58 protein-coding genes and 1 pseudogene (1 of these 59 only partly in view) are annotated in these 50686 nt (G+C 70.2%); 41 read left to right on the top strand and 18 right to left on the bottom strand.

Going from position 1 to position 50686, the window contains the following annotated elements:
* Positions 1-1274 carry the 5' portion of an aromatic ring-hydroxylating dioxygenase subunit alpha gene (locus A5673_RS27755; protein ID WP_068240181.1) on the bottom strand. 61 nt of this gene lie to the left of the window's left edge, so only the first 1274 of its 1335 coding nucleotides appear in the window; the start codon lies at positions 1272-1274; its stop codon lies off the left edge, out of view.
* Positions 1275-1519: 245 nt separating this feature from the next.
* Here A5673_RS27755 and A5673_RS27760 point away from each other — a divergent pair, with 245 nt between their 5' ends.
* The 5 genes from A5673_RS27760 (at position 1520) to A5673_RS27780 (ending at position 5546) form a co-directional block, all read left to right on the top strand.
* Positions 1520-2458, top strand: a complete 939-nt coding sequence (locus tag A5673_RS27760; protein WP_068240182.1) for a Rieske (2Fe-2S) protein — start codon at positions 1520-1522, stop codon at positions 2456-2458.
* A complete protein-coding gene (locus A5673_RS27765; RefSeq protein WP_068240184.1) occupies positions 2455-2940 on the top strand; it encodes a hemerythrin domain-containing protein in 486 nt (161 codons plus the stop codon). Before A5673_RS27760 ends, A5673_RS27765 begins: the two co-directional genes overlap by 4 nt.
* 113 nt (positions 2941-3053) lie before the next feature.
* Positions 3054-3809 carry a protocatechuate 3,4-dioxygenase subunit beta gene (gene pcaH, locus A5673_RS27770; RefSeq protein ID WP_068240186.1) on the top strand — a complete coding sequence of 252 codons (756 nt, stop codon included), beginning with the start codon at positions 3054-3056 and terminating at the stop codon, positions 3807-3809.
* Positions 3802-4329 (top strand): protocatechuate 3,4-dioxygenase subunit alpha, encoded by a 528-nt coding sequence (gene pcaG / locus A5673_RS27775; protein WP_068240188.1) that lies wholly within the window; start codon positions 3802-3804, stop codon positions 4327-4329. Before pcaH ends, pcaG begins: the two co-directional genes overlap by 8 nt.
* On the top strand, positions 4326-5546 hold the full coding sequence (locus A5673_RS27780; protein WP_068240190.1) for a lyase family protein: 1221 nt from the start codon (positions 4326-4328) through the stop codon (positions 5544-5546). The genes pcaG and A5673_RS27780 overlap by 4 nt, the downstream gene beginning before the upstream one ends.
* On the opposite strand, the gene A5673_RS27785 is transcribed toward A5673_RS27780, so the two are convergent.
* The gene (locus A5673_RS27785) at positions 5533-6180 is read right to left on the bottom strand and encodes a TetR/AcrR family transcriptional regulator (protein WP_068240192.1); all 648 of its coding nucleotides are present in this window, start codon (positions 6178-6180) and stop codon (positions 5533-5535) included. The genes A5673_RS27780 and A5673_RS27785 overlap by 14 nt on opposite strands.
* Positions 6181-6389: 209 nt before the next feature.
* Here A5673_RS27785 and A5673_RS27790 point away from each other — a divergent pair, with 209 nt between their 5' ends.
* Together A5673_RS27790 and A5673_RS27795 are read left to right on the top strand one after the other, a co-directional pair.
* Positions 6390-6671 (top strand): DUF1876 domain-containing protein, encoded by a 282-nt coding sequence (locus tag A5673_RS27790; protein ID WP_068240194.1) that lies wholly within the window; start codon positions 6390-6392, stop codon positions 6669-6671.
* A 19-nt stretch (positions 6672-6690) separates the two neighbouring features.
* Complete coding sequence (locus A5673_RS27795) at positions 6691-7494, top strand: HPF/RaiA family ribosome-associated protein (RefSeq protein WP_068240196.1); 804 nt, start codon at positions 6691-6693, stop codon at positions 7492-7494.
* On the opposite strand, the gene A5673_RS27800 is transcribed toward A5673_RS27795, so the two are convergent.
* Complete coding sequence (locus A5673_RS27800; RefSeq protein WP_068240198.1) at positions 7475-9328, bottom strand: long-chain fatty acid--CoA ligase; 1854 nt, start codon at positions 9326-9328, stop codon at positions 7475-7477. The genes A5673_RS27795 and A5673_RS27800 overlap by 20 nt on opposite strands.
* A gap of 17 nt (positions 9329-9345) precedes the next feature.
* Positions 9346-9606, bottom strand: a complete 261-nt coding sequence (locus tag A5673_RS27805) for a hypothetical protein (protein ID WP_068240200.1) — start codon at positions 9604-9606, stop codon at positions 9346-9348.
* Positions 9607-9778: 172 nt separating this feature from the next.
* Between A5673_RS27805 and A5673_RS27810 the strand changes: the two genes are divergently transcribed.
* Positions 9779-10765, top strand: a complete 987-nt coding sequence (locus A5673_RS27810; RefSeq protein ID WP_068240202.1) for a GNAT family N-acetyltransferase — start codon at positions 9779-9781, stop codon at positions 10763-10765.
* A gap of 48 nt (positions 10766-10813) precedes the next feature.
* Here A5673_RS27810 and A5673_RS27815 read toward each other — a convergent pair whose 3' ends face one another.
* Positions 10814-11080, bottom strand: a complete 267-nt coding sequence (locus A5673_RS27815) for a hypothetical protein (RefSeq protein ID WP_068240204.1) — start codon at positions 11078-11080, stop codon at positions 10814-10816.
* 171 nt (positions 11081-11251) lie between these two features.
* Between A5673_RS27815 and A5673_RS27820 the strand changes: the two genes are divergently transcribed.
* The gene (locus tag A5673_RS27820) at positions 11252-12502 is read left to right on the top strand and encodes a S9 family peptidase (protein ID WP_068240207.1); all 1251 of its coding nucleotides are present in this window, start codon (positions 11252-11254) and stop codon (positions 12500-12502) included.
* 10 nt (positions 12503-12512) lie between these two features.
* On the top strand, positions 12513-13922 hold the full coding sequence (locus tag A5673_RS27825) for a wax ester/triacylglycerol synthase family O-acyltransferase (RefSeq protein ID WP_068240209.1): 1410 nt from the start codon (positions 12513-12515) through the stop codon (positions 13920-13922).
* Here A5673_RS27825 and A5673_RS27830 read toward each other — a convergent pair.
* Positions 13919-14149: a hypothetical protein gene (locus A5673_RS27830; RefSeq protein WP_068240311.1), complete on the bottom strand. Its 231-nt coding sequence runs from the start codon at positions 14147-14149 to the stop codon at positions 13919-13921. The genes A5673_RS27825 and A5673_RS27830 overlap by 4 nt on opposite strands.
* 187 nt (positions 14150-14336) lie before the next feature.
* Here A5673_RS27830 and A5673_RS27835 point away from each other — a divergent pair, with 187 nt between their 5' ends.
* From A5673_RS27835 to A5673_RS27850, 4 genes are read left to right on the top strand one after another with little or no spacing between them, the layout of a single operon-like run.
* On the top strand, positions 14337-14954 hold the full coding sequence (locus tag A5673_RS27835; RefSeq protein ID WP_068240211.1) for a hypothetical protein: 618 nt from the start codon (positions 14337-14339) through the stop codon (positions 14952-14954).
* A 38-nt stretch (positions 14955-14992) separates the two neighbouring features.
* Positions 14993-16138, top strand: a complete 1146-nt coding sequence (locus A5673_RS27840; RefSeq protein WP_068240213.1) for a site-2 protease family protein — start codon at positions 14993-14995, stop codon at positions 16136-16138.
* Positions 16138-16929, top strand: a complete 792-nt coding sequence (locus tag A5673_RS27845; RefSeq protein ID WP_068240216.1) for a universal stress protein — start codon at positions 16138-16140, stop codon at positions 16927-16929. Before A5673_RS27840 ends, A5673_RS27845 begins: the two co-directional genes overlap by 1 nt.
* 60 nt (positions 16930-16989) lie before the next feature.
* Positions 16990-17739: a GAF and ANTAR domain-containing protein gene (locus tag A5673_RS27850; protein WP_082959002.1), complete on the top strand. Its 750-nt coding sequence runs from the start codon at positions 16990-16992 to the stop codon at positions 17737-17739.
* Here A5673_RS27850 and A5673_RS27855 read toward each other — a convergent pair.
* The 3 genes from A5673_RS27855 to A5673_RS27865 all read right to left on the bottom strand — a co-directional run bounded on the left by A5673_RS27855 (position 17736) and on the right by A5673_RS27865 (position 20182).
* The gene (locus tag A5673_RS27855; RefSeq protein ID WP_068240218.1) at positions 17736-18617 is read right to left on the bottom strand and encodes a universal stress protein; all 882 of its coding nucleotides are present in this window, start codon (positions 18615-18617) and stop codon (positions 17736-17738) included. The genes A5673_RS27850 and A5673_RS27855 overlap by 4 nt on opposite strands.
* 78 nt (positions 18618-18695) lie before the next feature.
* The gene (locus tag A5673_RS27860; RefSeq protein ID WP_068240220.1) at positions 18696-19565 is read right to left on the bottom strand and encodes a class I SAM-dependent methyltransferase; all 870 of its coding nucleotides are present in this window, start codon (positions 19563-19565) and stop codon (positions 18696-18698) included.
* The gene (locus A5673_RS27865) at positions 19565-20182 is read right to left on the bottom strand and encodes a DUF2249 domain-containing protein (RefSeq protein WP_068240222.1); all 618 of its coding nucleotides are present in this window, start codon (positions 20180-20182) and stop codon (positions 19565-19567) included. The genes A5673_RS27860 and A5673_RS27865 overlap by 1 nt, the downstream gene beginning before the upstream one ends.
* 54 nt (positions 20183-20236) lie before the next feature.
* Here A5673_RS27865 and fdxA point away from each other — a divergent pair, with 54 nt between their 5' ends.
* Genes fdxA through A5673_RS27890 form a run of 5 tightly spaced genes read left to right on the top strand, consistent with a single transcriptional unit; the run spans position 20237 to position 23027 of the window.
* Entirely contained in the window at positions 20237-20593 is a 357-nt protein-coding gene (gene fdxA / locus A5673_RS27870) for a ferredoxin (protein WP_068240225.1), read from the top strand.
* Positions 20590-21267: a helix-turn-helix transcriptional regulator gene (locus A5673_RS27875; protein WP_369806534.1), complete on the top strand. Its 678-nt coding sequence runs from the start codon at positions 20590-20592 to the stop codon at positions 21265-21267. Before fdxA ends, A5673_RS27875 begins: the two co-directional genes overlap by 4 nt.
* Entirely contained in the window at positions 21264-21698 is a 435-nt protein-coding gene (locus A5673_RS27880; RefSeq protein ID WP_068240227.1) for a hypothetical protein, read from the top strand. The genes A5673_RS27875 and A5673_RS27880 overlap by 4 nt, the downstream gene beginning before the upstream one ends.
* Before the next feature lie 31 nt (positions 21699-21729).
* Entirely contained in the window at positions 21730-22077 is a 348-nt protein-coding gene (locus tag A5673_RS27885) for a cupin domain-containing protein (protein WP_068240229.1), read from the top strand.
* A gap of 5 nt (positions 22078-22082) precedes the next feature.
* The gene (locus tag A5673_RS27890) at positions 22083-23027 is read left to right on the top strand and encodes a nitronate monooxygenase family protein (RefSeq protein WP_068240231.1); all 945 of its coding nucleotides are present in this window, start codon (positions 22083-22085) and stop codon (positions 23025-23027) included.
* On the opposite strand, the gene A5673_RS27895 is transcribed toward A5673_RS27890, so the two are convergent.
* The gene (locus A5673_RS27895) at positions 22969-23706 is read right to left on the bottom strand and encodes a metalloregulator ArsR/SmtB family transcription factor (RefSeq protein WP_068240233.1); all 738 of its coding nucleotides are present in this window, start codon (positions 23704-23706) and stop codon (positions 22969-22971) included. The two genes, A5673_RS27890 and A5673_RS27895, sit on opposite strands and share 59 nt — an antisense overlap.
* A gap of 91 nt (positions 23707-23797) precedes the next feature.
* On the opposite strand from A5673_RS27895, the gene A5673_RS27900 reads away from it, so the two are divergent.
* The gene (locus A5673_RS27900) at positions 23798-24250 is read left to right on the top strand and encodes a DoxX family membrane protein (RefSeq protein WP_068240234.1); all 453 of its coding nucleotides are present in this window, start codon (positions 23798-23800) and stop codon (positions 24248-24250) included.
* Here A5673_RS27900 and A5673_RS27905 read toward each other — a convergent pair.
* A complete protein-coding gene (locus A5673_RS27905) occupies positions 24232-24732 on the bottom strand; it encodes a DUF1990 family protein (protein ID WP_068240317.1) in 501 nt (166 codons plus the stop codon). The two genes, A5673_RS27900 and A5673_RS27905, sit on opposite strands and share 19 nt — an antisense overlap.
* A 23-nt stretch (positions 24733-24755) precedes the next feature.
* Here A5673_RS27905 and A5673_RS27910 point away from each other — a divergent pair, with 23 nt between their 5' ends.
* From A5673_RS27910 to A5673_RS27970, 13 genes are all read left to right on the top strand, one after another.
* On the top strand, positions 24756-25631 hold the full coding sequence (locus A5673_RS27910) for an aldo/keto reductase (RefSeq protein WP_082959003.1): 876 nt from the start codon (positions 24756-24758) through the stop codon (positions 25629-25631).
* Positions 25632-25655: 24 nt separating this feature from the next.
* Positions 25656-26279: a PaaI family thioesterase gene (locus tag A5673_RS27915; protein ID WP_369806535.1), complete on the top strand. Its 624-nt coding sequence runs from the start codon at positions 25656-25658 to the stop codon at positions 26277-26279.
* 67 nt (positions 26280-26346) lie between these two features.
* Positions 26347-28401, top strand: a complete 2055-nt coding sequence (gene thrS / locus A5673_RS27920) for a threonine--tRNA ligase (protein WP_068240239.1) — start codon at positions 26347-26349, stop codon at positions 28399-28401.
* On the top strand, positions 28394-28954 hold the full coding sequence (locus A5673_RS27925) for an HIT domain-containing protein (RefSeq protein ID WP_068240241.1): 561 nt from the start codon (positions 28394-28396) through the stop codon (positions 28952-28954). Before thrS ends, A5673_RS27925 begins: the two co-directional genes overlap by 8 nt.
* Positions 28951-29583: a phosphatidylinositol phosphate synthase gene (gene pgsA, locus A5673_RS27930; protein WP_068240243.1), complete on the top strand. Its 633-nt coding sequence runs from the start codon at positions 28951-28953 to the stop codon at positions 29581-29583. Before A5673_RS27925 ends, pgsA begins: the two co-directional genes overlap by 4 nt.
* Positions 29580-30506 carry a phosphatidylinositol mannoside acyltransferase gene (locus A5673_RS27935; RefSeq protein ID WP_068240245.1) on the top strand — a complete coding sequence of 309 codons (927 nt, stop codon included), beginning with the start codon at positions 29580-29582 and terminating at the stop codon, positions 30504-30506. Before pgsA ends, A5673_RS27935 begins: the two co-directional genes overlap by 4 nt.
* A complete protein-coding gene (locus tag A5673_RS27940) occupies positions 30506-31642 on the top strand; it encodes a glycosyltransferase family 4 protein (protein ID WP_068240247.1) in 1137 nt (378 codons plus the stop codon). Before A5673_RS27935 ends, A5673_RS27940 begins: the two co-directional genes overlap by 1 nt.
* Entirely contained in the window at positions 31642-32682 is a 1041-nt protein-coding gene (locus A5673_RS27945) for an NUDIX hydrolase (protein WP_068240249.1), read from the top strand. The genes A5673_RS27940 and A5673_RS27945 overlap by 1 nt, the downstream gene beginning before the upstream one ends.
* A gap of 45 nt (positions 32683-32727) precedes the next feature.
* Positions 32728-33639 (top strand): pyridoxal 5'-phosphate synthase lyase subunit PdxS, encoded by a 912-nt coding sequence (gene pdxS, locus A5673_RS27950; RefSeq protein ID WP_068240251.1) that lies wholly within the window; start codon positions 32728-32730, stop codon positions 33637-33639.
* Between the two features lie 9 nt (positions 33640-33648).
* Positions 33649-34485: an acyl-CoA thioesterase II gene (tesB, locus tag A5673_RS27955; RefSeq protein ID WP_068240253.1), complete on the top strand. Its 837-nt coding sequence runs from the start codon at positions 33649-33651 to the stop codon at positions 34483-34485.
* A complete protein-coding gene (gene pdxT / locus A5673_RS27960) occupies positions 34482-35078 on the top strand; it encodes a pyridoxal 5'-phosphate synthase glutaminase subunit PdxT (protein WP_068240255.1) in 597 nt (198 codons plus the stop codon). The genes tesB and pdxT overlap by 4 nt, the downstream gene beginning before the upstream one ends.
* Before the next feature lie 203 nt (positions 35079-35281).
* Positions 35282-36037 (top strand): YebC/PmpR family DNA-binding transcriptional regulator, encoded by a 756-nt coding sequence (locus A5673_RS27965; protein WP_068240257.1) that lies wholly within the window; start codon positions 35282-35284, stop codon positions 36035-36037.
* Entirely contained in the window at positions 36034-36654 is a 621-nt protein-coding gene (locus A5673_RS27970) for a class I SAM-dependent methyltransferase (RefSeq protein ID WP_068240259.1), read from the top strand. Before A5673_RS27965 ends, A5673_RS27970 begins: the two co-directional genes overlap by 4 nt.
* Before the next feature lie 143 nt (positions 36655-36797).
* Here A5673_RS27970 and A5673_RS27975 read toward each other — a convergent pair whose 3' ends face one another.
* Genes A5673_RS27975 through A5673_RS27995 form a run of 5 tightly spaced genes read right to left on the bottom strand, consistent with a single transcriptional unit; the run spans position 36798 to position 40371 of the window.
* Positions 36798-38330 (bottom strand): polyamine aminopropyltransferase, encoded by a 1533-nt coding sequence (locus A5673_RS27975; RefSeq protein ID WP_068240262.1) that lies wholly within the window; start codon positions 38328-38330, stop codon positions 36798-36800.
* A complete protein-coding gene (locus tag A5673_RS27980; RefSeq protein ID WP_068240264.1) occupies positions 38327-38782 on the bottom strand; it encodes a DUF350 domain-containing protein in 456 nt (151 codons plus the stop codon). The genes A5673_RS27975 and A5673_RS27980 overlap by 4 nt, the downstream gene beginning before the upstream one ends.
* A gap of 32 nt (positions 38783-38814) precedes the next feature.
* Positions 38815-39246, bottom strand: coding sequence for a DUF4247 domain-containing protein (locus A5673_RS27985; protein WP_068240322.1), 432 nt, complete (start codon positions 39244-39246; stop codon positions 38815-38817).
* Positions 39243-39749 (bottom strand): DUF2617 family protein, encoded by a 507-nt coding sequence (locus tag A5673_RS27990; protein ID WP_068240266.1) that lies wholly within the window; start codon positions 39747-39749, stop codon positions 39243-39245. Before A5673_RS27990 ends, A5673_RS27985 begins: the two co-directional genes overlap by 4 nt.
* Before the next feature lie 10 nt (positions 39750-39759).
* Positions 39760-40371 carry a DUF4178 domain-containing protein gene (locus A5673_RS27995; protein WP_068240268.1) on the bottom strand — a complete coding sequence of 204 codons (612 nt, stop codon included), beginning with the start codon at positions 40369-40371 and terminating at the stop codon, positions 39760-39762.
* A 142-nt stretch (positions 40372-40513) separates the two neighbouring features.
* On the opposite strand from A5673_RS27995, the gene ruvC reads away from it, so the two are divergent.
* The 6 genes from ruvC (at position 40514) to A5673_RS28025 (ending at position 44780) form a co-directional block, all read left to right on the top strand.
* Positions 40514-41080, top strand: a complete 567-nt coding sequence (ruvC, locus tag A5673_RS28000; protein ID WP_068240270.1) for a crossover junction endodeoxyribonuclease RuvC — start codon at positions 40514-40516, stop codon at positions 41078-41080.
* Entirely contained in the window at positions 41077-41667 is a 591-nt protein-coding gene (gene ruvA, locus A5673_RS28005; protein WP_068240272.1) for a Holliday junction branch migration protein RuvA, read from the top strand. Before ruvC ends, ruvA begins: the two co-directional genes overlap by 4 nt.
* Entirely contained in the window at positions 41664-42710 is a 1047-nt protein-coding gene (ruvB, locus tag A5673_RS28010; protein ID WP_068240274.1) for a Holliday junction branch migration DNA helicase RuvB, read from the top strand. The genes ruvA and ruvB overlap by 4 nt, the downstream gene beginning before the upstream one ends.
* Before the next feature lie 81 nt (positions 42711-42791).
* The gene (locus A5673_RS28015; protein ID WP_068240276.1) at positions 42792-43451 is read left to right on the top strand and encodes a hypothetical protein; all 660 of its coding nucleotides are present in this window, start codon (positions 42792-42794) and stop codon (positions 43449-43451) included.
* Positions 43452-43538: 87 nt separating this feature from the next.
* Positions 43539-43925 carry a DUF1304 domain-containing protein gene (locus A5673_RS28020; RefSeq protein ID WP_068240279.1) on the top strand — a complete coding sequence of 129 codons (387 nt, stop codon included), beginning with the start codon at positions 43539-43541 and terminating at the stop codon, positions 43923-43925.
* A 114-nt stretch (positions 43926-44039) separates the two neighbouring features.
* Positions 44040-44780 (top strand): hypothetical protein, encoded by a 741-nt coding sequence (locus A5673_RS28025; protein WP_068240281.1) that lies wholly within the window; start codon positions 44040-44042, stop codon positions 44778-44780.
* A 4-nt stretch (positions 44781-44784) separates the two neighbouring features.
* Here the strand turns inward: A5673_RS28025 and car are convergent, their stop codons facing one another.
* Together car and gabT are read right to left on the bottom strand one after the other, a co-directional pair.
* Positions 44785-48258 carry a carboxylic acid reductase gene (gene car, locus A5673_RS28030; protein ID WP_068240283.1) on the bottom strand — a complete coding sequence of 1158 codons (3474 nt, stop codon included), beginning with the start codon at positions 48256-48258 and terminating at the stop codon, positions 44785-44787.
* 131 nt (positions 48259-48389) lie between these two features.
* Positions 48390-49730, bottom strand: coding sequence for a 4-aminobutyrate--2-oxoglutarate transaminase (gene gabT / locus A5673_RS28035; RefSeq protein WP_068240327.1), 1341 nt, complete (start codon positions 49728-49730; stop codon positions 48390-48392).
* Positions 49731-49842: 112 nt separating this feature from the next.
* Between gabT and yajC the strand changes: the two genes are divergently transcribed.
* Both yajC and A5673_RS28045 read left to right on the top strand, forming a co-directional pair.
* Entirely contained in the window at positions 49843-50175 is a 333-nt protein-coding gene (gene yajC, locus A5673_RS28040) for a preprotein translocase subunit YajC (protein ID WP_068240292.1), read from the top strand.
* A gap of 45 nt (positions 50176-50220) precedes the next feature.
* A pseudogene (locus A5673_RS28045) lies at positions 50221-50686 on the top strand (protein translocase subunit SecD); the annotation flags it as partial.

Genomic DNA, 50686 nt, shown 5'->3' on the forward strand with positions numbered 1-50686 from the left:
ACCTGTGCGCGACCGGGCCCGTGGAACGACTCGGCGGGCAGCGCCCCGACGACGGGGCGGTCGTCGGCGAGCAACCCCATCCGGCTGTTGAGCAGCAGGCGGCGCGCCATCGAACCGCCCGCGGTGGTGGTCAGCGACACCCAGTTCTCCACGTCGTCTTGTTCGAACATCCCGGTGGACCCGAAGCACATCAAATATGCCTGGTACGAATCACGTTTGTATTGCGGGGGAGCCGCGGAATCCACCGCAAACCACGAGCAGACCTCGGTTTCGTTCGCGCTGATGGGCTGCCACAGCCGGATCGAGATGAACGGCAGCACCTGCTCGCTGCCTGGCAACTTGGGCCAGTTGTGCACGAAGCTCAGGTTCGGAAAGCAGGTGGCCGCCGAGATCATGAACCCGTCCTCGCCGACCACCCGCTGCTGGCGCGGCGTCCAGGCGTGTTTGATCCGCCCGATCATCTCGTCGGGATAGCCGACGTAGCGCATCCGCTCGTCGAAGTCGCCCGGCGGAAGTTTGTAGGTGGTGCCGCCGCCGCGATCCGCCCAGTAGGTCGCTCCGTCCTTGCGCTTCTGGGCTTTTGGCTCGCGGAACAGGCCGATGTCGACGATCGACGCGTGGGTGTGCGGGGTGTGGTACATGTCGCCGGCGAAGTTTTCGGCGCCGATCTTCCAGTTCGCCTTGATCCGCCAGCGCTGCGGGCCGCGGACCTCCAAGCCGCCGGCGCTCTGCTTGGTGTAGAAGTCCAGGTAGAACCGGAAGTCGCCGAGGTAGTCATCCAGCGGTTCGGCGGCCGGGTCCATGCTGATGAACATCAAGCCGTTGTAGCTCGCGAAATTCGGTGCCGGGAGCAGGCTTTGGCCGCCGCGGGGTAGTCCCTCGTCGCCGCCGTAGGCTTCGCGGTGAAACGGCAGCCCGGCGAGCCGGCCGTCGTTGCGATACGACCAACCGTGGTAGGGGCAGCGAAAATTGGAGGCGTTGCCCAGCTCCGCACGGCACAGCTGCATGCCGCGGTGGAGGCACATGTTGAACATGGCTCGGATATCGCCGCCGCAATTGCTGATGATGAAGGAGTCGTCGAGGACCCGCCGCACCACGTAGTCGCCGTCGTGCGGGATCTCCGATTCGTGGCCCACGAACGTCCACGCCCGGCCGAACAGGCGCTCGCGCTCCAGCGCGAACACGTCCTGGTCGTTGTAGATGTGCGCGGGGATGAGCCCCCGCCGAACGTGGTCAAAAACGTCACGAAAATCCGTCACGGGCGCCCTCTGCATTACAGAAACATATTCCGCTAAGTAGAATCTCGCACTCCGCCCGCCTGGTCAATGCCGACGGCCAGCGACCTCGGAGCATCCTTTTGGCTAATTCACAGGTGGCTGGCACCGGAGGATTCAGGGTGCGCGGCTACGGTGGTCACGTCGGATCCCATGCGCATGTGAGCGCGACGTAACACGGGTATTAGGGCCGATTTCGCGTGCATTGCTGCCGTTTGGCTCTGCATCTGAGGAAGGACGGTGTCATGGTGGATCGGTCCCGGGGGGCCGGCGGTCGGTTGCGGGAACTCGGACCGCGAGTGCTGTCAGCAATCGGGCGGCAGGAGTGGCTGGACCGGCCGAGCTATCGCTTCGAGCACCTGCTCAGCTTCGGTTACAACGCGCTGGGCGGCGCGCGCAACACCGTCACCAACGCGCTGCACGGCGCCTGGCTCGGGCACCCCATTCATCCACCGCTGGCGTCGCTGACCAGTGGGGCGCTGGGCACCACGGTGGCGCTCGACGCGCTCAGCCTGCTGCCCGGCCAGCGGCCCAGCGAGGTCCGCGACGCGTCGCGATTCGCGACCCGCGCGCTGGGGGTGGGGATCGCGGCCAGCATCGGCTCGGCGATCACCGGCACCACCGACTGGCAGCACACCCACTCGGAGGACCGCCGGGTGGGGCTGGTGCACGGCCTGGTGAACCTGGCCGCCACCGCGCTCTACGCGCAGTCCTGGTGGGACCGCCGGCAGGGCCGGCACGGCCGCGGCATCGCCCTGACGGGTCTCGGCTACGCCATCACCCTCGGCGGCGGCTACCTCGGCGGGGCCCTGGTGTTCGACTCCGGCATCGGCATCGACCAGTCGGGCGAGCGGCTGCGCACCACCGAATGGACGCCGGTTCTGCCCGCGGCCTCGCTGAACGGAAAGCCGGTGCGCGTCGAGGTCGACGGCGTGGGATTGGTTGTGTGCCAAACGAACCCGGGGGAGGTGTCGGCGTTCGGCGAGTTCTGCCCGCACCTGGCGGCCCCGATGGCCGACGGCTGGGTGGATCGCGGCCGCTTCGTGTGCCCCTGGCACGGCTCGTGGTTCGCGGCCGATTCGGGGGAGGTGTTGCGTGGCCCCGCGGCGGCCCCGCTGCCGTGCTATGAGGCCAGGTTGATCGACGGAATGGTTGAGGTGCGTGCCGAGGAGGTAGCGAAGTGAACGCCTATGACGTGTTGAAAGAGCACCACATCGTGATCAAGGGGCTGGGTCGCAAGATCAGCGAGGCGCCGGTGAACAGCGAAGAGCGGCACGCCCTTTTCGACGACTTTCTCGTGGAACTCGACATCCACTTCCGTATCGAGGATGACCTCTACTACCCGGCGCTCAAGGATGCCACCAAGCTGATCGCGGTCGCGCACGCCGAGCATCGTCAGGTGGTCGACCAGCTTTCCGTGCTGCTCAAGACGCCGCAGAGCGCGCCGGGCTACGAGGACGAATGGAACTCCTTCAAGACGGTGCTGGAGGCGCACGCCGACGAGGAGGAGCGCGACCTGATTCCCGCGCCGCCCGAGGTCAAGATCACCGACGCCGAGCTCGAGGAGCTGGGCAACAAGATGGCCGCGAAGATGGAGCAGTACCGCGGCTCCGCCCTGCATCGGATGCGCACCAAGGGCCGGGCGGCGCTGGTTCGCGGGCTTTAGCGGGGATCGCAGGCGCGGCGAAGCCGGGCGCGGCGGGTCGCCGCCATCGGCTTTAGCGACGTCACGCGGCTAACGGGGGGTTGGCCGCGCGATCCGGAGTAGCCTCACGGCTGATGAACGCCGAGGTTGTCGCGTCCCAGGAGGACATCACGGCGGAGATGGCCGCCCTGAGCCGCGGTGAGGTCACCGGGGATCCGACGCAGCCGCGGCTCGACTACCCGCCCTATCGCAGCAGCGCCCTGCGCCACCCGAAGCGGCCCCCGCTGGTCGTCGACCCCGACGAGCTGGAACTCGAGGGGCCGTGTTTCGGCAGCCACGAGGTCGGCGCGCTCGACGCCGACCTGACGGCCGGCCATCCCGGCGAGCCGCTGGGGGAGCGGATCGTCATGACCGGGCGGGTGCTCGACGACGCCGGCCGCCCGGTGGTCGGACAGCTGGTCGAGATCTGGCAGGCCAACGCGAGCGGCCGGTACCGCCACCCGCGCGACCAGCACCCGGCCCCGCTGGACCCGAACTTCGTCGGCGCCGGCCGTTGCCTCACCGGTCCCGACGGCTCCTATCGCTTCCTGACGATCAAGCCCGGCCCCTATCCGTGGCGCAACCACCACAACGCCTGGCGCCCGGCCCACATCCACTTCTCGGTCTTCGGAACGGCTTTCACACAGCGGCTGGTCACCCAGATGTACTTTCCGGGCGACCCGCTGTTCGACCTCGACCCCATCTTCCAATCGATTCCCGATCCCGCCGCCCGAGGGCGGCTGATCGCCCACTACGACCACGGCGTCACCCGGCCGGAGTACGCGACCGGCTACCGCTGGGACATCGTGGTATGCGGCGGCCGGCGCACCTGGACCGCGGACGATGGCTGAATTGCCTTGCACCCCAGGGCAAACCGTGGGGCCCTTCCTCGGCCTCGGGCTGCCGTATCCGGGCGACGGCGACGTCGTCGCCGACGGCCATCCGCACGCCGTGCGGTTGCACGGCACGGTGTACGACGGCGCCGGCGAGGCGGTCCCGGATGCGCTGGTCGAACTGTGGCAGCGCGATGCCGCCGGGCGCATTCCGCGGACGGCGGGCTCGCTGCGCCGCGACGGTGCGGGGTTCACCGGGTGGGGCCGGTGCGCGACCGATGCGGCCGGGCGCTACGGCTTCACCACGGTGGCCCCCGGTTCGGGCTCCGGGCGGCCGCCGTTCTTCGCGATCGCCGTCTTCGCGCGGGGGCTGTTGCACCGCTTGTTCACCCGCGCCTACCTGCCCCACGACGAGGTGGACGCTGACCCGGCGCTGGCCACCCTGATATGCGTACCCGAAAGCGGCGGCGCCACTTACCGTTTCGACATACACCTGCAGGGCCCGAACGAGACCGCATTCCTGGAGCACCGCCGATGACCAACCTGCTGTGGCCCGGCGACCAGCGGGCCGGCGCACACCTGACGGACGCCGCGCTGCTGGCGCTGATGGTCGCGGTGGAATCCGCCTGGTTGGGCGCCCTGGCCGCGGCGGGACTGGCGCCGGGGGAAGGCACCGACCTGTCGAACCTGGTGGGCGACGACGACCGCGAGCCGCTCGCGGCCGCCGCGGAGGGCGGGGGCAACCCGGTCATCGGCCTGGTCGAGCTGCTGCGAGCGCGCGCCGCCCCGGCGGCCGCGCGTTGGATCCACCGGGGCCTCACCAGCCAGGACGTCCTCGACACCGCCCTGATGCTGGGCGTGCGCGGCGTCGTCGACGCTCTCACTGCAGAACTGACGCAACAGCTTTCGACGCTGTCCGCCCTCGCCACGGCACACCGGGGCACCCCCATGATGGCCCGCACGCTCACCCAGCACGCGGCGCCCACCACCTTCGGCGTCAAGGCGTCCGTGTGGTTGAACGGGGTCGCCGACGCGCTCGAGGGGCTGCGCGGGCTGGTCACCCCGATTCAGATCGGCGGAGCCGCCGGGACGCGGGCCGGCGCCACCGAACTGGCGGCGCTGCTCACCGACGCCGCCGATCCCGCGGAAGTATCTGATCGGCTAACGCGCAGCGCCGCCACCGCTTTGGGCTTGGCCCCCCGATCGCCGTGGCACACGACGCGCACGCCGGTCACCGCGGCCGGCGACGCCTTCGTCGGGTGCACCGACTCCTGGGGCCGCATCGCCTCGGACGTTGTCACCTTGGTCCGCCCGGAGGTCGGCGAACTCGGCGAACCGGCGGGCGAGCACCGCGGCGGATCGTCGTCGATGCCGCACAAGCGCAATCCGGTGTTGTCGATCCTGATTCGCCGCGCCGCCATCGCGGCGCCCCCGCTGGCGGCCACCCTGCACACCGCCGCGGCGCTGGCCGACGACGAGCGGCCCGACGGGGGATGGCACGCCGAGTGGGACACCCTGCGCACCCTGGCCCGGCGCACCCTCGTGGCGGGTTCCCAATGCGGCGAGCTACTGGCCGGGCTGCAAGTGCATTCCGCGCGGATGGCTGAAAACCTGCGAATGACAGACGTTTACGGCGAACAACGGGCGATCGCCGAGCTGGCGGGCAAGGCCGCCTCGGCGACCTACTTCGGCGCCGCCGACCGTTTGATCGACGAGAGCCTGGCCCGCGCCGAGCGGATCCTCAAGAACCGCTAGCCGCCAGCGCCCTGCCGCCGGCCTCGTAAATGCTGGCCAGCCAGATGTGCACCAGCGTGTCGATCACCCGGTCTTCCGGGATCGCCGGCTCCTCGGTGGTGAACGTCGCGGCCATCACCCGTTCGCTCAACATGTTCAGCGCGACGGACAGATCCTCGGCCGGGTAGGTCTCGGGGGCCGCGCCGCGGCGGCGCTCGGCCTTGATCGCCGCCGTGGTGTGGGAAATCCACTTGCCCATGAGCGTCGACCACAGCTGGCGGACCTCGGGGTTGGTGGCTTTCGCCGCGGCGCCGGCCACCGCGACCGCCCGGTGCGAGCCCGACACCTCGAAGAACGCCTCGATGCGCGCCCGCCAATGCGCGGCGGGGTCGCCGAAGAGCTTGCCGCCCAGCGCGGTAAGCGCCGCGTGGGCCTTGCCGTTCATCTGGTCCAGCAACGACAGCAATACCGCGTTCTTCGATTGGAAGTAAAAGTAGAAGGTGGGACGGGAAATGCCGGCGCCCTTGGCCAAATCGTCGACGGAGAAGTCGGCCAGCGGCCGCTCCTGCAGGAGGCGCTCGGCCGTGGCCAGGATCGCTTGTTCGCGGTCGTCACCCGAATAATGCGACGAACGTCGGCCTCGGGAGGCGTGCATCTACTCGCCCTGCCTGGGGTCGGACACGTCAGTTACTTTATGGATGCGTCGATATACGTCAACGAAATTGTTGATGAAAACCAACGATATTGTCGATTAAATTGACGGCCGTCGCCCCGGCGAACCTGATGACTTTCGCCCCTACTTCGCGCCCACCCGGTGATGGTCGCATCTAATCAGGCAAATCTCGCAAGGCAAGGAGACCGGCGATGACGGGCGAGGGCGACGGCACCAAGACCTGCCAGGTCGACGTGGTGGTCGAAGAGCACGAAGAGCGCACCCGGGCCAAGGCCCGGCTGGCGTGGGCGGGCAGGGACTTCGTCGGTGTGGGTCTGGCGCGGCTCGACCCCGCCGACGAACCGGTGGCCCGGATCGGCGACGAACTGGCGATCGCCCGGGCCCTCTCGGATTTGTCGAACCAGCTGATGGCCTTGACCTCCACCGACATCCAGTCCAGCACCCACCAGCCGGTCACCGGTCTGCACCGCTGAAGGAGCGTGGCAACGAATCATGAGACAGAGACCCGATTTACCGGACGTGATGGACGTTCAGGTGACGACGCACGGCCGGCTGCCCGACGCCGAAGACTATGCGCGGACCAAGATCGGCGAGCTCGGTCGCCTCACCCACGAACCGGTGCTGCGCGCGCACGTCAGGCTCAGCGAGCACGGCGATCCGGCGGTGGCCCGCCGCGTCATCGCGCAGGCGAACCTCGACGTCAACGGCCGGCTGGTCCGCGCGCAGGTAGAGGGCGTCACCGCGCGGGAAGCGATCGATCGGCTCGAGGCGCGGCTGCGTCGCGGGCTGGAACGCGCCGCCGAACACTGGGAAGCCAAACGGGGCGGCGTGCCCCGCAGTGCCCCGCACGAGTGGCGGCATCAGTCCGAGCCCGCCCACCGGCCGAATTACTTCCCGAGGCCCGAAAGCGAACGCCGCATCGTGCGGCACAAGTCGTACAGCGTGCCCGCCCGCACCATCGACGAGGCGGCCCTCGAGATGGAACTGCTCGACTACGACTTCCACCTGTTCACGGAGCGGGGCACCAACCAGGACAGCGTGCTGTATCGCGAGGCGCCCACCGAATACCGCCTGGCCCAAGTCGATCCGGAGCTGGCGGACGGGCTGGCGCCGTTCGAGATCCCGCTGACCATCAGCCCGCAGCCGGCACCCAAGCTCACCGTGGACCAGGCGATCGAGCGGCTAGGCCTGCTCGGCCTGCCGTTCCTGTTCTTCGTCGACACCGCCCGGGACCGCGGCAGCGTGCTCTATCACCGCTACGACGGGCACTACGGCCTCATCGCGCCGGCGAGTTGAGATAGAGGCCGGTGAGGCGGTCGGCGAACTTCTCGATCACCACCTTGCGGCGCAGCTTCATGCTCGGCGTGAGATCCCCGGATTCGACGGTGAGTTCGCGGTCGAGGATCGCGAATCGCTTGATCTGCTCCCACCGGTTCAGTTCCAGGTTCAGCGCGTCGACGTACCCGGCGATCAGCTCCTGCGTCCTCTCGTCGGAGGCGATCTCGGCGAACGACTTGTCGGCCAGCCCATTCTTGGCGGCCCACTCGGCGACCGCCTCGCTGTCGAGGCTGACCAGCGCCACGCAATACGGCTTCCCCTCGCCGTAAACCAAGAGCTCGCTGGCGTACGGGCACAGGCCCTTGAATTTCGCATCGATCGCCGACGGCGCCACGTACTTGCCCTGCGAGGTCTTGAACATGTCCTTCTTGCGGTCGGTGATCCGCAGGAAGCCGTCCGCGTCGATCTCACCGATGTCGCCGGTGTGAAACCATCCGTCCCCGTCGAGCGCCTCGGCGGTGGCGTCGGGCAGGTCGTGATACGACGTCATCAAACCCGGCCCCCTGAGCAGGATTTCGCCGTCGTCGGCGATCCTGGCTTCGGTGGACGGGAACGGCCACCCGACCGTCCCGAACCGGTAGGCGTGGGGACGGTTGATGAATGACGCGGCCGCCGTTTCGGTCAGGCCGTAGCCCTCCAGCACGACGATCCCCACGGCGTCGAACCATTGCGCGACGTCACGGTCCAGGGCGGCGGCCGCCGAGACGAAGAACCGCAGCCGGCCGCCGAACCGCTCGCGAATCGTCGAAAACACCGCCCGGTCGGCCACCCTGTACGCCAGCGAGGCGAACACCGACGGCTTGTTGCCGGCCTGCCGGGCCTCCGACACCTTCACGCCCAGCCTGATCGCCCAGTCGAACAACGTCTTGCTGAGCCTGCCCCGCTCGGCGACCATGGTCTCGATGTGGGCGTGCGCCTTCTCGAAGATGCGCGGGGCCGCGCCCATGATGGTGGGCCGCAGGGTCGCCAGGTTGTCGACGATCCGCTCGACGCGGCCGTCGATCGCGGTCGGGAAGCCGACCTGCAGCGGCAGCGCCAGCATCACCTTGCCGAAGGCGTGCGCCAGGGGCAGCCACAGGAAGTTCAGGTCGTCGGGGCCCAGGATGCCCAGCGAGTCGATGGCCGCCGCGGTGTACGTCCACGCGCCGTGGGTCAGCCGCACGCCCTTCGGCCGCCCCGTGGTGCCTGAGGTGTAGATCAGGCTGGCGAGCTGCGCCGGACCGATGGCGGCGACCCGGTCGTCGATCACACCGGGGGAGTCGGCCAGCAGCTGCTTGCCCAGCTGCTCCAGTTCGGCCAACGTGATCACCCAGTCGCCGTCGCCGTTGCCGTCGATGATCACCACCTTGCCGACCTCGGGCAGCTCGGCGCGGTGCTGCAGCAATTTGTCGACCTGGCTTTGGTTTTCGGCGACCACCACCCGGCTGCCGGAATTGGCGACGATGTACGCGACGTCGCCCGAGTTGGTCGTCGGATACACCGTGGTGGTCGCCGCGCCAGCGCACATCACGGCGAAATCGACGAGCACCCACTCGTAGCGCGTCGCTGACGCCAGCGCCACCCGGTCCTCCGGGGCGATCCCAAGCGCGATCAGCCCGCCGGCGATGTTGTGGACGCGTTCACCGACCTGCCGCCAGGTCACGCTCTCCCAGCTGTGGTCCTGCGGATACCGAAACGCCTCCGCGTCCGGGGTCGCGGCGACGCGGTCGAGGAACAGGTGCGCCACCGACGGCGCGCGCTTCTCGATCTTGGAGAAGTCGGGCCGCTCCATCGAGGCCAGTGGTGTCTTCATGGTTAGCCTTCGATTCCTCAGCGGGCGACCGCGACCCGAACGGACAGCCGCTCACCGATGGCGTACGCCCTGCCCCAATCGGCGCCGCGGACGGCGCGCTCGAAGTCGTCGACCAAGGGGCTCTCGGCGCCCAGCTCGGCCAGCCACGCGGAGACGGTGGTCGTGATCTCATGGGCCGGCACCCGGGCCGTGTGCCCGTCGTGCAGGCAATCGGTCAACTGATAGACCGTGGCCGCCTTGCGTTGTGGCCAATGAGGCCGCCATGTCGCTGGGTACATTTTCGTCTCCCGGTTTAGCCGTATCGATCCATCCGACCACCGCCGCAGGACGCGCCATAGAGACCAAGATCACGTCTGCCGACTCCCCGAAGTCCCGGCGCGACAGGGTCCTAAGTCACACCGCCCGCCCGCGTATTGCCCCGGCAATGGGGGCTCGGGTCGCGTACCGTACATCGGGGTGACGACGGATCTCGCGGAGTTGTCGGCGCTCGACGTGTTCGCTGGCATCCCGGCGCAGGACCTCACGGCCCTGGCCGCCCGGTTGCAGCCGCTGCACGCCTCGGCCGGCGAGGTCCTGATGCGCCAGGGAGAACAGGCGTCTTCCTTCTCGATCATCACGTCGGGCCGCGTGGAGATCCGGCACGCCGGCCCGGACGGCCAGGTCATGGTCACCGAACTGTCGCCGGGGACCATCGTCGGCGAAATCGCCTTGCTGCGAAGCAAACCCAGAACGGCGACGGTGATCGCGACGGATGACGTGCGCGGCTACGTCGGATACGACAGCGCCTTCGAGCGCATGCTGGCCATCCCCGTCGTCGCCGAACGGATGGTTCGCACCGCGCGGCAGCGGTTGGCCGCCTACATCGACCCGATCCCGGTATCGGCGAAAGACGGCACCGAGTTCTTGCTGCGCCCCGTCCTGCCCGGTGACGCCGAGCGCTTCAAGAGCGAAGGTTCGTTCTCGCGCGAGACGCTGTACCGGCGCTACCAGGGTGGCGTTCCCACCGCGGCGCGCCTGGCCTATCTGTTCGAGGTCGACTATGTCGACCATTTCGTCTGGGTCGTGGCGGCCCGCCCGGACGGACCGGTCGTCGCCGACGCCCGCTTCATCCGCGACGAGGACGACCCGGGCTCGGCGGAGGTCGCGCTCACCGTCGCGGACGCCTACCAGAACCGCGGGATCGGCACGCTGCTGCTCGGCGCGCTGGCGATCGCCGCGCGCATCGACGGCATCGAGCGCTTTCACGCGCGGGTGCTCGCCGACAACCCGCCCGCCCGGGTGCTGGGAGACAAGGTCAACGCGCGCTGGGAGCCGGAGGAACCCGGCGTGATCAGCACGTCCGGGGAGATCCCGGACGCGGCCGAGTTACCCCTCGACCACGACACCCGCCTGAAGATCCAGCGGGTGGCCCGCCAGGTGATCCACGCATTCGACTGACACCTGGGACGGAGTTGGAAAACCGGGCAGCGACCTGCGCCGCACGCCTCATTCGCCGTGCTTGCTGACCGCCTGACCGGCGCTGTGCACCACGCTGCGGAAGAAGTCGATGCGGGCGGCGCTCAGCTCCTCGGCCAGGTCCAGGGCGGCATCGACGACGGTCTTGCGGCGCGACTGCTCAGGGAGCACGGGACTGATCTGGTCGACGAACTTGCGCACGGCCTCGATGGCCTGCTTGCGACCGCTGTCGACGGACTCGAGCACGTCGTCGGAAAGCTCTGCCCAGCGCGGCTCGGATTTTTCCGGTGCTGTCATGGTGGACTCCTCGTCTCCGGCTCTTTCGGCACTGCGCCGACGACCCCGACGTTACGACTCCGGCGCGACCGACACGAGTGACTAAAGTCCCTGCGTATCCGATCTTTTCGCGAAGGCGCCCGGGCCGTAGGTCCCTAACGCGCCGGATCGGCGGGATGTTAGCGTGCCGCAATGGCCACACCCGACAGCCACGACCGGGAGGGACCGGGCGCTCACCGCTGGAGCGCGCCGGCCGTCGACGGTCTGGGCAAGGCCGTCCAGCCGTTCACCGGTACCGGCCAATACGTCGCAGAGTCGTGGCGCGACTATCTCGGCAAGGCGCCCGGCGAACTTCCGATCGCGCGACCCACCCTGGCGCTGGCCGCACAGGCTTTTCGCGACGAGATCGTCCTGATGGGCCTGAAGGCGCGCCGCCCCGTCAGCCGGCCCGACGTGTTCGAGCACATCACCCGCGAGGTGCTCGCGGCGCTGGAGTTCTACGGCGAGCGGGGATGGCTCGAGCATCCGAAGCGATTCTTCGGCGCCCCGCCGCCGCTTTCCGACGTCACGGTGCGAAAAGTCAAGGGGCGCACCCGCTCCCTGTATCGCATCTCGTTCGACAGCGGGTACCTGCCGCGGCCGGGCGAACCGGGGGCCCAGCGGTGGATGAGCTACACCGCGAACAACCGCGAATACGCCCTGGTGCTCCGCCACCCGGAACCGCGGCCATGGCTGGTGTGCGTGCACGGCACGGAAATGGGCCGGGCCGCGCTGGATCTCGCCCTGTTCCGCTCCTGGAAGCTGCACGACGAACTGGGGCTCAACGTCGTGATGCCGGTGCTGCCGATGCACGGGCCGCGGGCCCGCGGCCTGCCCAAAACCGCGGTGTTTCCCGGCGAGGACATCCTCGACGACGTGCACGCGACCGGTCAGGCGGTGTGGGACATCCGGCGGCTGCTGTCCTGGATCCGGTTGCAGGAGCCCCAATCGCCGATCGGGTTGAACAGCCTTTCGCTCGGCGGGTACATCGCGGCGCTGGTCGCCAGCCTCGACAAGGGCCTCACCTGCGCGATTCTCGGGGTTCCGGTGGCCGACCTGGTGCAGTTGCTGGGACGCCACTCCGGTCTCGGCGCCGACGATCCCCGCCGGCGCACCATGGAACTGGCCGAGCCCATCGGCCGGATGACGTCGCCGCTGTCGCTGATCCCGCTGGTGCCGATGCGGGGCCGCTTCATCTATGCCGGCGTGGCCGACCGGGTCGTGCATCCGCGCGAGCAGGTGGTCCGCCTCTGGGAACACTGGGGCAAGCCCGAGATCGTCTGGTATCCCGGCGGGCACACCGGCTTCTTCCGGTCGCGGCCGGTGCAGAACTTCGTGTGGGACGCGGTGCGCCAGTCCGGTCTGCTCGACGAGCCGTCGACGCGGCGCGACCGCCCCGCCTAGGCACGACGAAATGGATCCGCTGGACCCACTGGACGTGGCGATGATGGCGGCGGAGCTGGTCGCCAGCCCGATGCACGTCGGGGCCGTGCTGATCCTGTCACCGCCGCGGGACGCCGGCCCCGACTACATCGACACCCTGCACCGCCAGACCCTCGCCGGCAACGATCCGGTCGAACCGAGGCTGAGCAGGCATCCGCACCGCGGCGTGGACACCGGCGGCGTGTGGGTCTGGCGGCACACGGATGCCCTTGACGTGAGCCAACATTGCCAACGCCGGACCGCGTCCGGGGGGCGCAAGGGATTTTGGCGGCTCGTCGGCGAACTCGATGCCGAACGGCTCGACCGGTCCCGGCCGATGTGGATGTCGTACCTGATCGACGGCCTCCCGCGCGGCCGGTTCGCGTTCTACATCAAGGTGCACCACACCGTCATCGACGGTGTGGCCGGTTTCCAGATGATCGCCGACGCCCTGAGCGCCGATCCGCAGCGCCGGTCGATGCCGCCCTTCTACGCCGACCGCCGCCACGCATCGTCGTCGCAGGCGGCGGCGGGCGGGCTGGCGTCCCGCCTGACCGCGCCGGTGCGGTCGCTGCTCGGCGCGGCGACGTCAAGCGTCGGGCTCATCGGGCGGGCCGTCGCGGGCGAGATATCGAACGTGTTCGACACGCTGGTCGGGCACACCACCGTGTTGCCCTTCGAGGCCCCCTATACGCGGTTCAACGGCCGCCTGGGACCGGCGCGCGCCGTCGCGGCCGGGAGCTGGGGGAAGGACCGCATCCAGGCGGTGCAACGAGCTGCGGGTGTCACCGGCAACGACGTCGTGACCGCGATGGTGGCCGGCGCGGTCCGTCAATGGTTGCTTGCGCATGGGGAGCTGCCCAAACAGTCGCTGGTGGGAATCTGCCCGATCACGGTGCGCGCTCGCGAGTACGACGCGGCAAACGACAACCACGGCAACATGTTCGGGCTTTGGCTGTGTCCGCTGGGGACCGATGTGGATGACCCGGCCGCACGGCTGGATCTGATCCACCGGTCCATGTCGGAGGGCAAGCGCTGGGTCGCCAAGCGCGGATCGGCGGCGTCGCTGCTGACCACCGCGCCGAGCATCGCGGCGACGGTGGTCGTCCCGCTGCTGTCGTTCGCGCCGAAGGTACGGACCGGATACAACCTGCCCATCTCGCACGTGCCCGGCCCCGGCGCCGAAATGTATTGGAATGGAGCCCATGTCGACGAGATGTATCCGGTGTCGACGGTGTTCGACGGCATGGCCTTCAACGTGACGACGTGTTCCTACGCCGACCGGATCGGGTTCGGCTACGTCGCTGGCGCCGAGCTGATGCCCGACATCGACACCCTGATCCCGCTCACCGAGCAGTCCCTGACGGAATTGGAATCCGCCGTGGGCGTACGCGGGTCCTAGGAGCTGGCCGCGCCGCTCACCTGCACCATGACGCGATCCAGCACGATCATGGCCAGGTCGCCGTCGTCGGCCACCCGGGCAAGGCCCCGCCGCCGCAGGAAGGTGTCCAGGCGCCGGTCGGGCGACCAGTCGGCATAAATGGGGCCGAGGTAGCGCGAGACCAGGAATTCGCGCGCGAGAGCGTCTACATCAGTATCGGTCAGTAACAACGGTGGGTTAAGACCCATAACCGTCATGCTCCTTTGTTCGCCTCGCAACCGCCGCAGCCAAGTTACGTCAGACGAAGTCATTATTCCGTCACGCGCAGATTGCGGATAGGGCCCAAAGTCCTCCGCGGCGCGCGGGGCACATTGGCGTCGGCGCAAGGACCATTGACCCTGTCGAACGGGACGGCGGCGCGCCCAGACTGGCGTCATGGCCAACGCGATGAGACGGATCACCGAGACGGCGGCGCTGATCGGGCTGCTTTACGCCGCGCGGCGCTACTACCGCAATTGGGGGGCGACCAAGGCGGAATGCCGGATGGTGCTGCCCGGCGACGGTTCGGTGGCCGATCCGGCCATTCAGACCACCGAGGCGGTGTACATCGACGCGCCCGTCTCCGCCGTCTGGTCCGGTCTGCTGCAAGCGGGCAAACAGCGCCGCGACGCCGATGCACACGCGGAACCGCGACAACTCGCGGTCGGCGACGTTGTGCGCGTCGCCCCCGAGGGCTGGCCGGGCCTGCCCGGCGGGGTGACGTTGACCGTCGTCGAGCTCGTCGCCGAAAAGTACGTCGTGCTGGGCGCCGTGCGGCCGGACCGGCGCTGGAATGCGGTGTGGTCCTTCCACATTCAGCCGCACTGGGAGGACCGGGTGCGGCTCCTCACCCGGGCCAGGATCGCCCTGCGCCACCCCGGTGAGGTGTTCGCCATGGAGCTGCTCAGGCCGGTGATTGCGCTGGGAACGCGAGCCTTGCTGCTGGGCATCAAGCACCGGGTCGAGCGGTCCGCGCTGACGACGCCGACACCGTCGGCCGTCGAACTCGGCTGAACCGAACCCTTTTCGTCGACGACTCGGGAGGTCACGAAGTGCGCGATGCGATCCCGCTGGGACGGGTCGCCGGTTTTCCGGTCAAGGTGCACTGGAGCGTGCTGGTCATCCTGTGGCTGTTCACCTGGAGCCTGGCCAGCACGCTGCCGGGCACCGTCAAAGGGTATTCGACCGTGGCCTATTGGCTGGCCGGGGTCTGTGGCGCAACGGTCCTGCTGGCGTCGCTGATGGCCCACGAGCTCGCGCACGCGGTCGTCGCCCGTCGCGCCGGGGTAGCCGTGGACAGCGTGACGCTCTGGTTGTTCGGCGGGGTGACCAGTCTCGGCGGCGAGGCGAAGACACCGAAAGCGGCGTTTCGGATTGCCATCGCGGGGCCCGCCACCAGCCTGGCGCTGGCGGCGACGTTCGGCGGGCTGGTCGCGGCGCTGCAAAGCGTGGGGGCGTCTCCCGTCGTCATCGGGGTCGCCTCGTGGCTGGCCGCCATCAATCTGCTGCTCGGGCTGTTCAACCTGTTGCCCGGCGCCCCGCTGGACGGCGGCCGCGTCTTGCGGGCGTACCTGTGGCGCCGCCACGGCGACAGCGTGCGCGCCGGCATCGGCGCGGCGCATGCCGGCCGGATTGTCGCCTTCGTCCTGATCGCCTTGGGGTTGGCCGAATTCGTCGCGGGCGGGCTCGTCGGCGGCGTCTGGCTGGCGTTCATCGGCTGGTTCATCTTCGCCGCCAGTCGCGAGGAAGAGACCCGGATCACCACCCAACAGCTTTTTGCCGGGGTGCGCGTCTCCGACGCGATGACCGCCCGGCCCCACTCCGCTCCCGGATGGATCACCGTCGACGACTTCGTCCAGCGTTATGTGCTGGGGGACCGCCACTCGGCGTACCCGGTGGCCGACCCGAACGGATCGATCGTGGGGCTGGTCACGCTGGGTCAGCTGCGCGACGTCGCACCGGCCCGGCGCGGCACCACCCGAGTGGTCGACATCGCCCTGCCGCTGGACGCGGTGCCGACCGCGGCGCCGCAGGAGCCGCTGACGGCACTGCTCGAACGGATGGCACCGGTCGGGCCCCGCAGCAGGGCCCTGGTGGTCGACGGCGGCGACGTGGTCGGCATCATCACGCCCAGCGACCTCACCCGGCTGATGGACGTCTACCGGCTGGCCCACCCGCGACAGACGTTGGCAGGCTGATGAAACCGATCCTCGTGGGCATCGACGGCTCGGTGGCGGCGATCGCGGCCGCGCTGTGGGGCGCCGACGAGGCCATCAGCCGCAGCGTGCCGTTGCGACTCGTCGCGATCATGAAGCCGACACACCCCTCCACCGACGACTACGCCCGCGACCTCGCGCACGCCGAGAAGTCGTTGCGCGAGGCGCGATCCGCTGTCGCGGCCCGCCGCGACACCGTCGCGCTCGAGACCGACATACTGCGCGGTCCGGCCGGGCCGCTGCTGGTGGAGGCGTCCTCCGATGCGGAAATGATCTGCGTGGGGTCCGTCGGGATCGGGCGCTACGCCCGCGCGATCCTGGGCTCGACGGCAACCGAACTCGCCGAGAAGGCGCATTGCCCGGTGGCGGTGCTGCGCACCGACGTCGAGCAGGCGCCGCCCGACATCAACTGGATCGTGGTCCGGATGACCGGCGCACCCGGCAACGACGTCGTCGTCAAACACGCTGTGGCGGAAGCAAAGTTGCGCCGGGCGCCGATGCTCGTGCTCGGCGGCCCGCCGGAGGAGCTCGGTGACCACGCCGACGGCGAATTCGAACGGCGGGTAGGGGATTGGCGGCGGCGCCACCCCGAGGTGCGCGTCTACCCGATCACCACCAAGGACGCCATCGCCGGTTTCCTGGCGGCCAACGACGAGCGAGTCCAGCTCGCGGTGATCGGCGGCGACGAGGCCAATCAGCTGGCGCGGCTCGTCGGGCCGTCCGGGCATCCGCTTTTCCGTCATCCCGAATGCTCGGTGCTCGTCGTCCGCTAGACGCCCGGGAAGTGACGTTTGGCACTTACGCCTAACCCGCCGCGGGGCAATGATCACCGGGTGATCGGCGCTCGCACGTCCCGGATCTGGACATCGATCGCGGTGCTCGCGCAGCGCGAAGGGTCCTCGATATCGCCGCGGCATGCGTGCATGGCGTGCGTGGAGGCGGTCGGCGTCACCGGCGCCGGCCTCGTTTTGGCGAGCGGCACGGTGTCGCTGGACCCGGTCTACGTCACGGATTCGCGTGCCGGTGAGCTCGCAAAACTGCAAGCGACGGTGGGCGAGGGCCCGGGAATCGACGCGCTCGAGTCGGGCAGGCCGATTCTCGTCGGAGACCTGGCGGCGCCGATGAGCAACTTTCGCTGGCCGATGTTCGCGGCCGACGTGGGCCGGCTCGGGGTATGCGCCATGTACAGCCTTCCGCTGGCGCTGGGCGCCCTGCGGGTCGGGGTGCTCAACCTCTATCGCGACACCCCGGGTCACCTCGACCAGGAACGGCTGATGGACGCCTTGATCTACGCCGACACCGCGCTACTACTGGTGCTCGACGCCGAATGCGGCATTGTCACGCCGGCCGACGATGACAACCCCAACGGCGCCGACCCGGTCCTGTGGCACGCGGAGGTTCACCAGGCGGCCGGCTTGGTCTCGACGCAACTCGGTGTGCCGGCGCTGGGCGCGCTGGTCCGGCTGCGCGCGTACGCCTACGGCCACAGCATGCGGTTGACCGATGTCGCGCACGCCGTGGTCGAACGCCGGCTGCGGTTGCACCCGGACGCCGGCCGGGTGGCCGGCGCGGGCGAAAGCTAGACGAGCGTCTCGCGCGCCACGATGACCGGCACGGGCGCCATCTGGGCGACGGTTTCGCCGACCGACCCCACCAGCATGCCGGCGAACCCGCCGCGGCCCCTGCTGCCGACCACCACCAGCTGAGCCTCGCCGGACGCCTCGACGAGCCGGCGCGCGGGCTGAGCCTGCACGACGGCGCGCGTCACCTGCACGTCGGGATACTGCTCCTGCCAGCCCGCCAACCGCTCGGCCAGCACCTCTTCGGCCATGGATTGTGTTGCGGGCCAATCGATGCCCGGCCACTCCGACGCGTCGAGGTCGCTCCACGCGTGCAGCGCCACCAGGCCGACGCGGCGCCTCGAGGCCTCGTCGAAGGCGATCGCGGTGCCGACCTCGGACGCCGGGGAGCCGTCGATGCCGACCAACACCGGCGACTGACTGGCCGCGAAGATGGACGGGTCCTCCTCATGGAGGATCGCGACCGGGCAATGCGCGTGTCGCAGCAGGGCCGAACTGACCGAGCCGAGCAACCGCCCGGGCCAGCGGCCGCTGCCCTGCGCCCCCAGCACCACCATCTCCGCCTCTTTGGACAAATCGATCAGCGTGGGAGCGGCGCCCGACGCCAGGATTTCGGTGTGGACCGCGGCGGGACCGCCGGGCGCGGTCGCTTCCTCGACGACCTTGAGCGCGCCGTCGATGAGTCGGCGGCCGTGATCCTGCTGCCAGCGCAGCACGCCGGCCGGAAGTGGCGTCCGCAGCCACGTCGAAACCTCAGGCGATATGGCGTAAACGAGCGTCAGCGGGATGTTTCGCAGCTCGGCCTCGCGCGCCGCCCACTGCACCGCAACCCGCGCGGCCGGTGAGTCGTCGATGCCCACGACGATTCCCATAGCTCCCATGGCGTGTCCTCAATCTGTCGCAAATCCGTTGGCCGTTGCCTTTCATGCGCAACGGTATTGAGGGGGACGAGTTCGGCGTCAGAGGCGTTTGTCACCAGCCGGACGGGCACAAGACCCCGCTGGAGTCGCGGGCTTGCGGGCGATGATCGCGACGGCGGCCAGATGTTTGCGATGCCTGTGAAACGTGCGGCGCATCAACAGCACTCGCTTACGGGCGTCGGGGGCGGCGAGCACGTTGCGGACGAACCGCAGCGCCCCGGCAAGGCCTTCGTCGGCGATCACCCGGCGCGGTTGCAACAGAGCCATCGGCGCCGTCGCGACGTCGTCGACGGCCAGGCCGTGCTCGGCCAGCAGGCCCAACCATTCCGCGATGGTCAGCGGGCGCGCGTTCACCCTGATCGCGCGGGCCAGCGACTGCCGGATGTCGGTGCTCACGTCTTCTGAGACGGTGTCGGGGGTGAGGGCGAGCTCGTGGATCGCGTAGCGGCCGCCCGGCCGCAGCACCCGCGCCGCCTCGGCGACTATCGCGTGCTTGGCCGCGTCGCCCTGCATGGTCAGCATCGCCTCTCCGACGACGACATCGCTGCTGGCATCCGGCAACCCGGTGGCGGCGGCGTCTGCGACCCGGACGGCCCCGTGGTTGACGCCGAGTTCGGTGAGCACGGCGCGCACCATGTTGGCCGCGTCGGGGTCGCCTTCGGCGCCGATGTAGGACCGCGGGCCGCGGGCCACGATCTCGGCGGCCGTGCGGCCCAGGCCCGGGGCCAGCTCGACGACGTCGGAGCCGGCCACCCCGGCGCGGGCCAGTAGGGTGCGCGTGAGCTCCACGCCGCCGGGGCGAAGCACGCGCTTACCCAGCCGCGCCAGCAACCAGTGTCCGGCGACGGTGTCGTCGGCCCGGTCGGACGCCGGCAGGGGCTTCTTCGTGCGCTCTGATTGGCCGGCCATCAGACCGCTTGCCGCGCAGACGATTTAGCCGCCGCCGGTTCCAGCACGAGCGCCTGGCGCCGCCGGTGCACGGTGAGGTAGCGCAGCCCGTCGGGTCCGGCGGTGAACTGCCGTCGGGAACGGCGCGGCAACCAGAGCAGCGCGCCGGGGAAGAGCTCGACGGTGCCCGCCTCGGTGGTCAGGCTCCCGGCGCCGAACAGCACGTGGATCAGGACGTCCAGGTCCGGCCCGGTGTGGGCGTCGATGCCGCCCCCGGCCGGGAGCGCGATGACGTTCGAGTCCAGGTCGCGGTCCCTGGCCTCGAGCCGCCACACCGCGCCGGTCGCGTCGGGCTCGGCGTCGGTGCGGAAGCCGTTGGTGTCGGCCAGGATTCGGGGCAGCGGGGTGGCGGTGAGCCTGGTGATCCTGATGCGCCATACCTGGGGCCCTTTGTCGAGGTAGTCCCAGCCGTAGCCGCCGGGGTGGTCGGCGTCGAACTCTCCTCGCAGGTGCTTGGGGTCGTGGTTGTTGACCAGGACGAAGGACTCGCCGACCGCCAGCGCGCCGAAAGTCGCGAAGATCGTCGGGTGCTTGTCCGGCTTGGGCAGCTCGCGCACGTCAAGTTCGTTGTCGGGCACTGGTTCTCCGTAGGCTCTTGGTTTTTACAAGTTGTTTTGTGTAAACTGTAGCGCATGACATACGTGATCGGGAAGCCGTGCATCGACGTGATGGACCGGGCCTGTGTCGAGGAGTGCCCGGTGGACTGCATCTACGAGGGCGGCCGCGCGCTCTACATCCACCCCGACGAATGCGTGGACTGCGGCGCGTGCGAGCCGGTGTGCCCGGTGGAGGCGATCTACTACGAGGACGACCTCCCCGAGGCGCTGACGCCGTACCTGGCCGATAATGAGGCGTTCTTCACCGAAGTGCTGCCCGGCCGGGACGAGCCGCTGGGGTCGCCGGGCGGGGCGGCCAAGATCGGCGCCCTGGGCGTCGACACACCGCTGGTCGCCGCCCAGCCCCGGGCCGACGAGACCGAAGGAGCGTGAGCGGGATTACGTCAGCCGGAGAACCCCCGGGTCACCGCCGCCGCGAGGTGCTGCGGTTACTGCGATCGTCGCCGGGCCCGATGAGCATCCTCGCGATCGCCGAGCAACTCGGCGTGCATCCCAACACCGTGCGTTTCCACCTCGACAGCCTGGTCGCCGACGGGCGGGTGGAGCAGGTCGAGCACGGCCGCAAGGGGCCCGGGCGGCCGCCGCTGATGTTCGCCGCGGTCCGGCAGATGGACCGCGGCGGCACGCGCCACTACCGGCTCCTTGCCCAGATTTTGACCGAGGCGCTGGCCACCGACCGCGACCCGCGCGGCAAGGCGATGGCCGCCGGCCGGGCGTGGGGACGCAACCTGGAATCGGCCCCGGCGCCAGCGGCGAAGGCCACCAGCGGCGAGGAAGCCATCGATCACCTGGTCGGGCTGCTCGACGAGTTGGGATTCGCCCCGGAGCGCCGGACCTCGGACGGCCGGCAACTGGTCGGGCTGCGGCACTGCCCGTTCTTGGAACTGGCAGAGGTCCGCGGCGCGGTGGTGTGCCCCATCCACCTCGGGCTGATGCAGGGCGCGCTGGAGACGATGGCTGCGCCGGTTTCCGTCGATCGGCTCGACGCGTTCGTCGAACCCGACCTGTGTCTGGCGCACCTCAAGCCGGTCGGGGCGGGCGGGTGAGTACGGGATCGGCGATCGCCGTCGCGGTCACCTTCGTCTGGCTCGGCATGGTGCTGGCCATCTCGTTCCTGGAGGCCCCACTGAAGTTCCGCGCGCCCAACGTGACGCTGCAGATCGGACTGGGCATCGGGCGCTTGGTCTTCCGCGCGCTCAACACCGTCGAGGTGGCCTTCGCGCTCGTCGTCGTGGCGATCGTGGCGTCGGGTTCTGGGGGCCCGGTGCCGACGCGCATCGCCGTGGCGTTTGCCGTCGCCGTCGCCGCGTTGGCCATCCAGTTGGTCGCGGTCCGCCCGCGGTTGACCCGCCGGTCCGACCAGGTGCTCGCCGGGTCGGAGGGCCCGCGCTCCCACGCCCACTACGTCTACGTCGGCTTCGAGGCGGTCAAAGTCGTGGCCCTCCTCGTGGCGGGGATACTGCTACTGACCGCCTGATTGCGGGCTTTCACGACTGAAGGGGCCGATTATGGAATCCATCTCGTTGACCGCGCTCGCCGCCGAAAAGCTGGCGGAGGCGGGGAAGTCGCACAGCGGCCGCGCCGCGCACACCATTCACGGCGGCCACACCCACGAGCTGCGGCAGACGGTGCTGGCCCTGCTCGCCGACCATGACCTGTCCGAGCACGACAGCCCCGGCGAGGCGACGCTGCAGGTGTTGCAGGGCCACGTGCGCCTGACCACCAACGGCGACGCCTGGGAGGGCAAGGCGGGCGACTACGTCGCGATCCCGGCGGAGCGGCACGCCCTGCACGCGGTCGAGGACTCGGTGGTGATGCTGACCGTGCTGAAGAGCCAGCCCGGGGCGGCCCACTAGCGCCGATGCTGTCCACGCCCTGGTCGGACAGCTTCGGGCTGCGAGTGCCGATCGTCAATGCCCCGATGGGCGGGGTCGCCGGCGGCCGGCTGGCCGCCGCGGTCACCGCCGCCGGCGGGCTGGGCATGGTCGGGATGGGCAGCGACGGCAGCCGGGAGTTGTTGCGCGCCCAGCTGTCACACGTGCGCGGCAGGTTCGGGATCGGCCTGGTGGACTGGGTGATGCGCAACGAGGAGGGCCTGCTCGACGACGCGGTGGCCGCCGGGCCCGCCCTGCTGTCGGTCAGTTTCGGCACCGACTGGGCGTGGGTCGCGAAGGCGCATGACGCCGGAATCCCCGCCGTCACACAGGTTTACGACGCCGTCGGCGCCCGTCGCGCCGCCGACGCGGGCGTCGACGTACTGGTCGCCCGGGGCGCCGAGGGCGGCGGGCACGGCGAGGTGCGGCTCGGCACGCTGCCGCTGCTGGACGCCGTGTTGGACGCGGTCTCCGTGCCGGTGCTCGCGGGCGGCGGCATCGCCTCGCCGCGCAGCCTGGCCGCCGTGCTGGCCGCCGGCGCGAGCGGGGCGTGGGTCGGCACCCGCCTGGCCGCCTGCCCCGAAGCGCTCACCGGCGCCGGCAGCCGCCGCGCGCTGATCGCCGCGCAGGCCACCGACACGGCCGTCACCCGCGCCTTCGACGTCGCCAAGGGGCTGCCCTGGCCGGCGCGGTTCCCGTCGCGGGTGCTGGCCAACGACTTCGTCGCGCGCTGGACGGGCCGCGAGGACGCGCTCGATCCGCCGGCGTGCGACGAACTGTCCGCGGCGATCGCCGCCGACGATCGCTCCGTCGCCCCGGTCGACGCGGGCGAGGGCGTCGGGATGATCCGCGACGACGCGTCCGTGGCGGAGGTCATCGAGCAGATGTGCACGGGCGCGGAGCGGCTGCTGGCCGGCTGGGCGCGGCCTTGAGGACCACGCAGCACCGATCCGCGCCGGGGCAGAGCCGGGCGTCGGGGCCGTGTGGCGCCAGGGCGTCGGCCACGCCGGAGATCAGCGCGTGGTTCATGTTGCAGGCCAGCTCCGTCTGCTCGCGGGCCAGCGCGTGGAACGGGCAATTGGCGAGCTCGACCTCCCCGTCGGCGAAGCGGGGCTCGTAGCCGTAGCGGCTCAGCAGCGTGACCGCGCGCCGCAGCGCGGCCCCGGCGTCATTGGGTGGGCGTTTCGTCTCGCCGATGGTCTGCCCGAAGTCGCGGGCGACCTGGTTCAGCACCTCGGTGACGGGCTCGCCGGTGTCGGCCGACCGGGCGATGGCCGTGGCCATCAGCCGTCCGGCCAGCTCGTACTCGCGTTGCGGCAGGCTGACCGCGATGTCCCGGCGCGACCGGCGATAGAGCTTGGATGTCCGACCGGCACCCGGGCCGGACCGACCCGTCAGGCGCGCGTAGTCGCTCTCCAGCAGACCCTCTTCCGTTAGCCGATCCAAGTGGAATTTGGCCTGGTGGTGGGGGATCCCGACCGCGTCGGCCGCCTGGTCGCGGCTGACCGGCCCCGGTTGGGCGCAGACGAATTGGTAGAGCCGGCGGCGCACCGGATCGGCGAGCGCGCCGATGCCGGCCGCGTCGCGTTCCCACGAGTGCTGATCGTCCATCCGACCGTCATTTCTAACAGACAAAATGCTTGACGCTACAGTCTACCCGATCTAACGTTCAAATTATTATCCGTTAGATATGGAGGCAGCCATGAGCACCACCCACGACACCGCCACCCCCGCCCTCGCCGACCAACTCAGGGACCCGGCCTACTCGGCGTACCTCGCACTTCGCACGGTCTTCACGATCGCGCCCATCGTGATGGGACTGGACAAGTTCTTCAACGTGCTGACGCACCCGCACCACTGGAGCATGTATCTGGCCGGCTGGATCAACGATCTGGTGCCCGGCACCGCCGACCAGCTCATGTACCTGGTGGGCGTGATCGAGATCGTCGCGGGCGTGCTGGTGGCGGTGGCGCCGCGGCTCGGCGCGTGGGTGGTGGCGGCCTGGCTGGTCGGCATCATCGTCGACCTCGTCACGGTGCCCGGCTTCTACGACATCGCGCTGCGTGACTTCGGCCTGCTCGTCGGCGCCATCGCGCTGGCCCGCCTGGCGCAGGGCGTGCATAACGGCACCGTCGGCTACACGGCCCGCAGGTAGCGCCGTGCGATGACGCGCTGGGCCGCCCTGACCAGCGGCCCACCGGCCTTGCTCCACCAGGCCGAGGGCCTGGAGAACGCCGACACCTCCGCGTACACCGCGGAGGTGTTCGGGTCGCGGCGCACGACGAAGCGCTCCTCGCCGGATTCCGGGTGCCCGGGCAGCGTGCCGTAGGCGAAGCCGCGCATGTCCGGCTCGTCGATGACGTACACGACGCGGCAGGGCGCGGGCACAAAACCCATCCGCACCACCAGCACGGCGTCCACGACGGCGACCTCGGAGCTGGCCTGCACGCGCAGCCCGGACCCGCGCTGCATGCCCCAGCGCATCACCGCGTCCGCCGCCCGCTCGAAACGCTCTGGGCCCGTACCGATTTGGCGCTCCACATGCTGATGGTCGTATCCGGCGGGCAGCTCGCCATTCGCGGTCGCGCCCACCTCCCGGTAGGTCAGGGGAAGCTCTTCGAGTGCTGCTAGGTCCACGTGTTCAGCGTACGGTCGCAGAGGTGACCACTCAGACTGTTGCTCAAGCATCCGGAACGTTCACCCTCGGCGGCGACCTGACCGTCCACCGACTCGGCTTCGGCGCTATGCGCATCACCGGCAAGGGCGTATGGGGGCCGCCCGCCGACCGCGCCGAATGCGTGCGGGTCCTGCGGCGCGCCGTCGACCTCGGTGTCAACTTCATCGACACCGCCGATTCCTACGGCCCCTACGTCTCGGAGGAGATCATCCACGAGGCGCTGCACCCCTACGACGGCCTGGTGATCGCGACCAAGGCGGGGCTGCTGCGCACCGGCCCGGACGTCTGGGTCCCGTTGGGCAATCCCAGTTACCTGCGCCAGGAATGCGAGATGAGCCTGCGCCGCCTCGGCGTCGACACGATCGACCTGTTCCAGCTGCACCGCATCGACCGCAACTTCCCGCTGGCCGACCAGGTGGGGGAGCTGCTCACGCTGAAGAACGAGGGCAAGATCCGCCACATCGGGCTGTCCGAGATCGACGTCGACCAGCTCACCGCGGCCCAGCAGGTCACCGAGATCGTGTCGGTGCAGAACATGTACAACCTGGCGTCGCGGTCGGCCGAGTCGCTGCTGGACGCGACGACCAGCCAGGGCATCGGCTTCATTCCGTGGTTCCCGCTGGCGGCCGGCCCGCTGGCCGCTCCGGACGGCCCGCTGCAACGCATCGCCGCCGACCACGACGCGACGCCGTCGCAGCTCGCGCTGGCCTGGCTGCTGAAGCGCTCGCCGGTGATGCTGCCGATCCCGGGCACGTCCAGTGTCGCGCACCTGGAGGAGAACGTCGCAGCGGCCGAGATCACGCTGAGCGACGAGGAGTTCGAGGCGCTGTCGACCGCCGGGGGTCAGCAGACGGTCTAGCCGCGGGGGCAATACGGTGTCCTGGTGGCCGGCGACCATCACAGACACCCCGGCGGCGGATTCAACCCACCGGATCCGACGACCAAGGGCGGCCCCGACTACGGCCGGTTCATCGACGCCGTGCGCAAGCTGCAGGACCACGCCCGGGCCGTCGACGCTCCCGACGAGGTGATCACCGAGGCCGCGGACCAGCTGGAGAAGCTGTCGGCGTTGCTGGCGCCCTTCGACACCGACGAATGGGAGTCGCCGTCCGGGCGCCGGATGGATGTGCCGATGCGCGGCAACATCCTGAGCATCCCGATGAAGGCGAGCAAGGGTGAGGACGGCCGCATCCACGGCTGGGCCCGCTTTCGCCGCTATCACCTGGGCCGCAACGGCGCGGTGCACGGCGGGGCCCTCGGCATGCTGTTCGATTCCGTGCTCGGGCTGACGTCCTCGGTGATCACCGGAGGGCCCCGCCAGCGCACCGCCTACCTCAAGATCGACTACCGCCACATCGTGCCGATCGAGAAGGAACTGCAGTTCGACGCGGGAATCGACCGGGTGGACGGGCGCAAGATCTTCGTGTCGGGCCGGCTGCGTGACGGCGACACGCTGCTGACCGAGGCCGACGCGCTGTTCGTGCGGCTCAAGCCTGGCCAGCCCTGAGGGCGGCCCGCCCCGATAGCATTGCAACGATCAATCCCCGCCCCGAAACGTCTGGAGACCAAACCCGATGAGCGCCGCCGTGCAGCCCGATCCCGCAGCCCCGATCCGGGTGCCCGCCGGGACCACGGCGGCCGCCGCGGTCGGCGAGGCCGGGCTGCCGCGGCGGGGCGCGCCCGACGCGATCGTGGTGGTGCGCGACGCCGAGGGCAAGCTGCGCGACCTGAGTTGGGTGCCCGACGCCGACGCGGAGGTGGTCCCGGTGGCGGCCAACACCGACGAGGGCCGCAGCGTCATCCGGCACTCGGCCGCGCACGTGCTGGCCCAGGCCGTCCAGGACCTCTTCCCGCAGGCCAAATTGGGCATCGGTCCGCCCATCACCGACGGCTTCTATTACGACTTCGACGTGGCCGAGCCGTTCACGCCGGAGGATTTGGACAAGCTGGAAAAGCGGATGCGCCAGATCGTCAAGGACGGCCAGCTGTTCGACCGGCGCGTCTACGAGTCCAAGGACGCCGCGCGCGCCGAGCTGGCCGGCGAGCCCTACAAGCTCGAGCTCGTCGACGACAAGTCGGGTGACCCGGATGTGATGGAGGTCGGCGGCGACGAGCTCACCGCCTACGACAACCTCAACCCCCGCACCCGCGAACGGGTTTGGGGCGATTTGTGCCGGGGCCCGCACATCCCGACCACCAAGCACATCCCGGCGTTCAAGCTGACCCGCAGCTCCGCCGCCTACTGGCGGGGCGACCAGAACAACGCCAGCCTGCAGCGCATCTACGGCACCGCGTGGGAGTCGCAGGAGGCCCTCGACCGCCACCTCGAGCTGATCGAGGAGGCCCAGCGCCGCGACCACCGCAAGCTGGGCGCCGAGCTGGACCTGTTCAGCTTCCCCGACGAAATCGGTTCGGGCCTGGCGGTTTTCCACCCCAAGGGCGGCATCGTGCGCCGCGAGCTGGAGGAGTATTCCCGGCGCAAGCACATCGAGGCCGGCTACGAGTTCGTCAACACCCCGCACATCACCAAGGCGCAGCTGTTCCACACGTCGGGCCACCTGGACTGGTACGCCGACGGCATGTTCCCGCCGATGCACCTCGACGCCGAGTACAACGACGACGGAACGGTGCGCAAGCCGGGCCAGGACTACTACCTCAAGCCGATGAACTGCCCGATGCACACGCTGATCTTCGCCTCGCGCGGGCGGTCGTATCGCGAGCTTCCGTTGCGGCTCTTCGAGTTTGGCACCGTGTACCGCTACGAGAAGTCCGGCGTGGTGCACGGGCTGACCCGGGCCCGCGGGTTCACCATGGACGACTCGCACATCTTCTGCACCCGCGAACAGCTGCACGACGAGCTGGCGTCGCTGCTGCGGTTCGTGCTCGAGTTGCTCAGCGACTACGGGCTGGAGGACTTCTACCTGGAGCTGTCCACCAAGGACCCGGAGAAGTTCGTCGGCTCCGACCAGATGTGGGAGCAGGCCACCAACTCCCTGGCCGAGGTGGCGGCGGAGTCCGGCCTGGAGCTGGTTCCCGATCCCGGCGGGGCGGCCTTCTACGGCCCGAAGATCTCGGTGCAGGCCCGTGACGCGCTGGGCCGCAGCTGGCAGATGTCGACCATCCAGGTGGACTTCAACTTCCCGGAGCGTTTCGAGCTGGAGTACACCGCGCCCGACGGGACGCGTCAGCGCCCCGTGATGATCCACCGCGCACTTTTCGGGTCGATCGAGCGGTTCTTCGGCATCCTCACCGAGCACTACGCGGGCGCGTTCCCGGCGTGGCTGGCGCCGGTCCAGGTGGTCGGGATCCCGGTCGCCGACGACCACGTGGAATACCTGGAAAACGTTGCCGCGCAGCTGAAGTCGCGCGGGGTGCGGGTCGAGGTGGACGCCAGCGACGACCGGATGGCCAAGAAGATCGTCCACCACACCAACCAGCGCGTGCCGTTCATGTTGCTGGCCGGTGACCGCGATGTCGAGGCCGATGCCGTCAGCTTCCGCTTCGGTGACCGCTCCCAGATCAACGGCGTGCCCGTCGGCGCGGCGATCGACGCCATCGTCAAATGGATCGCCGACCGCGAAAACGCCGCTCCCAGCGCCGAATCGCTGAAAGTGGTCGGCGGTGACTGACGAGCAGCGCGACGACACGATCCTCGACCGGGGCGTCGGCGAGCAGGACCACCTGCAGCGGTTGTGGACGCCGTACCGGATGAACTACCTGGCCGAAGCGCCGATGAAGCGGGATAACGGCAAACCCGACCAGCCGTTCAGCGAGATCCCGCAGCTGTCCGACGAGGACGGCCTGGTGGTGGCCCGCGGCGAACTCGTCTACGCCGTGCTCAACCTGTACCCGTACAACCCCGGGCACCTCATGGTGGTGCCGTACCGGCGGGTCTCCGAGCTCGAGGATCTGACGGACGCGGAGAGCGCGGAGCTGATGTCCTTCATGCAGAAGGCGATTCGCGTCATCAAGAACGTGTCGCGGCCGCACGGCTTCAACGTCGGCCTGAACCTGGGCACGTCGGCGGGCGGCTCGCTGGCCGAGCACCTGCACGTGCACGTGGTGCCGCGCTGGGGCGGTGACGCCAACTTCATCACGATCATCGGCGGGTCGAAGGTGATCCCGCAGTTGCTGCGCGAAACCCGCCAGCTGCTGGCCACGGAGTGGGCGCGGCAAAAATGAGTAAGGTGCCGTTCCTGTCGCGGGCGGCGTTCGCCCGGCTCACCACCCCGACCGCGCGGGCCTGCCTGCGGGTGGGGCTGACGCCGGACGCCGTCACGATCCTGGGCACCGTCGTCGCGGTGGCGGGGGCGCTGACGCTGTTCCCGATGGGCAAGCTGTTCGCCGGCACGCTGGTGGTCTGGTTCTTCGTGCTCTTCGACATGCTCGACGGCGCGATGGCCCGGGAGCGCGGCGGCGGCACCCGCTTCGGCGCGGTGCTGGACGCCACCTGCGACCGGGTCAGCGACGGCGCCGTGTTCTGCGGCCTGCTGTGGTGGGCCGCCTTCGGCCTGCACGACAAACTGCTGGTGGTGGCGACGCTGATCTGCCTGGTCACCTCGCAGGTGATCTCCTACATCAAGGCCCGGGCCGAGGCCAGCGGGCTGCGCGGCGACGGCGGCATCATCGAACGGCCTGAACGGCTCATCATCGTGCTCGTCGGCGCCGGCGTGTCCGATTTTCCGTTCGTGGCGTGGCCGCCCGCGCTGCCGGTGGCGATGTGGGTGCTGGCGGCGGCCAGCCTGGTCACCTGCGCGCAGCGGTTGCACACGGTGCGGACGTCTCCCGGCGCGACGGAGCCGATGCCGTGATCGGGGACCTGGCCCGCTTCACCCGCGGCACGGCGACCGGCTGGGCGTACGCGACCGGCTGGATGGCCGTGCGGGCGATGCCGGAGTTCGCCGCTCGCAGCGCCTTTGACGTCGGGGCGCGTTACGCCGCCCGCAACGGCGGCCCGGGGCAGTTGCGCAAGAACCTGGCCCGCGTCATCGGGGTGCCGCCCGAGGAGGTGCCGGACGACCTGATGCGCGCCTCGCTGGCGTCCTACGCCCGCTACTGGCGGGAGGCCTTCCGGCTGCCCACGATGAACCACGAACGGTTGGCCCGGCGGCTCCACGAATCGTTCCGAGGTTTCGAGAATCTGGACGCCGAGCTGGCCGCCGGCCGCGGGGCCGTGGTGGCCCTGCCGCACAGCGGCAACTGGGATATGGCCGGGGTGTGGGCGGTGCACAGGTACGGCACGTTCACCACCGTCGCGGAGCGCCTCCAACCCGAGTCGCTGTACCGGCGTTTCATCGACTACCGCGAGGGTCTCGGCTTCGAAGTGCTGCCGCTGTCCGGCGGCGACCGACCCGCCTTCGAGGTGCTCTGCGAGCGGCTCCGAGACGGCGGGCTGGTGTGCCTGATGGCCGACCGCGACCTCACCCGCAGCGGCGTCGAGGTGGAGTTCTTCGGCGAGGCGACCCGGATGCCGGCCGGACCGGCGAAGCTGGCGATCGCGACCGGGGCGGCCCTGCTCTCGGACCATTCCTGGTTCGAGGCCGATGGGGGGTGGGGCTTCTCGGTGCAGCCGGCGCTGGATTGCAGCAGCGGTGACGTCCGCGCCATCACCCAGGCGCTGGCCGACCAGTTCGCCGCGGGCATCGCCGCCCACCCCGAGGACTGGCACATGATGCAGCCGCAATGGCTGGCCGACCTGTCGGACGCGAAGCAGGCGCGGCTGAGGGCGACCTGATGCGCATCGGGATGGTCTGTCCGTACTCGTTCGACGTGCCGGGCGGGGTGCAGTCCCACGTCCTGCAGCTGGCCGAGGTGATGCGCGCCCGCGGGCACGACGTGAGCGTGCTCGCGCCGGTTTCGCCGCACACCTCGCTGCCCGACTACGTCGTCTCCGCGGGCAAGGCCGTCCCGATCCCCTACAACGGGTCCGTGGCCCGACTTCGGTTCGGCCCGGCCACCCACCGCAAGGTCAAAAAGTGGCTCGCCGACGGCGATTTCGACGTCCTGCACCTGCACGAGCCCAACGCGCCGAGCCTGTCGATGCTGGCCCTGAACATCGCCGAGGGCCCGATCGTGGCGACGTTCCACACGTCGACCACGAAATCGCTGACCCTGACCGTCTTCCAGGGCATCCTGCGGCCGATGCACGAGAAGATCGTCGGCCGCATCGCGGTGTCCGACCTGGCGCGGCGCTGGCAGATGGAGGCGCTCGGCGTCGACGCCGTGGAGATCCCCAACGGGGTCGACGTCGAGTCCTTCGCCTCGGCCCCGCGGCTGGACGGCTATCCGCGGCCGGGCAAGACGGTGGTGTTCCTGGGGCGATACGGCGAGCCCCGCAAGGGCATGGCGGTGCTGCTCGACGCGCTGCCACGCGTGGTGGAGCGCTTCCCGGATGTCGAACTGCTGATCGTCGGTCGCGGCGACGCGGACGAATTACGCGCCCAGGCGGGCGACTTCGCGGACCACCTGCGCTTCCTCGGCCAGGTGGACGACGCCGGTAAGGCCTCGGCGTTGCGCAGCGCCGACGCCTACTGCGCGCCCAACACCGGCGGGGAGAGCTTCGGGATCGTCCTGGTCGAGGCGATGGCCGCCGGCACCCCCGTCGTCGCCAGCGACCTGGACGCCTTCCGGCGAGTGTTGCGCGACGGCGAATGCGGGCGGCTGGTGCCGGTCGACGCCCCGGATTTGCAGGCCGCCGCGCTGGCCGACGCGCTGAACGAGGTGCTGGCCGACGAGGCGCTGCGCGAGCGCTACACGGCGGCCGCGTCGACGGCGGTGCACCGCTACGACTGGTCGGTGGTGGCCAGCCAGATCATGCGCGTGTACGAGACGGTCGCCGGTTCGGGCGCCAAGGTGCAGGTGGCCAGCTGATGACGTGGGCGGTCCTGTTCATGACGGCGATCGGCGTCGCGCTCGTCGTGCTGGGCGTGTGGGCGTACCGGACCGCGAACCGGCTGGACCGGCTCAACGTCCGCTACGACCTGTCGTGGCAGGCGCTCGACGGTGCGCTGGCCCGCCGCGCGGTGGTGGCGCGGGCCGTCGCGATCGACGCCTACGGCGGCACGCCCGAAGGCCGTCGACTGGCGGCGCTGGCCGACGCCGCGGAGGGCGCCGCCCGGCCCGCCCGCGAGCGCGCGGAGAACGAGCTGTCGGGGGCGCTGGCCGCGGTGGATCCGGCGGCGGTGCCGGCGGGCCTGATCGCCGAGCTGGCCGACGCCGAGGCGCGCGTGGTGCTGGCCCGCCGCTTTCACAACGACGCCGTTCGGGACACGCTGGCGCTGGCCGAACGACCCCTGGTGCGCGCCTTCCGGCTCGGCGGAACCGCCGCGCTGCCAAGCTATTTCGAGATCCTCGAGCGCCCACACGCGCTGGCGCACGGGGGCGCTCCCGGCGTGCCCAGCCACCGCACCTCGGCGCGGGTGGTGCTGCTCGACGAGACCGGCGCGGTGCTGCTGCTGTGCGGGTCCGACCCGGCGAACCCGGCGTTTGGTGACGGGGCCGCGCCCCGGTGGTGGTTCACGGTGGGCGGCGAGGTGGGCGACGGCGAGCGGCGCGCGGAGGCCGCCGCGCGGGAACTGGCCGAGGAGACGGGCCTGCGGGTCTCGCCGGCCGACATGATCGGGCCGATCTGGCGGCGCGACGAGGTCTTCGAGTTCAACGGCTCGCTGATCGACAGCGAGGAGTTCTACCTGGTCCACCGCACCGGCCGGTTCGAGCCATCGCTGGTGGGACGGACCGAGCTGGAACGCAGCTACATCCACGGCGCCCGGTGGTGTGACGCGAATGACATCGCCGCGCTGACCGCGGCGGGCGAGCAGGTCTACCCGCTGCAACTGGGCGAATTGCTGCCCGCGGCCAACCGCCTGGCGGACGGCGCCCGCAACCCCGGCCTGCTCGAGTCGATCCGCTGATCACGAGAAAACTCGCTTGTCGCTGACCATTAGAGTGGAAGCGCAATGAACGAAGAGAACAAGCCAGTGAACCAGGCGGTGACCGGAACAGCGCGGGTCAAGCGCGGCATGGCCGAGATGCTCAAGGGCGGCGTCATCATGGACGTCGTCACCCCCGAGCAGGCCCGGATCGCCGAGGGCGCCGGCGCCGTCGCGGTGATGGCGCTGGAACGGGTGCCGGCCGACATCCGCGCCCAGGGCGGGGTGTCGCGGATGAGCGACCCCGACATGATCGAAAGCATCATCGCCGCGGTGACCATCCCGGTGATGGCCAAGGCGCGCATCGGGCATTTCGTCGAGGCGCAGATCCTGCAGAGCCTCGGGGTGGACTACGTCGACGAATCCGAGGTGCTGACCCCGGCCGACTACACCCACCACATCGACAAGTGGAAATTCACCGTACCCTTCGTCTGCGGCGCGACCAACCTGGGCGAGGCGCTGCGACGCATCAGCGAGGGCGCGGCGATGATCCGCTCCAAGGGCGAGGCCGGCACGGGCGACGTCAGCAACGCCACCACGCACATGCGCGCCATCGGCGGCGAGATCCGCCGGCTGACGTCGCTGTCCGAGGACGAATTGTATGTGGCGGCAAAGGAATTGCAGGCCCCCTACGAGCTGGTCGCCGAGGTGGCCCGGGCGGGCAAGCTGCCGGTCACGCTGTTCACCGCCGGCGGCATCGCCACTCCCGCCGACGCCGCGATGATGATGCAGCTCGGCGCCGAGGGTGTGTTCGTCGGCTCGGGCATCTTCAAGTCCGGAGCGCCCGAGCACCGCGCCGCCGCGATCGTCAAGGCCACCACCTTCTACGACGACCCCGACGTGCTGGCCAAGGTGTCGCGCGGGCTGGGCGAAGCGATGGTGGGCATCAACGTCGAGCAGCTCGCGCAGCCGCATCGCCTCGCCGAACGTGGCTGGTAAGAACAGTCCGTGGCGATCGAAGAGATCCTTGATCTCGAGCAACTCGAGGTCAACATCTACCGCGGGCGGGTGTTCAGCCCGGAGTCGGGATATTTCCAGCGCACGTTCGGTGGGCACGTGGCGGGGCAGTCGCTCGTCTCGGCGGTGCGCACCGTCGACTCGCGCTATCAGGTCCACTCGCTGCACGGGTACTTCCTGCGGCCCGGGGACGCCAACGAGCCGACGGTCTTCATCGTCGAGCGCACCCGCGACGGCGGCTCGTTTGCCACCAGGCGCGTCAACGCCATCCAGCATGGGGAGATCATCTTCAGCATGGGGGCGTCCTTCCAGACCGACCAGGAGGGCATCCACCACCAGGACGCGATGCCGCCCGCGCCGCCGCCCGACGGCCTGCCGGGCCTCGACTCGCTCAAGGTGTTCGACGACGCCGGGTTCAAGCAGTTCGAGGAGTGGGACGTGTGCATCGTCCCCCGCGACCAGCTGCAGCTCTCGCCGGCCAAGGCCTCCCAGCAGCAGGTGTGGTTTCGCCACCGCGACCCGTTGCCGAACGACCCGGTGCTGCACATCTGCGCGCTGGCCTACATGAGCGACCTGACGCTGCTGGGCTCGGCGCAGGTCACCCACCTCGACGTGCGCGAGCACCTGCAGGTGGCGTCGCTGGACCACGCGATGTGGTTCATGCGGGCGTTCCGGGCCGACGAGTGGCTGCTCTACGACCAGTCGTCGCCGTCGGCCAGCGGGGGCCGCTCGCTGTGCCAGGGCAAGATCTTCACGCAGACCGGCGAGATGGTCGCGGCGGTCATGCAGGAGGGACTGACCCGCTTTCAGCGCGGGTATCGGCCGTGAGCGCGCCGCGGATCGGAGTCCTGGCGCTGCAGGGCGACACCCGCGAGCACCTGGCGGCGCTGCGCGAGGCCGGGGCCGAGTCGATGCCGGTGCGCCGCCGCGAGGAGCTCGACGCGGTGGACGGGCTGGTGATCCCCGGCGGCGAATCCACCACCATGAGCCACCTGCTGCTCGACCTGGAGCTGCTCGAGCCGCTGCGCCGCCGGCTGGCCGAGGGCCTGCCGGCCTACGGCGCGTGCGCGGGCATGATCCTGCTGGCCAGCGAGATCCTCGACGCCGGCGCCAGGGGCCGCCAGGCGCTGCCGCTGCGCGCGATCGATATGACGGTGCGGCGCAACGCCTTTGGCCGGCAGGTCGACTCGTTCGAGGGCGACATCGACTTCGCGGACCTCGACGCGCCGGTGCGCGCGGTGTTCATCCGCGCGCCCTGGGTGGAGCGGACGGGTGAGGGGGTGCGGGTGCTGGCCACCGCGGCCGGCCACGTTGTCGCGGTGCGGCAGGGCCCGATGCTGGCGACGGCGTTTCACCCCGAGATGACCGGCGACCGGCGCATCCACCACCTGTTCGTCGACATCGTGAAGGGCGAGGCCTGACGTCATCGTGTTGAGTGTGCAGTGCGGGCCTTGGGTGTGAACGAGGGGTCGAAAAGCGCCCGGATTCCCGCCGTGGGCTCACACTGAACGCCCTCAGCGCACGCTGAACGCGCGACGGCCCGACTCCCGGAGGTCGGCGCCCACGTAGACTCGTTGGGCGAGTTAGTCAGGCACCAGAAACCAAAAAAGAGGTAGCAACACCGATGAGCGGCCATTCCAAGTGGGCCACCACCAAGCACCAGAAGGCCGTCAAGGACGCCCGCCGCGGCAAGGAGTTCGCCCGGCTGATCAAGAACATCGAGGTCGCGGCCCGCACCGGCGGCGGTGACCCGGCCGGCAACCCGACGCTCTACGACGCGATCCAGAAGGCCAAGAAGACCTCGGTGCCCAACGACAACATCGAGCGCGCCCGCAAGCGCGGCGCCGGCGAGGAGGCCGGCGGCGCGGACTGGCAAACCATCACCTACGAGGGCTACGCGCCCAACGGTGTGGCGGTGCTGATCGAGTGCCTGACCGACAACCGCAACCGCGCCGCCAGCGAGGTCCGGGTCGCGATGACGCGCAACGGCGGCACCATGGCCGACCCGGGTTCGGTGGCCTACCTGTTCTCCCGCAAGGGCGTGGTCACGTTGGAGAAAAACGGCCTGACCGAGGACGACGTGCTGACCGCGGTGCTCGAGGCCGGCGCCGAGGACGTCAACGACCTGGGTGACAGCTTCGAGGTCATCTCCGAGCCGACCGATCTCGTCGCGGTGCGCACCGCGCTGCAGGACGCCGGCATCGACTACGAGTCGGCCGAGGCCAGCTTTCAGCCGTCGGTCAGCGTGCCCGTCGACGTCGACGGCGCCCGCAAGGTGTTCAAGCTCGTCGACGCGCTCGAGGACAGCGACGACGTGCAGAACGTCTACACCAACGTCGACCTTTCGGACGAGGTGCTGGCCGCCCTCGACGACGAGTGACCGATTCGCCGACGCCCGTCGTCAACCATCACGCCGACCATCCGGGCTTCGGCGGCGCGATCGGTCTGGTGGCCGCCCTCGGCATGCTCGCCACGGGGCGGGGTAACGCGCGTTTTGCCGCCGACTTGGCCGCCGTGTCGGACACCGACCGCGTCGTCGACATCGGTTGTGGCCCAGGCAATGCCGTGCGCGCCGCCGCCCGGCGGGGCGCGCGGGCCCTCGGGGTGGACCCGTCCCCGTTGATGCTGCGCCTGGCCCGCCTCGCGACGCGCGATCACCCGAACGTCAGCTGGTCGCAGGGCACCGCCGAGGCGCTGCCCGTGCCCGACGGCGGGGCGACCGTCGCGTGGTCGCTCAAGACCGTGCACCACTGGCGCGACGTCACGGCCGGGCTCGCCGAGCTCCGCCGCGCGCTGGCGCCGGCGGGGCGCCTGCTGGTGCTGGAACGCCGTGTCCAGCCCGGCGCCACGGGCTTGGCGAGCCACGGGTGGACGCAGCAGCAGGCCGAGTCCTTCGCGGCGCAGTGCCGCGCCGCCGGGTTCGCCGGCGTGCGTCGCGACGAGCACCGCCGCGGCCGCGGGTCGGTGTGGGTGGTGCAGGCGGTCCGACGCGCGTAGTGGCGATCGCGAGTGCATTCAGGGCTTGAAGTGTGCGGTGGCGGTTTTCAGCGTGTACTCAGGGCGGGATTTCGCCGATTTGTCCGCCCACAACTCACACACGAAGCCCACGATTCACATTCAACGTCCGAGGCCCCGGCCACCTAGTAATAGCCGCGGCGCATGTCGTCGACGACGCGCGGATTGTCCAGGGTCGACGGCTCGAGGGCGCGCGGCCCGATGTCACCGGAGAACACCGTGGCGGCCGCGAGCACCTGCTGGTTCAGGAAGCGCAGCGCCGGCGCGCCGGCCGGCATCGCGGGCATGGGCGCGGCCTCCGCGCGCTGCGCCAGGGCGAAACCCCAGTCGCCGAACGTCGGCACGTGCACGTGATACGGCGTAACGGCGTAGCCGGCCGCCCGGACCGTCGAGACCGTGCGCCAGAACGCGGTCGGCGTGGAGAACGGGCTGCCCGCCTGCACGACCATCAGCCCGCCCGGGGCCAGCGCGCGGGCGGCCAGCGCGTAGAACTCCGTCGAATACAGCCGGCCCAGGGTGGGTGTGTCGGGGTCGGGGAGGTCGACGATGACGGCATCGAAGCGGTCGGGGTCGCCCCGCAGCCACGTCATCGCGTCACCGATCACGATCTTGACGCGCGGGTCGTCCAGCGCGCCGCCGTTGGCGTCGCGCATCGTGGTGCGCGCCAGGTCGATCACCGCCGGGTCGAGCTCGACCTGGACGATCCGGGCGACACCGGGCTGGCGCAGCAGCTCGCGGGCCGCCAGGCCGTCGCCGCCGCCGAGCACCAGCACCGAGCGCGCGCCGTTACCCAGCGCCGGATACACCAGGCTTTCGGTGTAGCGGTACTCGTCGCGGGTGGAGAACTGCAGGCCCCCGTCCAGGTACAGGCGCATGTCGTTGCCGCGCCGGGTCACCACGATCTCCTGATACGGCGTGTGCCGGTACGCGATGATCGGGTCGGCGTAAAGCCGTTGCCTGCTGGTGGTTTCGATGTCGGCCGAGCGCACCAGCAGCGTGGCCAGCACCGCGAGCGCGGCGGTGAGCGCGCACAGCGCCGTGGCCAGCTGCCGCGGCGAGACGATGCGGCGCAGCAGGAACACCGACACCACGGCCGCGGCCGCCAGGTTGACGATGCCGGTGGCGGCGGCGCCGCGGATCATGCCCAGGTGGGGCAGCAGCAGGAACGGCCAGACCAGCCCGCCCAGCAACGCGCCCAGGTAGTCGGCGGCGTTCAGGTTCGCCAGCGTGCGGCCGGCGTCGGAGGGGCCGGCCGTGCGGCCGCGTTGCAGCAGGGTCATCAGCAGCGGCACCTCGGCGCCGACCAGGCCCCCGATCAGCGCCGTGCCCGCCGCCAGCACCCACGTCGAGCCGATCGAGCCGTCCAGGAACGCGAACACCACGTACAGCGCCGCCGCCGACAGCCCGCCGACGATGCCCAGCAAAGCCTCGACGGCGACGAACGCGATCGCCGCGTGCGCCAGCAGCGGCTTGACCAGCAGGGCGCCGGCGCCCAGCGCGGCGATGTAGCCCGCCACGATCAGCGAGGTGGCGACGATCCCGCCGCCGTTGAGGCTGGCCGACAGCGTCAGCAGTGCCAGCTCGTAGATGATGCCGCAGGCCGCGCACGCCGCCACGGCGGCCAGCAGCACGGCGCGCCAGCGCCCCGAGGAGGTCATGACAGCGCCGCGGCGGTCACCCCTCCCACTGCGAGCAGTATCAGCGCCACCGCGAAGGATCCCGGATGCAGCTCCGGCTCGTCGATGTGTTCGTGGAAGCTGCCCGGGATCAGCAGGTGCATCGCCAGCATCGCTATCCCCAGCAGGATCACGCCCATCAACCCGTATACGGCCACGCCGAGCAGCCCCTGGCCCAGCTGGCTGTAGCTGTTGGTGATGGCGCTGATGATGACGGTGGTGAGCGAGATGTACATGGATCCGGCGACGACGACGGCGTTGGGGCGCCGATCGATGAACACCAGCTGGCGCAGGTTTCCCGGGGTCAGCCAGTCGACCATGTAGAACCCGACGAAAAGCACGGCCATGCCGACCGCGAAGTACAGGATCGTCGCGAGCCCGCCCTTCAGCACGGGATTGACGTCGACGGTTCCGATCTCGACGGCGAGGTACATGGTTGTCTCCTTTGCTGTGAACCGCTAAGCCATCACTTGGTCCCGCCCGGCCCGCCGGGGGAGCCGCCGGCGCCGCCCGACGGGGATCCGGGGAAGAAACCGGGGCCGAGGAAGATGAACGAGCCGTGGCTGTATCCGGCGCTGAGCGGCTCGACGCGGATGCTGCACGGGTAGTTCCCGTCGGGGCCCACGATCACGATGTTGTTGCTGTAGCGCAGGTATTCGCTGTTGCCGTTGGCGGCGCGCGCCTCGGGCGCCTGGTAGTCGGCGAGCGTGTCGGCGACCTGCTCGGCCGAGCCGGTGCAGACGTAGCGCGTTCCGTTCACGTCGCGCGAGTACTCGTGATAGTGGCCGGCGATGTAGGACGCAATGTTCTTCTGCTGCAAGATGATTCCGAAGACCAGCGACACGACGGCCGCGACGGCCAGCGCGCCGGAAATCAGAAACAGGCGATTGCGGCTCACGGGCGCCACCGGCTCGCCGTGTGCACCACCACGCCGCCGGCGCCCGGCCGCGGGTACAGGTGCCACGTCTGCCACCGCCAGCCGGCGCCGTCGGGTTCGGCGGCCAGGGCGGTCAGCGCGGCGTCGTCGCCGGGAAAGGTGCCCCCGAGCCAGCCCGGTTGCCGCGCGCAACGCTCGCGAAGGTCGCGCGCCAGCCGACGGAAGCTGGCCTCGTCGTGCGTCTCGGTGCGCGACTGCAGGCGGTAGCCGGGGGCCCTGGACCGCTGCGGCAACTCGCGGCCGAGGCTGCGCGCGGTGCACGAAACCTGCTCGGAGAAGCCGCCTTTCGGGTGTTCGACCGCGACGACGTGCGACGCGCCGAGGACGCCGAGCACCAGCGCGCTCCCGTCGGGGTGGCGCAGCGTGCTGGTGGCCAGCGCCGCCGGCGCGGGCGCGTTGAGCGCCAGCCCCAGCCGCTCGCCGGACACGTCCGCAGGCGCCACGGCGAGCTGATGAAGGGGCACGGAGAAGGTCCTACGGGGTCGTGGGCGGCGGCGCCGGGTAGACGGTCAGCTCGCCGGGGACGACGTACTTGCCCGTCGAGATCTCCCACGGCATGTCCGCGGCCCACCGCTCGAACGAGAGCAGGGCGGTCTCGCCGGCGTTGGCGCAGTCGAGGAACTCCATCTCGCCGCCGGCCGGCAGGCCGGTGGTGCCCTCGGTGGTGTAGGACGCCCGCCCGCGCTCCGTTTCGTGGAACGCCACCCCGTCGATGACGTACTGGTCGCCCGGCTGCAGCGCGAGGTCCTTGCGGGTCAGCCACATGGCCAGTTTCAGGCGCCCGTCGTCCTCCTCGACGCTCAGCCAGATCGGCTGGTCGCCGCCCTCCAGCAGGTGCTCCCACCACACGAACGGGCCCTCGCGGAACGTGACCGAGCCGCGGACCACCAGGTCGACGCCGCCGTAGCTGACGATGGCCCCGGGCCCCAGCTGGCGGGGGCCGAACTGCGGCATCGCGTTGAAGGAGAGCGGGTCCTGGCGCCCGGCCGGGCGGGCCGGCTTCTTGGGCCGCCGCACCGCGATGACCAGCACCACGATCGACGCAATGAACAGCACTGCCGCGAGGACGAGCAGGAGTGTTCCCACACCAAACCTTCCGTTGCCACAGTGCTCGAGCGAACGTGGGCTATAAGTTAACAGCATTCGCCGGGCCGCAGCGTGTCCTACCGGATCCCGTCGGCGCCGCCCGCTAGGCTCTCGAACAGCTGTTCGTACGAAGGAGCCGGCCATGCGTGTGATGGGCGTCGATCCCGGGCTGACCCGATGCGGCCTGTCGGTCGTCCAGACCGGGCGCGGGCGCAGTGTCGTCGCGCTCGACGTCGACGTGGTGCGCACCCCGTCGGACGCGCCGCTGGCCAAGCGGTTGCTGGCGATCAGCGATGCGGTGGAGCATTGGCTGGCCACCCATCAACCCGACGTGGTGGCCATCGAGCGGGTGTTCTCTCAGGTCAATGTCACGACCGTGATGGGCACCGCGCAGGCCGGCGGCGTGATCGCGCTGGCGGCGGCCAGGCGCGGCATCGACGTGCACTTCCACACCCCCACCGAGGTCAAGGCCGCGGTCACCGGCAACGGCGCCGCCAACAAGGCGCAGGTCACCGCCATGGTCACCAGAATCCTTGAGCTGCAAGCCAAGCCGACGCCGGCCGACGCCGCCGACGCGCTCGCGCTGGCGATCTGCCACTGCTGGCGGGCGCCGATGCTCGCCCGGATGGCCGCCGCCGAGGCGCTGGCCGCGCAGCACCGCCACGCCTACCGCGCCAAGGTGCAGGCCAAGCTGAAGGCCGCCCGATGATCGCCTCGGTGCGCGGCGAGGTGCTCGAGGTGGCGCTCGACCACGTGGTGATCGAGGCCGCGGGCGTCGGCTACCGGGTCAACGCGACGCCGTCGACGCTGGCGACGCTGCGGACCGGGACCCAGGCGCGGCTGATCACCGCGATGATCGTCCGCGAGGATTCGCAGACGCTGTACGGCTTCACCGATTCCGACACCCGCGACCTGTTCCTGACGCTGCTGTCGGTGTCGGGGGTCGGGCCGCGGCTGGCGATGGCGACGCTGGCCGTGCACGACGCCGCGGCGCTGCGGCAGGCGCTGCACGACAGCGACGTCGCCGCGCTGACCCGGGTCCCCGGCATCGGCAAACGCGGCGCCGAACGGATGGTGCTGGAACTGCGCGACAAGGTCGTGGCGGCCGGCGCGCCGGGGGTCGCCGCCGCGGTGAACGGCCACGCGGTGCGCGGCCCGGTGGTGGAGGCCCTGGTCGGCCTGGGCTTCGCCGCCAAGCAGGCCGAGGAGGCGACCGACAAGGTGCTGTCCGACGATCACGACGCGTCGACGTCGGCGGCCCTGCGCGCCGCCCTGTCGTTGTTGGGGCGCAAATGACGGACGACTATCCCGAGCGCGACGTCTCCCCGGCCCTGACCGTGGGCGAGGGCGACATCGACGTCAGCCTGCGGCCGCGCTCCCTGGCGGAGTTCATCGGCCAGCCGCGGGTGCGCGAACAGCTGCAACTGGTCATCGAGGGAGCCAAAAACCGCGGCGGCACACCGGATCACATCCTGCTGTCCGGCCCGCCGGGGCTGGGCAAGACCTCGCTGGCGATGATCATCGCCGCCGAGCTCGGCTCGTCGCTGCGGGTGACCTCGGGGCCGGCGCTGGAGCGCGCGGGCGACCTGGCCGCGATGCTGTCCAACCTCGTCGAGCACGACGTGCTGTTCATCGACGAGATCCACCGCATCGCGCGGCCCGCCGAGGAGATGCTCTACCTGGCGATGGAGGACTTCCGGGTCGACGTGGTGGTCGGCAAGGGCCCCGGGGCGACGTCGATCCCGCTGGAGGTGGCGCCGTTCACCCTGGTCGGCGCGACCACCCGGTCCGGCGCGCTGACCGGACCGCTGCGCGACCGGTTCGGCTTCACCGCGCACATGGACTTCTACGAGCCCGCCGAGCTCGAGCGGGTGCTGGCGCGTTCCGCCGGGATCCTCGGCATCGAGCTGGGCGCCGAGGCCGGGGCCGAGATCGCGCGGCGCTCGCGCGGCACCCCGCGGATCGCCAACCGGCTGCTGCGCCGGGTCCGCGACTTCGCCGAGGTGCGCGCCGACGGCGTGATCACCCGCGACGTCGCCAAGTCCGCGCTGGCGGTCTACGACGTCGACGAGCTGGGCCTGGACCGGCTGGACCGGGCGGTGCTGTCGGCGCTGACCCGCGGCTTCGGCGGCGGCCCGGTCGGCGTTTCGACGCTGGCGGTCGCGGTGGGTGAGGAGGCCGCGACCGTCGAGGAGGTGTGCGAGCCGTTCCTGGTGCGGGCCGGCATGGTCGCGCGCACCCCGCGCGGCCGGGTGGCCACCGCGCAGGCCTGGACGCACCTCGGCCTGACCCCGCCGGCCGGCGCCGCCGGGTTGGGCCAACCCGGCCTGTTCGAGTAGTGGCCGCTACACGCGTGTGTTACGTCACCCCCGGCGGGGGTACCCAACGCTGCATCAGTACTGACCTGTAGGAGGTTTCTGATGAGGCACACCGGCCCCGACTATGAACGCCCACACGCGCCTTACATGCCACGCACCCGCGGCGCCGTGACCGGGCTACTCCTGATCCTGCTGGGTGCCTGGGGCGCGTTGGCGCCGTTCATCGGACCCCTGATCAGGTGGACCTATTCGCTGGACCCCGCCTGGACCTGGACGGCCGCGAAAGGCTGGCTCGAGGTGTTCCCCGGCGCCGTCGCCGTGGTGGGCGGCCTGATCCTGCTGGTCTCCAAGAACCGCGCCAGCGCCATGCTCGGCGGCTGGCTGGCGGTGTTCGCCGGCGCCTGGTTCGTGGTCGGCCGCGCGTTCGCGCCCACCCTGCGAATCGGGGACGTGGGCCAACCCGCGGCCGCAAGCGACCTGAAGAGGGCCCTGCTCGAGGTCACCTACTTCACCGGCCTCGGCGCGCTGATCGTCTTCCTGGGCGGGGCCGCGCTGGCCCGCGTGGCGGTCCGGCACGCCCGCGACGTCGTGGTGACCGAACCGGCGCCCGCCGCGACCGCGACCACCCCGGCGGCGGAACCGGCCATGTACGACGAATCGGCTCGCGACGCGCGTGCCGACGGGCGCGCCCGGGGCGGCCTGTTCCACCGGCGCGCCGGGGGCGGCCTGTTCGGCCGTCGCCACCACCACGCCGGCGTCTAAAACCTCGCGATCGAGCAGCCCGGCCAACCCCCGGTCGGTATTGTTCTTGACGCCGCAGACGGGCTGTTCGACTAGCGAGGAGGAGCGATGCTCACCGCCGGGTTGGTGTTCGCCGCGCTGGCCGCCCTGTTGCACGTCTACATCTTCACGATGGAGTCGTTGACCTGGACCTCGGAACGCACCCGGGCCAGGTTCGGCACGTCGGCCGAGGAGGCCGAGGCCACCAAACTGCTCGCCTTCAATCAGGGCTTCTACAACCTGTTCCTGGCGATCGTCACCGGCCTCGGCATCCCCCCGGTGGTGATGGGGGACACCGCCGTGGGAGTGGCGCTGGTGTTGGCGGGCGTCGGGTCGATGGCCGCCGCCGCGGTCGTGCTATTGCTGTCCGCGCCGGAGAAGGCGCGGGCCGCGCTCATTCAGGGCACCTTCCCGGTGATCGCCATCGTGCTGGTGGTGCTGGGGCTTTACCGGTAACACCAGTCACACTGGACCCATTAGCCACAACCTCGATCGGCCGGGTTACACCGGCGACCGCCGGGGGTACCCGTGCCGGGCCGAACTAGTCGGGCTTCTATCGAGGGGAAATTGATGACAGACGTAGATACCGGCCGACCCAGCGCGTTGTGGATGCCGCGCTCGCGGGGCGCGCTCAGCGGATTGATTTTGGTCGTTCTGGGTGCTTGGGGCGCACTGATACCGTTCGTCGGCCCCCACTTCAATTTCGCCTACACGCCGGGGCAGGACTGGGTGTGGACCACGGGCCGGGGATGGCTCGAGGTGCTGCCCGGAGGCGCGGCGGTGCTGGCCGGCGTGCTGCTGATCTTTTCCGCGAATCGGGTCACCGCGATGGTGGGCGGCTGGCTGGCCGTGCTCGCCGGCGTCTGGTTCGTGATCGGCGGCGAGGTCGCCCCGATGTTGGGGATCGGTTCCGCCGGCGATCCGATCGCGGCCTCCGACCGCAAGCGCGCCGTTCTCGAGGTTTCGTACTTCTCCGGTCTGGGCGCCCTGATCATTTTCGTGGGAGCCGCCGCCGTGGCTCGCCTGGCGGTGCGGTCGGCGCGTGACGTCGAGGCCCTGACACGGGTGGCCGAGGCACGCGCCGCGCGGGCCGCCGACCCGGCCTACGCCCAGCCGGTCTATTCCGAGGCGAAGTACACGCCGAGTCCGGCGGACCCGCCGGCCGAGGAGGTGTCCTCGGGTGCGCTGACCCAGCCGCGGGTCGACCGATACGGCCCGGGGGACGCCCAGCCCAAGCGCGGATGGCGTCGCCAACGCGCGGAGGGATCGTCGGGCGCCGGGTACCTGCGCTGGCCGCACCCCCAGGGCTAGCGGGTCACAGCAGTCCGAGCAACTGCAGGTCGGTGGCGTACTTGACGATGATCGGCGCCGAGACATGCGGGATGTCCTTGTCGGGACCGATTTTCGCCTCCTGCACCGCGGCGCGGAACCGCTCGGTCGGCGCCAGCGATCCGCGCAGCGGCCGCTCCGGCTTCTGGTAGTTGTGCAGCAGCGGCAGCAGCGAGTACTGACGCTGCCGTTCCGGCAGGGCCCGGACCGAGCCCTCGAACCGCCGCAGCCATTCGGCGTAGTCGTCGACCCGATGCAGCGGGTAGCCGGCGTCGATCAGCCAGTCGACGTACTCGTCGAGCCCGATGCCGTCGTCGTACGGGTTCATCACGTGGTACGTCTGGAAACCTTCGGCCTGCGCACCCAGGGTGGAGATCGCCGCGGCGATGAACTCGACGGGCAGCCCGTCGTAGTGGGCGCGCTGCCGGTTGCCGTCGGCGTCCAGCTCGTAGAACGAACCGGGCGCCACACCGGTGGCCACCAGGCTCAGCATCAGCCGGGTGAACATGTCCGGCAGGTTGAGCTGTCCCGCGTAGGTGGTGTCGGCCAGGATCATGTCGCACCGGAACACCGCCACGGGCAGGCCGCACAGGTCGTGCGCCTCGCGCAGCAGAACCTCGCCGGCCCACTTGCTGTTGCCGTAGCCGTTGGCGTAGTTGTCGTTGATCGCCCGCACCGCGCTGATCTCGCGGATGTCGGCGTCCTCGACGAACTTGCCCGGCTCGATCTGGTCGCCGACGCCGATCGTCGACGTGTACAGGTACGGCTTCTGCCTCGTGGTCAGCGCGAGCCGGAGCAGCTCGGCGGTGCCCAGCGCGTTCGGCCCGAACAGCTCGCTGTACGGCAGCACGTGGTTGACCAGGGCCGCCGGGTCGACGATGAGGTCGACGGTGTCGGCCAGCCGCTGCCACGTCGCCTGGTCCAGGCCGAGGTTGGCCTCGCCCTTGTCGCCGGCGAGGACCTCCAGATGGTCGGCGGCCAGCTCGCGGTAGTGCGCCAGCAGCTTCGGGTCACCGCTGTCGAAGGTGTTGTCCAGCCGGGCCCGGGCCTCCTCGTCGGAGCGGGCCCGCACCAGCGCGATCACCTTGCCGTCGACCAGGTCCATCCGCTCCAGCCACTCCAGCGCCAGGTAGCGGCCGAGGAAGCCCGTGGAGCCGGTCAGCAACACGGTCCGCACCTCGGAGGTGGGCTTCAACAGTTCGGGCGCGGCGGCCAGCGTCGAGGGCTCGAGGAACTTGTCGAGCGTCAGGTCGCTCGCGCGCACCTCGGTCGCGTCCCGACCGTGCACGGCCGCGAACGTGGGCCGCTTGGTGCCCTTGCGCTCGGCCTCGATGTAGCCGGCGATGGCGCGCAGGTCGTTGGCCGGGCTGACGATGACGCCCACCGGCACGTCGACGTCGAAGATCTCCCGCAACAGGTTGCCGAATGTCAAGGCGGACAACGAATCCCCACCCAGGTCGGTGAAGTGCGCCTGGGGGGACAGGTCGCTGGTGGCGGTGCCCAGCATCGCGGCCGCGGCGCGGCTCACGGTCTCGAGCGCGGGACGGTCCGCCCCGCCGCGGCGCAGCTCGCTCAGCTCGTTGGCCTGGCTCTGCGCCAACTCGGCGTAGAGCGCTTCGAGCCGCTCGCCGTAGTGCGCCTTGAGCTTCGGCCACGCCAGCTTGCGGATGCCGGTCAGCAGGCCGTTCTCCAGGCTGAACGGCGTGGTCTCGACGATGAAGTCGCGCGGCACCTCGTAGGACTGCAGGCCGGCGTCGCGCGCGACGTTCTGCAGCGAATCGGCGATCACCGCCTTCAGCTCGTCGGCCTGGTAGCGCGCCAGGGCCTCCTCGGTCGGCACCACGACGGCCAGCAGGTAGGGCTGGGCGCTGTTGCCGTAGATGTAGATCTGCCGCACCAGCGGGCTGTTGCCGAACTCCGCCTCCAGCTTGGCCAGGGTGACGAACTCGCCCTGCGCGAGCTTGAGCACGTTGTTGCGGCGGTCGACGTACACCAGCCGGTCGGGGCCGACCTCGGCGAAGACGTCGCCCGTCCGGTAGTAGCCGTCCTCGTCGAACACGTTGGCGGTGGTCTCGGCCCGCTTGTAGTAACCGGGGAACATGTTCTGGGTCTTGAGCAGCAATTCACCGCGCGGGTGCGGCCGGTCGGTGCCGAAGTAGCCCAGGTCCGGGACGTCGACCAGCTTGTAGTCGACCACCGGCGGGCGCTGGACTTCGCCGTCGAACAGGACCATGCCGGCCTCGGTGGAGCCGTACCCGTCCAGCAGGTGCATCTCGAGCAGCGACTCGACCCAGTTGCGCAGCTCCGGTGAGGTCGGCGCCGAGCCCGTCATCGCGAAGATGAACCGGCCGCCGAGCAGGTACTGCCGCTGCTCGTCGAGGACCTGCGCGGCGGGGACCCCGCGGTCCACCTGGCGCTGGAACTCGCCGAACAGCGTCTCCCAGATCCGTGGCACGAAGTTCAACTCGGTCGGCCGGACCAGCTCAAGGTCCTCGAGCAGCGTCGAGAGGTCGCTGCGCGCGGCGAAGTACGCGGTGCCGCCGTTGCCGAGGGTGCCGTAGAGGATGCCGCGGCCCATGACGTGGCTCATCGGCATGAAGTTGAGGGTGATCGACGCGGCGCTCGGTCCGAACCAGTTCCTGGCCGACCGGCACCACATCTTGCCGACGTTGGAGGCGCGGTACATCGCGCCCTTGGGCGCGCCGGTGCTGCCGGAGGTGTAGATCAGCAGCGCCAACGGGTCCTCGTCCGACGACGCCGGCGGCGGCGTGTCGGGCAGCGCCGTCCCGCGCTCGAGCACGTCGGCCAGGGCCTCGACGGTGATCGCGGTGTCCGCCAGCCGCGCGCGGGCGGCCTCGACGGCCTCGCGCTGGTCGTCGACCTCGGGGTGGTAGTCGAAGACCACCAGCTTGGCCGGGGTGTGGCCGGCCAGGATCAACTCGACGGCGTCGGGCAGCTGGTTCACGCTCGCCGCGATGACGGCGGGTTCGGTCTCCGCCACGATCGGCTGCAGCTGCGCCAGTGCGGCGCTGGTCTGCAGCGGCACCGACACGGCGCCGAGCTGGGCCAGCGCGACGTCGATGGTCGTGAAGTCGACGCTGTTGAAGCCCAGCACGGCCACCCGGTCGCCCGGCCGCACCGAGCCGGCAGCCAACGCGCGCGCCAGGGCACCGGCGCGTTCGCTCAGCTGGCGGTAGGTGATGGTCTCGTAACGGGGGAGCAGCTCGAGCGAGGTGCGTCCGGTTGTGGCGTCCTTGACGAACTCCACCACGCGCTGGCCCAGGGCCGGGCGGTCGGCGTAACCCTCGAGCACGGTCCGGATGATCTGCGGCAGGCGCAGTCCAGGCTGCTCGAGGGCCTCGGCGACCGCCGGGTCGGGCCGGGCGGCGGCGAACTGTGGGTCGTTGGCGGTGAGGTCGTCGACTCGGCGTGCGAGCCGCTGTTCGGAAGTAGTCGACATGCAGGTTCCCCTGATTCGCATAAGAAGGAAGTAGATCGGTCGCGCGACGCTGCGCTGATGACTAGAACGTTAGCTAAACTAATGGTATTCCTCAATGGACTACCGGTGGTGTGATCTTTCGCACGCCGGGGCTAGAGGTCGCTCAGGATCGCGGCCAGGATGTCGATCCCCTCGATCAACAGCTCGTCGCTGATGGTCAGCGGCGGCAGCAGCCGGATGATGTTGCCGAACATGCCGCACGTCAACACGATGACCCCGGTCGCGTGGGCCGCGGTGGACAGCTTTTTGGTCAGTTCCGCATCGGGCTCGGTGCTTCCCGACTTCACCAGCTCGATGGCGATCATGGCGCCCCGGCCGCGCACCTCGCCGATCCGGTCATCGCCGGCCTGCAGGCGCAACAACGGTTCGGTGATCAGACGTTCCAGCTGTCGTGCCCGCTCGACCAGGCCGTCACTTTCGATCGTCGCGATGGTGGCCAGCGCCGCCGCACACGCGATCGGGTTTCCGCCGAACGTGCCGCCCAAACCGCCGACATGCGATGCGTCCATGATTTCGGCGCGGCCGGTGACCGCCGACAGCGGCAGGCCGTCGGCGATGCCCTTGGCGGTGCAGATCAGGTCGGGCACGATGCCCTCGTGCTCGCAGGCGAACATGGCGCCGGTGCGCGCGAAGCCGGTCTGCACCTCGTCGGCGATGAACACCACGTCGTTGCGGCGGCACCAGTCGAGCAGCGCGGGCAGGAATCCCTCTGCGGGAACGATGAATCCGCCTTCGCCGGCGATCGGCTCGATGATGACGGCGGCCAGGCTGTCGGCGCCGACCTGGTTTTCGATGATGCCGATCGTGCGAGCGGCGGCCTTTTCGCCGTCGGTGGCGAGCTCCTTGTCGTGCAGACCGTCCCGGTAGGGGTAGGACAGCGGCGCCCGGTACACCTCCGGCGCGAACGGTCCGAAGCCGCTCTTGTAGGGCATGGATTTGGCGGTGAGCGCCATCGCCAGGTTGGTGCGCCCGTGATAGGCGTGGTTGAACGCCACCACCGCGGGCTTGCGGGTGTAGGCCCGGGCCACCTTGACGGCGTTTTCGACGGCCTCGGCGCCGGAGTTGAACAACACCGAGCGCTTCTCGCCCGAGCCCGGGGTGATCCGGTTGAGCTCCTCGGCGACGGCGACGTATTCCTCGTACGGCGCCACCATGAAGCAGGTGTGGGTGAAGTCGTCCACCTGAGCGCGCACCGCGTCCACGACGCGCGGCGAGGAGTTGCCGATCGTGGTGACCGCGATACCCGAACCCAGGTCGATGAGCCGGTTGCCGTCGACGTCCTCGACGATGCCGCCGCCGGCGCGTGCGACGTAGACCGGCACGGAGACGTTGACGCCGCCGGACACCGCTGCGGCCCGGCGCTTGTTCAGCTCCAGCGATGCGGGACCGGGGATTTCGGTGACCAGCTGGCGACTCTGCTCGAGGCTGGCCACCACGTCCTCCTCACCGCGGCGCGGCTGTCACGTCGCCGCTCAAGCCTATCCGCTCGGGCGCGAGTGAGCGGGGTCAGTGGGTGGCGACCTGCGGTGCTGGCAGACTGGCCGCATGAATAGCTTGATCCTGTTCTTGCCGTTCGTGATCATCATGATCGGCGTCATGTACTTCGGGCAGCGTCGCCAGCGGCGGGCGATGCAGGCCACCATCGACCTGCAGGAGTCGCTGCAGCCCGGCGACCGGGTGCACACCACGTCCGGGCTCGAGGGCACCATCGTCGCGATCACCGAGGACACCGTCGACCTGGAGATCGCGGCCGGCGTGGTGACGACCTGGATGAAGCTGGCCGTGCGCGACAAGATCCTGCCCGACGTCCCCGCGGACCACGACTTGGAAGAATCCGAGGGACTGACCGACCCCGGCCGGCAGGCCCGCGACACGTAGGCTCTGTCAGGGCAAGAAACCGATTTCCAAGGAGATACGAGGAACGTGGCATCGTCTTCGGCGCCGGTGCACCCTGCCCGCTACCTGTCGGTTTTCCTGTTGCTGCTGGTCGGCGTCTACCTGCTGGTGTTCCTCACGGGCGACAAGCGCGCCGCGCCGAAGCTCGGCATCGACCTGCAGGGCGGTACCCGCGTCACGCTGACCGCCCGCACGCCGGACGGCTCGCGGCCGAGCCGGGAGGCGCTGGCCCAGGCGCAGCAGATCATCAGCGCCCGCGTCAACGGGCTGGGCGTGTCCGGTTCGGAGGTCGTCGTCGACGGCGACAATTTGGTCATCACGGTGCCCGGCAGCGACGGCAGCGAGGCGCGCAACCTCGGTCAGACCGCGCGGCTTTACATCCGCCCGGTGCTCAACTCGATGCCGGCGCAGGCCGCTCAGCCCAAGCCCCCCGCCCAGGCGCCCCCGCCGGGCGGCCCGGCGCCCGGCCAGCCGGCGACCCCCGGCGCGCCGG

It is taken from the genome of Mycobacterium sp. E3198, from assembly GCF_001667015.1.
In the GTDB taxonomy this organism is placed as follows: domain Bacteria; phylum Actinomycetota; class Actinomycetes; order Mycobacteriales; family Mycobacteriaceae; genus Mycobacterium.

Coding starts and splice junctions, on each gene's coding strand:
- A5673_RS27760 (WP_068240182.1), top strand. CDS start 1,520: ATGGTGGATCGGTCCCGGGGGGCCGGCGGTCGGTTGCGGGAACTCGGA.
- pcaH (WP_068240186.1), top strand. CDS start 3,054: ATGAACGCCGAGGTTGTCGCGTCCCAGGAGGACATCACGGCGGAGATG.
- pcaG (WP_068240188.1), top strand. CDS start 3,802: ATGGCTGAATTGCCTTGCACCCCAGGGCAAACCGTGGGGCCCTTCCTC.
- A5673_RS27780 (WP_068240190.1), top strand. CDS start 4,326: ATGACCAACCTGCTGTGGCCCGGCGACCAGCGGGCCGGCGCACACCTG.
- A5673_RS27785 (WP_068240192.1), bottom strand. CDS start 6,180: ATGCACGCCTCCCGAGGCCGACGTTCGTCGCATTATTCGGGTGACGAC.
- A5673_RS27790 (WP_068240194.1), top strand. CDS start 6,390: ATGACGGGCGAGGGCGACGGCACCAAGACCTGCCAGGTCGACGTGGTG.
- A5673_RS27795 (WP_068240196.1), top strand. CDS start 6,691: ATGAGACAGAGACCCGATTTACCGGACGTGATGGACGTTCAGGTGACG.
- A5673_RS27800 (WP_068240198.1), bottom strand. CDS start 9,328: ATGAAGACACCACTGGCCTCGATGGAGCGGCCCGACTTCTCCAAGATC.
- A5673_RS27805 (WP_068240200.1), bottom strand. CDS start 9,606: ATGTACCCAGCGACATGGCGGCCTCATTGGCCACAACGCAAGGCGGCC.
- A5673_RS27815 (WP_068240204.1), bottom strand. CDS start 11,080: ATGACAGCACCGGAAAAATCCGAGCCGCGCTGGGCAGAGCTTTCCGAC.
- A5673_RS27820 (WP_068240207.1), top strand. CDS start 11,252: ATGGCCACACCCGACAGCCACGACCGGGAGGGACCGGGCGCTCACCGC.
- A5673_RS27825 (WP_068240209.1), top strand. CDS start 12,513: ATGGATCCGCTGGACCCACTGGACGTGGCGATGATGGCGGCGGAGCTG.
- A5673_RS27830 (WP_068240311.1), bottom strand. CDS start 14,149: ATGGGTCTTAACCCACCGTTGTTACTGACCGATACTGATGTAGACGCT.
- A5673_RS27835 (WP_068240211.1), top strand. CDS start 14,337: ATGGCCAACGCGATGAGACGGATCACCGAGACGGCGGCGCTGATCGGG.
- A5673_RS27845 (WP_068240216.1), top strand. CDS start 16,138: ATGAAACCGATCCTCGTGGGCATCGACGGCTCGGTGGCGGCGATCGCG.
- A5673_RS27855 (WP_068240218.1), bottom strand. CDS start 18,617: ATGGGAGCTATGGGAATCGTCGTGGGCATCGACGACTCACCGGCCGCG.
- A5673_RS27860 (WP_068240220.1), bottom strand. CDS start 19,565: ATGGCCGGCCAATCAGAGCGCACGAAGAAGCCCCTGCCGGCGTCCGAC.
- fdxA (WP_068240225.1), top strand. CDS start 20,237: ATGACATACGTGATCGGGAAGCCGTGCATCGACGTGATGGACCGGGCC.
- A5673_RS27885 (WP_068240229.1), top strand. CDS start 21,730: ATGGAATCCATCTCGTTGACCGCGCTCGCCGCCGAAAAGCTGGCGGAG.
- A5673_RS27890 (WP_068240231.1), top strand. CDS start 22,083: ATGCTGTCCACGCCCTGGTCGGACAGCTTCGGGCTGCGAGTGCCGATC.
- A5673_RS27895 (WP_068240233.1), bottom strand. CDS start 23,706: ATGGACGATCAGCACTCGTGGGAACGCGACGCGGCCGGCATCGGCGCG.
- A5673_RS27900 (WP_068240234.1), top strand. CDS start 23,798: ATGAGCACCACCCACGACACCGCCACCCCCGCCCTCGCCGACCAACTC.
- thrS (WP_068240239.1), top strand. CDS start 26,347: ATGAGCGCCGCCGTGCAGCCCGATCCCGCAGCCCCGATCCGGGTGCCC.
- pgsA (WP_068240243.1), top strand. CDS start 28,951: ATGAGTAAGGTGCCGTTCCTGTCGCGGGCGGCGTTCGCCCGGCTCACC.
- A5673_RS27940 (WP_068240247.1), top strand. CDS start 30,506: ATGCGCATCGGGATGGTCTGTCCGTACTCGTTCGACGTGCCGGGCGGG.
- A5673_RS27945 (WP_068240249.1), top strand. CDS start 31,642: ATGACGTGGGCGGTCCTGTTCATGACGGCGATCGGCGTCGCGCTCGTC.
- pdxS (WP_068240251.1), top strand. CDS start 32,728: ATGAACGAAGAGAACAAGCCAGTGAACCAGGCGGTGACCGGAACAGCG.
- A5673_RS27965 (WP_068240257.1), top strand. CDS start 35,282: ATGAGCGGCCATTCCAAGTGGGCCACCACCAAGCACCAGAAGGCCGTC.
- A5673_RS27975 (WP_068240262.1), bottom strand. CDS start 38,330: ATGACCTCCTCGGGGCGCTGGCGCGCCGTGCTGCTGGCCGCCGTGGCG.
- A5673_RS27980 (WP_068240264.1), bottom strand. CDS start 38,782: ATGTACCTCGCCGTCGAGATCGGAACCGTCGACGTCAATCCCGTGCTG.
- ruvC (WP_068240270.1), top strand. CDS start 40,514: ATGCGTGTGATGGGCGTCGATCCCGGGCTGACCCGATGCGGCCTGTCG.
- ruvA (WP_068240272.1), top strand. CDS start 41,077: ATGATCGCCTCGGTGCGCGGCGAGGTGCTCGAGGTGGCGCTCGACCAC.
- ruvB (WP_068240274.1), top strand. CDS start 41,664: ATGACGGACGACTATCCCGAGCGCGACGTCTCCCCGGCCCTGACCGTG.
- A5673_RS28015 (WP_068240276.1), top strand. CDS start 42,792: ATGAGGCACACCGGCCCCGACTATGAACGCCCACACGCGCCTTACATG.
- A5673_RS28020 (WP_068240279.1), top strand. CDS start 43,539: ATGCTCACCGCCGGGTTGGTGTTCGCCGCGCTGGCCGCCCTGTTGCAC.
- A5673_RS28025 (WP_068240281.1), top strand. CDS start 44,040: ATGACAGACGTAGATACCGGCCGACCCAGCGCGTTGTGGATGCCGCGC.
- car (WP_068240283.1), bottom strand. CDS start 48,258: ATGTCGACTACTTCCGAACAGCGGCTCGCACGCCGAGTCGACGACCTC.
- yajC (WP_068240292.1), top strand. CDS start 49,843: ATGAATAGCTTGATCCTGTTCTTGCCGTTCGTGATCATCATGATCGGC.